The organism is Clostridium acidisoli DSM 12555 (assembly GCF_900176305.1).
In the GTDB taxonomy this organism is placed as follows: Bacteria; Bacillota; Clostridia; order Clostridiales; family Clostridiaceae; genus Clostridium_I; species Clostridium_I acidisoli.
Genome location: NZ_FWXH01000005.1, coordinates 57,672 through 115,342, shown reverse-complemented (window position 1 = coordinate 115,342; position 57,671 = coordinate 57,672). Strand labels below are relative to the sequence as shown.

Genomic DNA, 57,671 nt, shown 5'->3' with positions numbered 1-57,671 from the left:
TAATTGATGCAATAAAAATATATAACATTTGTCTTTTATCTTTAATTATATGCTTAAATTCATCCCATTGTTTAGTTACTGTAATAACTATGCACATAAATACTAATGACCATACAATTCTATGAGCTAAAACTTCCATTGGAAATACATTGTCTAACAGCTTCCAGTATATCGGTAAAATTCCCCATACTAAATATGCAGCAATTGCATATATCACGCCTGCTGTATTTCGATTATTCATTTATTTTCCTCCCCCTCTATCTTTGTTTTCACTTAGAAATTATCTAGCCATAATGGAACATAATAGTGCTCCAATAAAGCCGATAATCCACAAAGCATATTTACGTTCTTTAAACCATGTGTCGTTTATTATCTTCAACTCCTTTTGTTATGTTTAAAAAGATATCGAACGGTATCTTTTTAAACATAATAACACAATTATGAAAAAAGTTCAACTTTATATTCATATTTTTTGTGTTATGGACATTTTTTATTATATCTAATTACAGAAGCGGCTTCGTGAATTAAAAGGCCAAGTTCGCTGAAGAAATAACCCCTGTTTTGTAATAACTATATAATTATTAGGAGGTATGCTATAATAAATTAAATAAAAAATAAACTGTGCAATGAGGATGAAGCTACTAATAATTACATTCCTTGGAGGATATTATGACTAAAGGAGAAAACACACGCAAGTATATCATTAAGAAATCTGCTGAACTTTTTAATCAGCGAGGCTACGCAGGATCTTCACTCTCCGATATTACTGAAGTAACTGGAATCAAGAGGGGAGGGATTTATCGTCACTTTGCATGTAAGGATGAGATTGCGCTTGAGGCCTATGATTATGCAGTAGGAATTGTTAATGAAAAATTTACCGAAGCCGCAAAAGAACAACAATCAGCTATTGGTAAGATTATGTCCTTATTCAAAGTCTATGAGCAAGTTGTGGAACATCCTCCCTTTATCGGAGGATGTCCTGTATTAAACACGGCCGTTGAAAGTGATGATACTCACCCTGAATTACGAAAGAAAGCCCAACAAAGTATCGAAAGGATGCTACAATATATTAAGGGAATTCTATATGAAGGTATCCAGAACGGCGAGTTAAAGCCCAATCTTGATACTGATTCTCTTGCTACTTTCATTTTTTCCGTCTTAGAAGGTGGCATAATGCTAAGTAAACTTGAGGGAAATAATCGGCATATGCAATTTAATATTGAATGTTTATCCAAGTATTTAGAACAATTTTCATTCCAATCATCTTAGTTCTTTTCTTCTAAGCCGCTACATTAGTGAATATGAATCATAACCATTAGACTGTGGTTTGTTCAGCCCTGCAATGGTCTGTTACTGTCTGGGCTGAAAGCCCTCCGAACTTGAAATAACCTATGTATAATTTTACATAAAGAAAAAATACTTATTGTAAGTCATTTCATATTAATTATATGCGCAATTTTAGTAAAGTTCGCATTTATTTATGGTACGGTTCTCCGTATCGGTTGCAAGGGATGCTCACCTTCTTTGGCAATCCTTGCATGGATGGTACTATATCCCTTAGCTCCTGTACACTTCCAAAAAAGACTGCTCAAAAAATCACCTTCAAACCGACATTATTCGGTGCTGTTTCAAAAAAGTCTACGCACAGTTTTTCCATAAAAATCATGGCTTTCTTTACCACTTTCATAACTAATCTTTTTTGTAATTGCAAAAAACTCTAATCAATATTACTTCTCTTTATTTCCCTTAAAACCTATGTCCTTTCCCTTGCGAATATCTTTCCTTATATTCTATTTTTTCTTATGAATTTAAACTTGTTGGATTAATGATTGAGTCTTGCCTGACCCTTGTTAAAATCCCTCTAACCCCCTTCTAATTAATAGCTACAGCCTGCTCCTAATTCGAATTCGTTTTCAACTTTGATGTTTCATTGCCTAATTCCTCACTCAAAGGGTATCCAGCTTCTTTTGTAAAAACAGCAGCATGAATGAGTGCCTTTTTTTCTTCCATATCAAATAGCAGGGTGCTTTGATAAAATTATTCAGTATCCACAGAATTGCCAGCATATTATCGTTTTTAGCCATAATGTATATTGGACTCTTAACATTATTAATTATGCTAAAAAAATCAAGCCACCAAATATAGTGAAGATACTATTGTCCTCCTTTTTCATTTAAGTGAACAATTTGCGACGTACCAATAACATCACCACATGAATTCAATGCATTCACTTGGAAATATGGTGCACATGAATTGACATAAATATCTGTCTCAAATCCAGTACGAGGTGTGCTATCTACAATTACTGACAACCTATTAGGTTTTAGCCCAACTAATACCTGCCAAGCTATGGTTTCAGTTGAACCATTCCATGATGCATAAACAATCACCGAATTTTCACGAAATGCCTCTAAAGCAATATTAGGTTTATAAAGTGGTAGACCTACCCATTTATTCTTAAAGGCCCTATAAGATAAATTTTGATTAGGAAATTGCATATCATATAAAAAATTTAATGAAGGATCTCTTTCAGTATTACCAGCATTTGCAAATTCAGAAACATATGGTTCCTGCCCCCACCCAACTAATTGATTTCCATTAGATAATTCTTGAAGATTTCCCTGATTTGGAACATATAACATTGGGTCATGATAATAGGCCCGATCTACCTTTGCAGACATGTTTTGAAAATCCAACTTAAGTATTAAGCCATGTGCTTTGCTCTCAGGTGGAGAGCTTGCAGAAGCACAACAGCCATCATCGAACAAACTTATCCTTTTTCCTTGTCTATAACGGGCATCGTGCTGCCAAGAAAATTTAGCTTTTGGACATAAAGTAAAATCACTTTGTTTTCCACCAAGTTGCCAAATTATATTCCCTGTTTTTTTATCAATATTATAAATAGCCCACATGTTACGCATTCTAATTAGTAGTGTATTATTTGATCCCTCTTCAACTGAATTTACGTGGAAACAGTCCCAAATATTATTAGAACTAGTTGCAGATGATGCAGAAATCATTGAGTCTGCCGGATCAACATGATTAAGTGCACTCCAAAAGAAAATCAACTTGCCGGTCTCAAGATCAACTTCTTGAATAGAATAATTATCAAAGTATCCATCTGCTGGTCCTCCATAGGGTGTTAGATCTGCTGGAACTTGTTTCACCGCAGTAAACAAAGCAGTATTTCGATTTGTAATAGTAAACTCGTGCACATCAGCCGTATATCCTTTTTGAGCAATAAGCTTCTTAATAATTTTATAATTCTGATTTATAATTTGAAAATAAGCGCCAGGTTCAGGATCACCCGCTGGAAGATTAGGATTTGCAGACTGAGTTCCTGATATGGTTCCCTGCCACATGGTAAGAACTGGCTTACCTTTATAAAATTGAACCCTAAAGTCCGAATTCTGTATATATCTATTACTAAGAGGTCTAAACCAGATTGGGTTGCCAGCTTGATCCATAATTAGTGCACCTGTTTGACCAATCATAGTTGCCTCATACAGAGTATATGGTGAAACAAATATTAGGTCAGGAGCTGTTCCACCTTTGTTCATATTAATGGTAACCTTCATAGGATGCAAGTCATGGGCCGAAACAAAGTTCCACACCTTTGAATAATTATTTGTACATTTTTGTAATGACTCTTCTAATTTGAAATTATCCATTTGAATTATCATCCCCCGTCATATAAAATAACTATTAGAAATTAGTTTTTATAGAATCTGATTAATAATTACTATTTGTAACTTACACATTGTGCTGACAATGCCCCACGTATAATGGCTCTCTCTAGCACTATTGCAGCAGCTGTACCAACTACCGTAACAGCAGCATCGCCTGTCAGTTTACTAGGCTCAGAACCTAGGGCAAGACAGAATACTGTGTCACCATCCCATTGGGTATGAACTGGTGATATAGCTCTAGCCATTCCATCTTGGGCAAGTGTTGCCACACGGCTAGCCTCTGCTTTATTTAAACGTTCAGTGGTAGCTATTACAGCGATTGTGGTGTTTCTAGTCTGGTTAAAAAGCGGTGATGGTACACCATCTAACATCGCTCGGGTTTGATTTACAAAGGTTCCATTAGAACGTAACGCTCCTACGATGATATTCCCTTGATCCCATACATCTCCAAGTGGATTGACCACTGCTAGTGCAGCTACTATAGGTCCATTAGGAATACGAAGAGATGCAGTACCTAGTCCACCTTTCATCGGCCTACCATAGAATTTTCCTATAGTTGCTCCTGCTCCAGCACCCACATTTCCTTCCTCTATTTTACCAGCATTCGCAGCTTGGCAAGCGGCATATCCAAGATCTGCATTAGGCGGCATTGATCCCTTAGCAAAGACAAGATCGAAAATAACTGCTGTTGGTACTATAGGTACTAAGTCAATACCATGATCAAAGAGCCAACGTGTTACCCCACTCGCTGCTGCTAGCCCAAAATTACTACCGCCTGTAAGGAGAATAGCCTTTACAGGTTCCTCTTTACTACCCGGGCGAATGCTATCTGTCTGCTGAGTTCCAGGGTTTCCTCCAACTACAGATACACCAGGCACCGCACCATTAGGACAGAGAATCACTGTACATCCTGTACGTCCACTTTTATCCTCAGCATTTCCAACTAATATACCAGCTACATCAGTAAGTCCCCCCATATTTGTAGTTTTTAATTCTTGAATTTTTTTATTATTCAATTATCTCACCTTTATCTTTTAAACTTTTAAAATATGATTATCACCAAAAATTTGCTGAATACGATGTTGAACTTTTACAAGCGCCATTGTATTATAAATTTTTATTAACACAATACATCCTGCTAGCTTTAGTTCCTTGAAATGTTTATACATCTATTTATCTTTAATTTGTATATTAATTAAAGATTGGTAATATATATTATATGTTTACAAAAGCATTTTGTTCCAATAAATATAAGAATACTAAGTGATAAAAATGATTTGTAATAAAATTAATCAAAATAATAAAAAACCAAATAATTATGGAATTACAAATGGAGCTATTATCATGATCTTATCGAGCAACTAAAAAAGCCTATTTAAAAAATAGGCTTGAAAGTAGGATAAAACATTTTAGCAAATACAAACTATTGATTATAGATGAAATAGGATACTTGCTAATTGGTGAACAAGAAGCTAAGATGTTTTTTCAACTAATTGATAGACGATATGAGCAAAAAAGTACAATAATCACCAGTAACATTAATTTGTCAGATTTGAGTCAAATATTTGTGGATAATATGATAGCTAGCGCTATTCTGGATAGGTTACCATTCTAGTATTGTAAATATATTAGGAAATTCTTATAGAACAGCTTCTGCTCTTTCTAAAATTTCTAATAAAGATAACTGGTATAATTGTACATAATAATATTGACATTAATACATCAATCTAGATATTATACCTACTTACCACTCAACTTAACTCATTATTAATTAATGTAATCTCACCAATAAATTTATTTACCTATTTTCCCCATTGTTATCATGTATAAAAACTTAAAGATTCTATCTTCATCACCCTTTTCAACAATTGAAAAGTTTTGTCTTTCATCTACACCATACAAAACTCAATTTCCATCTTCAAAGTAACAACCCGTCGAAAAAGGTATATTTGTTTTTCGTCCAATAACAATATTTAGCTTTTCTAAATTTATACCTAACACTTTTATTTTATTAACTGATTCTTCTGGATTATCAATATCAAAATCTTTTATAGTATCAATTGCATCTTTATAATATGTCTCATTAAATTGATCGCCATTTCTTGCATACTCATCTTCAATATAACAAATAGAACGTTCATTTTGTGTATAATGATATCCATTTTCCCTGTCACCTCATTATATACATCCTTTGCAGTGTCTTTATTTAATTCTGGCAAATCCAGCCAATCAATATCTGGCCATTCTCCCCAATTAGATTTTTCATCATTTTTAATTACTCTTACATCATTTGAAACATTAAAATTAACTTTCTGTTCTGGGGTTAACTTATGAAAGTTAGCTATCATAATATCAATCTTATCTGCATTAGATAACATTTCATTACACCAAATATTTTCTCTCAAATATTTATTGAAATTATCTTGTGATTCTTTTCCTATACCTTCAAATGAATCACAAACATATTTTTTTAACTTAGGATTTAAACTAATTTCAGGATTACTTCCCCCCTTAGTGTCACCTTTTATGGCTTCTTGGAGGAACATACTGATTTACAAATATTAACCCCTAATTCTTTTTTTAGTGCTTAATATTCTTCAACTGGTCATCCAAGAGATTACTCTCTTGCCACGATATATATAGTACTTCACAGCTTATATCTCCTCTCCTAATCTACTTTATTACTATTGTTTTTGTTTCCCTGTGATTGGTGATTTTGGCTAACAGTAGAGACATGTTTCTTTAAAACAATATCATACGCCTTGATATACCAATCTACATCTGCACCTTGAAAAGTGCCATTAGCAACAGTATCTGCCACAGGATTTATTCTTTCAACTTCTGCATTGTAGTCAAACTCTTTTAAAGATACATTTGCAGGAATACTAACTTGAATCATTCTTCCTTGCCCTATTGACTTTAAATCGTAAGTACGCTCCTTTATTTCATCTGATACCGTACCATCTTCATTTTGTAAATGCACCTCACGTCTTAAAGCAGAAAACTTTAAATTTCCAAATGTGGCCTCTTTATCAATAACAAACCCATTTGCTACTCTCATATAAATTTACCTTCCTTTCCTTATGCTTCTACCATATCATCTGCATGAAGAATATAATTTGTAAATCCACGAGTTCCAATCTTATAACCTTCTGCGGTAATTCGTGGATTTATAAGCTTTACTCTTTTTTCAACTTCAAAATACTTTTTGCCTGCTTCAAGTGGAAGAATAACAACAATATCATCTGCTCTTGAATATCTGAATATAAATTGTAGCTTCGTGATAAAATTGTACTACGTCCATTTAACCTTCTCTGTTCAACATTACCTTCACCAGCATGTTCTAAATTTCTGAATGTATTTTCCATGTTTGGGATTCATATTTTCATTTCATATTTTTACCTTTCTTCTTTTCATATTTAAAATAAACAATTTACTTCTGATTTTTTTCTATTCTGCCACATAAAAATACAGTTATTTAGGTAGATATAAATTAAACAGACTAGGAAAAATTTTATTAGTTTTTAATGGTGGTGAACGTACCTCATATTTTCGTTGTATACAAACGACTGCCTTTCTAATTTTTCCCATAGAAAATAGACCACATCATGGATATAAGCGCCATATTGTGATCTTTTATACTTTTTTAATATTATAACAAAGCATCTAATTTTACTTATAATTGTATTTTAAATTTATTTGACTCATCATAATGAATTTTTCATTAAGTTTTATAATTATTAAACAACACTATTTTTTGCTTCATATAATGCAACATCATCATCTTTAATTAAATTATCAATTTGACTTGTCAATTGAGGATATGATGATATTCTGATTGAAATTGTAATTTTTATAACCTTATTATCTGAAATGCAAAAATCATTATTTTCAACATTCTTCCTTAATCTTTCTGCAATTTTAAAAGCCTTAGACTTCGAACAATCTAATAATATTACAGAAAACTCTTCTCCTCCCATTCTAGATACCACATCATAAGTTCTACATGCATCAATAAAAATCTGTGCTAAACCTTTTAAATTAATAAAATTAGAAAGTCCTCCTTTTATTGTATATTCTGCTAATAAGTCTACACATAGTTTTGGCTAAAACTCATACCGTACATACTCATATTCACATGGATTACCAGCTGCTATATATATAGCCCCATCTTCAGGTACCATAATGAATGATGCAAGAGTTTTTGATGATATTGGAACCTTATGATCAATGTGTCGACATATGGAATATGGATTTTGGTCGTGATCAACCAATATTTTCTTAACAATTTCAATATTTATGTGCCCATAATGCTTATCTATTAGGCTACGAATTCTGTCTAAACGATGGTAGCTGTCTGGCTGTAATTGTGGAGCCGTGTCTTCTTCCTTAAAACGTTCTGTGAGATAATGATTGGAGTGCAACATTATATCCCTTTCAGGGTATATAATTTCAAAGTCGTTATGAATACTCTCAATACCTAACATCTGGCCGTTTATATCGGCTAAATGATAGTAACCAAGGCCACGGGCAACTTGTTTAAGTATATCCATAGCATCGTGGATACTTTTCTCCCTCATCACTCTAGGAAGATAGCAGCCCACTGGAATATTAGATAAATAATTTTTACCTATAGTAGCATTTGCGCACATTCCGATTCCAGCAGACGAAAATATAAATTCACTGGAATTTGAAAAACTTAATACGAATTGTTGAAGGCCATTGGCATGATGAATTTTTAATAAATCTATTGGTGCTTCAGGAAGAAAATCTATGTTTTGTCCCAGAATAGTTTTCCCATCTTGTGTTGCTTTTCCTGTTGCTGCAAATGAAGTACATAATCCTGAAAGCCCTGAAACATTATTATACTGGAAAGTAAGCTCATTAAAGCACTTTTGCGTAAATATTTCTTCCAGACTAAGCCCAGTGGCATCAGCCTGTCCCCTCATTATTTCAACCAGATAGGGATCAAACTTTTGAACGGCATTGAAAAACTTCATAGCATTAGAAATGACCTCTTCCTTTGATGCTTGATAATAAATCATCATACTATTAAAAATGTTTTCCGAAACCTTTAGGATACTCTCTTGGCATCCTTCTCCCCACTGTTGGCCGATTTCATAAGGAGTGCCTTGGCACTCAATGATTTTAAACTCTTTCGCATTCTTCATTATATTCTCTCCTTTTCAGATCTTAATTTCACCACTTTTAAGTATTCTGTGGTTTACCAATACTAATTTCAATATTATAATTACTTTAGCAAAAATAAATTAACCTATTGCAATATATTATCCTAATTTTAAATGCGGAAATAATTTTAATGCATTATCATGGTAGATAGCACGACGCTGTTCATTATTAAGCAAATTGGTTTTATCTAAAGCATCAGCTAATATAATACATCCAAACTTTGATGTATAAGGATAATCGCTTCCATATAATAAATGTTCAACGTTAACAATTTGTAAAAGATCAGCTAATTGTCTAGGAAGACAAACTCCAGCTACATCATAATATAAATTTTTTAAAGCATCATAGATATCTATCCTATCTGCCTCTCCTTTTATATTCTCACCAAATGAGTCTGGTGTCATTTGAATTGCAGAAGCAATCCTATCAGCAAGTATTGGCAAAAAAGCGCCAGCATGAGGAATGATGAATTTAATATCAGGAAATTTCTTTAATGTCCCTTTTAATATCATATTAATTACAGTACGAGTTGTATCAAAGAAAAATTCCATCATAGGAATAGGCAAACCTTCAACAACATTTTCAGGAACATTACTAGGTTTATTTGGATGAAGAACAACCACGGCTTTGTGCCTGTTTAACTCTTCAAATACAAGATCCAAACAAGGATTTCCTAAATAGACTCCTTGCGTATTAGTAGGTAAAGCAAAACCATCAACATGCAAAATATCCTTTGTATATTGAATTTCTTCTATACTATCTTCCACATTAGGCAGTGGTAAAGAGGCAAGCAGACCAAATCGACCAGGATACTTTTTTACAAGTTCTGCTCCATCTTCATTTACTTTTCTAGCTAAGATTTTAGCAGCATTTCTATCCCCAAAATTAATATGAGGAGATGATATTGATAGCATTGATCTAGATATACCTAGCTGCTGCATTGTTTTTAGATGCACTTCTGGATCCCATTTGGGGGTTGGGAATCCATCTGGATTTTTTTCTCCACTATTTAATAATGCATCTTTATAAGCTTGTGGCAGATAATGTGCATGCATATCAATTTTAAGTATACCATTTCCTTTATAATTTTTTATTAAATTTTCTACGTTATTTTCCATACTTTCCACCTTATATTTACAAGTTTTATATTTGAGAAATAATATAAAAGAATCTATTTATTAAAAGCTTCATTTAGTTTTGTACATACTAAAGCAAGAGCATCACGGGCGTCTTCCAGCAAGGTCTGCATGTTAAAAAAGCCATGGATAATTCCATCATATCTCTTAAGGCATACTTCAACTCCAGACTCGGATAACCGCTTTGCATAATGTTCACCCTCATCCCTTAATATATCATATTCTGAGGTGATAATGCATGCAGCTGGAAGACCTTCAAGGTTATCTGCAAGTAATGGTGAAGCTAATGGATTTTTAGCTTCTTTTAAATCTCTTAAATATAGCTGCATAAACCAACCATTACGTTTTGTTGTAAGCCTGTAGCCTTCAGCATTTTCTACTCTGGATTTTGGTTTTGTTTCCCCAAGCAGATCCAGCACTGCACTAATAATAACTTGATAAACAATTGAAAATTCCCCTCTATCTCTTGAAAGCTGACTTATTACAGCAGTAAGGTTACCACCGGCACTCTCACCTCCAATGGCAATTTTATCAGGATTAACATTTATCTCTTTAGCATTATTAAATATCCATTTAGTAACCTGATAGCATTCTTCTACAGGTTCAGGGAATTTATGCTCTGGTGCAAGACCATAGTCTATGGATATTACAGCACAATTTGCACAGTTTGTAATCTTTCGACATATATAATCATAGGCTTCAATATTTCCAAGTACAAATCCACCACCATGAATCCATATAAATGCAGGATGAGGACCTTCTGCCTTCGGATAATATATTCTTATTGGAGTGTCTCTTTTAGAAGTTTTAACGACACGATTTACTACAGAACCAACTTCTAGTATCTCTCCTTTATAGTCATCCCAGCTTTTTGCATAGTACTCTCTAAGTTTATCAATTCCCATAGAATATATACCCTCAAAGTCTGTTTCTAATAGTTTTTCAAGTTTAGGATTTAAAGGCATTTGTCATTCCTTCTTTCTATATATTTTTTAATCAATCTTTGTTACCATTTTCATCAATATTTTGCAATAATTCATCAAAGTTAGCACTTGCAGCTCTTTCAGACATTAGTCGCAAACCATTAAAAACAACATTTTTAGTTTTTATATCCATTCCATCTGTAATAAAATTTATCCATTTTTCCAAACGTGAAAATATTTCTTCTTTGCAACCTCTTCCTTTATCAGTTAAGTAAAGCCTTTTAGACCTTTTATCTATTTCACACCTTTCTCTAATTAAAAATCCTTTTTCTTCAAGCGACTTTATTGATTTTGCTGTTAGTGTCTTATCGATAAATAATATTGAAGACAATTCTTCTTGATTAATACCTTCATTATTATATAGATTTGACAAAAAAACACATTCAGAATAACTGATATTAATGTTTTTTAAAGCATTACTTATATAAGCTTGAGATTGTCTGTTTAATACTCCTACTTCTACAAATGTTTCAATATTCATTTTTATATACTCACCTCTTTTTATTAGTTGAATCTTTCAACTAAATTATAGTATATTTAGTTGAACGATTCAACTAATTTATATTAATTTTCCTTTTGAAATGTTATAAATTTTTTCACTTATACTTATTTTGATTTCACTTAATGAAACTGGTGTAATTCCAATAAAAAAGGATACTATTTTTATTTAGTATCCTATCATCATTTTCATTTCAGGTAAAAATTTATTTCTAAACATAAAAATACTCCTCCTATGATAACAGTTTTATTATTTAAACTGTCTACCATAAGGGGAGCATATTAGAATTAATATTATATTTTTTTGATATTTCTTCTATTTTAGTATACAATTCTGTATTTTCTGCAACTTCTTTTTTTATTTGTTTAACTTTATTAGTTAAATTTCTATCAAAGTGTTTCCCTTTCACTTGACTTACTTCCACATCATCATTAATTATCAGCAAAATGACCTCTGTAAATTTAAGTATAGATTTTTCTTTCCAAAAGCTATCATCTGGCTCAATAATTTCTTTCATTATTGCTTGTAGTGTACTATTATTTAATAACACCATATATTGTCCATATTCCTTTATTTTTTGAAGCAGCATAAAACTTGTAATTTTTGTATTAACAAATATGGCTTTTAAAAAAGCATCTAACTTTTTTTCATTGGTAACAATAGAGATCCCCTTATAATTTCCTAACGGGAAACTATGTTTATATTGCTCATTATCTAAAAGAGCAGCAACAAAATCACCAGTTCCTACATAAAACACCTTATTATTTTTATAATGCAGTTCACACCGTCCTGAAATACAATAGTTCATTCTAATCACTCTAGTTTCTTCTAAAAGAAATAATTCGGATTTCAATAATATTAAGTCATGATAAACAATCCATATACCATTAAATACTTCATATTGAACAGTCTTCCCACATATATAATTTCTATTGTAATAGTATATTGTTTTTACAAAATTATAGATGCTATGTCAACAAAAATGTTACCTTTACACTTATCATTGCTAACCATAAAAAATATACCAAAGCATTTGTTTGGCAGGTAATTAACTCTTGAAAAGTTAGTTGCAGTTGCCATTGCACTTTTCTAGCTACATTTGAAGTGATGTGTGCACTAGACACAGAGCTTCCCCCTGGGTACAAGATTCCTGTTAAGGGTAATGCTGAGATGCGGATGATTAAGTGATAGGCTACAATGTACTTTTTAAAGCCTCTTACACCTTTTTGGGGTTCTTTCTTATCTTTGGATATTCTGCTAGTTTCTGCTTTTGAAAGTGTTCAATTTCACTTGCAAAATGTGAATACCAGCAGATGGCAGTTATCCAAAGTTCAGAAACAACCGTTTTGTTGATGCAAGAGATTTTTAATGTACTATAATTTTAATAACATTAATTTTTTGAATTGTATGAATAACAAGAAGCTTGATTCTTTATACTTTAAGAATATTGTATATTTATAAAAGCTTAAAACTATTTTTATAATAATCAATTATTCCATCCTTTTTCATTCTAGAAAGTTCTCTGGAAAGAGCACTTCGTTCTACATTAACGTATTCAGCCATATCATTTCTATCAAATGGTGTAGTAAAAGTATTGCTTCCTTCTTCTTTTGCTACTCTTTTTAAATATGATAATACCTTTTCTCTTACACTTGACTTTATCAAGCAATCATTTCTATCATGCAAAATCATAGCTTTTTCTGCTATAGCATCGATATAATTACGTAACAAAACATTGTATTTAGGACAATCATTGATGTATCCTGAAATAAAATTTTCGATAGGAATAAAGAGTACAGAAAGGTGCTCTTGTGCCTGTACTGATACCGGACTCTTACGATTTTTACTAGCAGCCAATAAAATACCAATGAAGCTTCCTGGCTTCAAAAGAGTTATAATCGATGTTTTACCTGATTCATCCTGCTTAATAGATCGTCCATAACCTGATAATAAAATACCAATGTCATTTATTTCACTGCCTTCACATATAATCATTTCATCTTTTTCAAATTCAACAAACCTGGCATACATACACTTGAGTATTTTCTCTATTTCTTCCATCTTGATCCCATAAAAAAGACTTGTTTGTTTTAAAATTTCTATATGCTCTATCATTGTTATGCTATGTTGCCTATGCAACATACCTCCTGCCTAAATTGTAATATAATAAATGTAAAGAAGCAAGTCACTATTATTCCGAAAGAAGAAAAAGAGTTTTTTAATCCTAATACGTTATAAGTTGGCACTGGCCAAAGGACTACCCTGAGGGTGTATTGGAACTAATAGTTACAGAGGATAAAAAGACGAGTGAATTTACTAGACTTTTGAAATTTGCACCAGGAACAAAGACAACAAACATTTTGACTCACGAGTGTTGGGAAGAAGTTTATATTATTGAAGGTGGGCTGATTTGCGACAACCAAGTATTTACTAAAGGAATAGTTGCAGTTCAACCATCAGGAATGAATCATGGGCCGTTTAAAGTTCCTGTAAGTGCCTTGACTTATGAAATTCACTATCGTCGTTCATAAGATTAGAGATATTGGTATCTATTAAAAGATAAAATAAAAATTATTCATAGGAGAGTGTGTGTAATGTTTCAATTTGATAATCAACTTTTAAAGCTAAAGCATGAAGTTCTTACTAAAATTGCAGTATTAGCAAAGGAGAATAATATTAGCAAAAAAGAACTAGATAAAATTCCTTATGCTATGATTAAAGGCGAAATTGCAACGTATAGAGATACTGTCGAACACGAAAGGGAAATACTCTTAGAACGAGCAAAACTTGCGGCAGGCTATAAACCAAATGGTAAAAATGCACAAGAACTAATTGATATAAATGAAGAAAAACAAATATTATATGTGATAAGAGCGGCATGTGATAGATGCCCAACAAAAAAATTTAAAGTTACTGATGCTTGTAGAAATTGTATAGCACATAAGTGTGAAAGTGTTTGCAATTTTGGAGCAATTACATATGTTAATGGAAGAGCTCATATTGATTCTGATAAATGTAAGGAATGTGGAATGTGTAATAAGGTATGTCCTTATAATGCTATTGCACAAAATATAAGGCCTTGTAAAAAATCATGCCCAACAGGAGCATTAAGTTTTAATGCTTACGATTTCATTGCTGTAATTACAGAAAATAAATGTGTAAATTGTGGTGCTTGCATGTCAATATGTCCATTTGGAGCCATAGAGGACAAGAGTTCATTAGTTAATGTTGTTAATAGTTTAATGAATAAAGAAAATATTTATGCTATAGTTGCACCATCAATAGCTGGAGAATTTGGGTCAAAAATAACTTATGGACAGGTTAAAAATGCAATTAGATCACTAGGTTTTACAGATATGGTAGAAGTAGCGTGTGGAGCAGATGCTGTTACCGTACATGAAAGTAATGAATTTGTAGAAAGAATGGAAAATGGCGATAGTTATATGACAAGTTCATGTTGTCCAGGTTTCTTAAGTTATATTGAAAAAATTATGCCTGATCAAGCTGGAAGAATTTCAGGAACTGTTTCTCCAATGGTAGCAACAGGAAGATATGTAAAAGCTAAAGATAAAGATGCAAAAGTAGTATTTATAGGGCCTTGTACTGCTAAAAAAAATGAGGCATTGAAAGATTCTATAAAAGATTCTGTTGATTATGTATTAACTTTTGAAGAATTAATAGCTTTATTTGATGCATTTCAAATAGATCCTTCTACTTGTGAAGATATAATAGTAAATGATGCATCAATATTTGGCAGAGGTTTTGCTATGGGAGGTGGTGTAACTGCATCTATAGAAAACTATATTAAAGAAAAAAGTATTGATTCAGACTTCAAGCCAATTAAAGCTTCAGGAGCAACAGAAATTAAAAAGAGCATCACTATTGCTAAAGCTGGTAAATTAGGCGGAAACTTCATTGAAGGCATGCTATGTGAAGGTGGTTGTATAAATGGAGCTGCTAAAATTGCGCCAGTAACGAAAGCTAAAGTACCATTTACAAAAATAAATCAACAGTCAACTATTAAGAATGTATTATCAAATAAAGCATTAGAAGAATACAAAGACATAAACTTAAAACGATAATGTTTTAAATAAGATACTAAAAAATAGTCTAGAGCCCAATAATTTGTCAAGGACACATTATTTTATTGCTGCCTATCCTTTGGCTAGCCAGCAATGCAAGTTAGTAAATGGATGGGATTTTGATGTTACCCAAGTTATATGACTTACTAATGATGATGCTGTATAAACTGAATTTCGTTGGGTTAAGCAAGTTGTAGAGAGGCTTAATGGCACTTTTTTCAAATCTTCTTATCGTGTTACTTGTGGTTATTGAAGCGAAGATGGTGCTCTCTATGGCGTATCTCTTTGGGTTGCTTATTATAATTTTCTACGTCCTCATCCTTATACCTACTGGAAACCTTTGAACGAGTTAGATGCCCTTAAAAATACTGATAATGTGCCTGTCAAATGGCAACTCCTTATTTATCTTGGTCAACAGATAATATTGAAGATGCAGGCTGAAAATTCTGCTTAATTTAAATAAAGGTAAATACTCGATATTTATAAGTTATATCAAATGATAGCTATCAATATGAAAGATTTCCTTCCTTCAAAAGGATTTTTTGTTGTATATAAAATCCAATATTTTAGCTTAAATTCACACTAAACCTTCTTATCTTATGCCCTTCTGGCAAAATATTTTTTGTCATCACTTTTCCGTACTTCACTTTACACTATCCTTTTTATATTTAAAATAAACAATTTACTTCTGACTTTTTTCTAAGCTTTCTGAGTATCATTCAAATTACTTCCTTTCGGTTAAATTATAAAAACCTGATAGCGCCTGAGAATATTCCATGTATTGTGAAATAAATTTCAATTTATAAATAATCAAATATTATCATAGAGTTTTCATTACTATGATATTGTTTTTCTTTTTTTATAAGATTTATATTTCTTAGTTGAATTATTTTATAGTAGCTAAAAAATATTGACAATATTTTTAGCTACTATATAATTTACTTGGTGATGAAAATGATTTGTAATAAAATTTTAGAAAAAATTATATGTCTTTCTAATAAAATTAATCAAAATAATAAAAAACCAAATAATTATGGAACTAATCATATACTCTATACATCTGAAATTCATATGATAGAAGCCATTAGCACTCACAAAAATGTTAATGCTAGTGAACTCGCCGCTATTATGGGAATTACAAATGGAGCTATTAATCAAGTAGCTAATAAACTTATTAAAAAAGGATTGCTAGAACAGTATCGAACAAATGATAATAAGAAAGATGTTTATTATAGCCTGACCACTCAAGGACAAATTGCTAATATAGCACATAACAATTATCATAAAGAGCAATATAGTTGTATGGAAGAATATATAAATAGACGCTCTCTTGAAGAAATAAATACTATAAATAACTTTCTTGACGAATTAATCAATTCTTGGCCTTCTAATTAATGAAGGCTTTAAATAAGAAAAATATTTTAGTTACTAAAAAATATTTAATTTTATGGAGGTATTAAAATTGAAAAAAAAATTTGATTTCACAAAAATTACAACACCTATATTATTAGAACTTTTGCAGGAAGAAATTCCTTCACCAGAATGTTTTTTGCAAGAGTGTAAATCATCTCTTCCAACCTTTCAAAGCACCATTGATAAAAAGTTTCCACCTGACTTAATAAAATTTATTTCAATGCCATTATGGGTGTACATAAATTTAAAAAATAAGCTAGGTGAAAAGAAAGCGTTTGAAATAATGCGAATAGCACTACTTACAGGTGGACTTGCAAAACAAAGCATTTTATTTGATTCTGTCAATAAAACAAGGACTTTTGAAAATTTCATTAAACAAGAATTGCAAATTAATAAAACAGGAACAACTAAATGGAATGACTTAGAAGTAGTTTATAAGGATGAAAATAAATTTGAGATAAAAATAACTAAATGCCTTTATCATGAATTAACAACTTATTTACAAATCTCTGAAGCAACAAAATTAATCTGTCAAGTGGATAATGCAGTGTTTAATTCTTACTTACCCGAAGAAATTATATTTCATCGTGATGGTATAAATCAACGTATCGCAGATGGATGCAATGAATGTCACTTTGTTTGGGAATATAAAAATAAAATTAACTGTAAATAATTTATGATGAATCTCACAAAAGGTAAAATTTAGAATTTTTATATATTTCATATTTTATACATTATTATAAATCCATGTATACTTTGCAATACATGGAACTTTCGTTGATACTCCTACAAAATCACCTTTCCTTTCGTTATCATAGTAGCTTGAACAACTCTATTATAACGGAAAGGTGATTTTTATTTAGTATCCTATCATCATAAACATTATTTTCTTTTATCCCCACACTCCATATCAATAACCACAGAAACGTTAATATGTTTTTTTAACTGTTTATTGCGGATTCTGTGCCCCTCACTTGTAAAAACAAAAAACACCCTCAAACCTAAGTTTGAGGGAACATATAACACACTTCAATATTTACTTAAAAACCTCTAAAACCTTTGAAGCATGCTAAAATGGGTCTCCGCAGTAGCTTGCTACCAATCGTGTTTCGCACTATGTGCTCACCTTCTTTGGAAATCCTTGCATGGATGGTACTATATTTTTTACTTAGTCCCTTGGCTCCTTGTAAGGCTTTTAAAAGGATCGTATACCTCCGCTTCGCTTTGGTATGCGGACTGCATCTCTAAGCTCGTTTCCTCACTAAGAGGCTGCAAGTCTCCACATGGCTAGTTTGAGAAAACATGTCCACAGGTTGAACTTCTACTACTTTGTACTCTAAGTCAGTAAGTATTAGAAGATCTCTAGCTAAAGTTCCTGGATCACAGGATACATATACGATTTTTTGCGGTTTCATATTAGCTATTTCCTCTAGCAGCGATTTTTCACAACCCTTTCTTGGTGGATCTACAACTACCACATCTGCCATTATTCCTTTGTTAATAAGCTCTGGTATCACTTTTTCAGATTGTCCAACAATGAATTCAACATTTTTCACATTGTTTTCAATTGCATTTTTTTTCGCATCATCTATGGCCTCCTTAATTATCTCAACTCCATATACCTTTTTTGCCTTCTGAGATAAAAACAATGAAATAGTCCCTGCTCCACAATAAGCATCAAATACAATTTCATCTCCATTTAAAGCTGCATATTCTAAAGCTTTCTCATATAATTTTTCTGTTTGAACGGGGTTAACTTGAAAAAATGATAATGGCGATATATTAAATTTAAATTTTCCAATGCTATCAACAATTGTATCTTCACCAAAAATTGTTTCACACTTATCACCTAGAATCACATTTGTCCTTTTCTTATTTACGTTTAAAACTATGCTTTTAAGTTCATTTATATTTTCTTGTAAAAGTTTTATTAATTCCTCTTTATGTGGTAATTTATTTGAGTTAGCAACAATAACTACCATAACATCACCAGTTTTAAAAGCTTTCCTCACCATTACATGTCTTATAATGCCTTGTCCATTATTTTCATCATACAAGGATATTTTATTGTCTTTAATCCAATCTTTTATAAGAGATACAATTTTATCTCCAACTTCGTGTTGTATATAACATTTTTCCATTGAAACTATTTCATGACTTCTTGCTGAATAAAAACCAACTACAACTTCTCCATTTTTATTTCCAACAGGTAATTGAACTTTATTTCTATATCTATATGGAGTTTCCATACCAATTGTTTCATTTATTTTAATGCCATTTTCATCATTAACTTTCAATTTGCCTATTCTCTCTAAGCAATCTTCAACTCTTTTTTTCTTAAATTGGAGCTGTTTTCCATAACTTAAATGTTGCAGGCTACATCCACCACACTTATTGTATATTTCACAAATTGGCTCAACTCTATCTGGTGATTTTTTTATTATATTTGTAAGTTTTCCAAATGCAAAATTTTTATTTACTTTTATTATTTTTGCCTCAACTGTTTCTCCATCAATAGCACCTTTAACAAAGATTGTAAAGTCATCAATCTTCCCTATGCCTTCTCCCTCATAACCTAATGCCTCTATATTAATTGTATACACTTCATTTTTTTCTACTGGAATATTTTTTTTCATCTATTTCACCTTTCTAAACAAAAACCTATAAATTCAAACTAATTTATTATATCATATAATCATTTTCCATAGAAACAAAATACTCTTTTACCGTCTAGCAAACACTTCACATTTTGTGCACTTTCCATCTTCGCATTTTAAGCCGTATATTTGAACATGTTTTGCTGAGCACATGTTGCTGCTATTATATATACACTCCTTAGCATCACAAATTATTTGTGGACTCATATTAATATTATCTCTATCTACTACTTGCTTAACTTCACCAATTATATTTGTATTTATAATACTTGTAAAAGTGTTCTTTAAATTTCTATGTAAAAAATTTTCACATAAGGTATCTTCATTTTTAGAACTTATCCCTTTTATCCCAATATGTATACTTCTGGCAGAACATAATCCACTTATATTGTATACGCAATTTACGGCACTACACATTAAATCTGACATTACTACCACCCCGTTATATTTAGTCTAACTTTATTCTTTGCAGGTAACAGTAATTTTATTCAGCTTTCATTATATATTGAGAAAAAAAAGAGCACCCTAAGGGTGCCAAATAGAATCAGTTGCCATTTTATCAACATTCTCTTTTATTTTATCATTATATTATTTTAACCACAATATGAAATTTTATACATTATCAATAAATTAACCTAAATTTAAAAAAAGACTATATCAAAATTTAAAAATTCTGATATAGTCTTCTTATTTAAATATTTTTATTTTATAGACTAAAATTATTTTTCAGATCCAACAACGTGAACTTTAAGCATGTTTGTTGATCCTGCTAATTGAACTTGTATACCAGCAGCAACAACAACTAAGTCGCCATCTTTAACGAAGTTGTATTCTTTAGCTTTTTCTACTGATTTAACTATTAATTCATCTGTAGATACAACTTTTTCAGCAACTATTGGGTATACTCCCCAGCTAAGTGCTAATGATCTAGCAACTTTTTCATCAGGTGTAACAGCTATTACTGGACATTCTGATCTATATTTTGCAACCATTCTAGCTGTGCTTCCAGTTTGAGTAGCAGTAACTATAGCAGATGCATTAAGTTCTCCAGCTGTTTCACAAGTTGCAAGACTTATTGCATCTGCAACATTTTTAGTTGAAGTTTCTTTTCTCTTTTTAAGTGCTTCTTTATAATCTAATTGTTTTTCTGCAGCTTGTGCAATTCTTGCCATAGTCTGTGCAGCTTCTACTGGATATGATCCATTAGCACTTTCACCACTAAGCATTATTGCATCAGTACCATCAAATATAGCATTTGCTATGTCTGAAGCTTCTGCTCTTGTTGGTCTTGGATTTCTTATCATTGAATCAAGCATTTGAGTTGCAGTTATAACTGGCTTTCCTGCTTTATTACATTTTGCAATTATCATTTTCTGAGTAAGTGGAACCATTTCTATTGGAATTTCAACACCCATGTCTCCTCTAGCTACCATTACACCATCAGAAGTTTCGATAATTTCATCTATATTATCAACGCCTTCTTGGTTTTCTACTTTAGAGTAGATCTTTATGTTCTCTCCACCATTAGCTTTTAAAACGTCTCTAATAGCAATAACGTCTGCTGCTTTTCTCACAAAAGAAGCTGCTATTGCATCAACACCAACTTGACAACCAAATATTAAATCGCCTTTATCTTTTTCAGTCATAGCTGGAAGTTTGATTGAAACATTAGGAACGTTTATTCCTTTATGGCTTCCTACCATTCCAGTATTAGCTACTGTGCAGTGTATGTCTGTACCTTCAATTGAATCAACTGTTAATCCAACAAGACCGTCATCAATTAAAATTGTGTTTCCTTTAACAACATCTTTATAAAGATCTGTATATGTTATTGAGCATTTTGTTGCATCTCCAAGAACTTCTTCGCCACAAACTACTGTAAATTTGTTTCCTTTTTGTAATTCTAATTTTCCACCATCAAAGTTATGAGTTCTGATTTCTGGTCCCTTAGTATCAAGTATTATAGCTATTGGCTTGTTATACTTTTCTCTTAATTTTTTAACAAGTGTTATTCTACCATTATGTTCTTCATGGTCTCCATGTGAGAAATTGTGTCTTGATGCACTCATTCCAGCCTCGATTAGTTTTGATAAAACCTCTTCTGATTCACTTGCTGGTCCAACTGTAAATATCATTTTAGTCTTTTGCATTTTAAATTCTCTCCTTACATTTAAATTCTGATTTTATATATGATTTATTTATATATGATTAAAAATCTGATGAAGTTTATCTTGATAACATTTCTGATATTTCATATAAATTTTCATCAAATTTTCTTGGCACTGCTAAAGCTTCATCTATGTCATCATCAGTTATTTTATTTTCTCTTATTCCAATAACTCTTGATGATTTTCCTTCTATTAGAACTTCTACAGCTCTAACTCCCATTCTAGATGCAAGCATTCTATCAAATGCAGATGGACTTCCACCTCTTTGAATATGTCCAAGTATTGTAGCTCTTGTCTCAATACCAGTAACTTCTTCAACTTTTTTAGCAAGTTCTGCTGAACCGCCAATTCCTTCTGCAACTAAAATTAAATTATGCATTTTTCCTTTTAGTTTTCCCTCAAGTATATTTTTGCATAATTCATCAAAATCATAACCTTTTTCTGGCAATAAAGCTGCTTCTGCTCCGCCAGAAATTCCAGCGTAAAGAGCTATGTCTCCACAATCTCTTCCCATTACTTCTACTATACTTACTCTCTCATGTGATGTAGATGTATCTCTTAGCTTGTTTATAGCATCAAGAACAGTGTTTAAAGTAGTATCAAATCCTAAAGTATAATCTGTATATGGTAAATCATTATCTATAGTTCCAGGAATACCTACTGTAGCTACACCTAGCTTTGAAAGCTTCTGTGCTCCCATAAATGAACCATTACCACCTATTACTACTAATCCGTCAACACCAAACACTCTAAGAACACCTGCTGCCTTTTTTCTTCCTTCGTCAGTAAGAAACTCAGCGCATCTTGCAGTTCTTAAAACAGTTCCACCTCTTTGTATTATATCAGATACGTCGTATCTTTTCATCTCAAAGAGTTCTCCATTTATAAGACCACTGTAACCTCTTTTTACGCCCATTACCTTTATGCCTTTATCTAGCGCAGTCCTAACAACAGCTCTTATAGCTGCGTTCATTCCAGGTGCATCTCCACCACTTGTTAATACAGCAATAGTTTTCATATATATACCTCCTACGACCACTAGGGACTTAACTTGTCCCACATATTTTATAAAATCTCACAGTAATTTATATTGCTTTAATTAATACTTTACCTACCAACTATAATTCTAATGTAAATGACAAAAAACTTCAATGCTTTATAGAAAATATAACGTAAATTTTATATTAAAAAGGGGTATATTAATCCCCTTTTTAATATTTTGTACAACTTTCCAAATTTTATACTGTAAAACAAGAATTAATTCTAAATAGTAAAAATTTTTAGTCAATTATACTATATGACCTTTACATTTTCATTTCCAAATTTATCTCTCAATAAATTTAATATCTCTATATCCTCATTTATCCAAAGGTTATCTGGAAGCATAAATTTTTTTCTCTCTTTTTTAGTACATAGATAAATTGGAGTATTACCCTTAAATTCAGATAACATTTTGCTCATATTATTAATTACACTCATAATTTGTTTTTCTTCTTCAATTTGTAAATATACCTTTGTAGCTGTAATTTTAGCAAGCGGTGTAATGTCTTCACCTAATATTTTAGGTTGCTCTTCTTCTCTAATACTTACTCTGCCCTTTACTATTACTAATCCATCTTCCTTTATTAAAGCGTTGCTTTTCTCAAGAACCTTAGGGAAAACTACTATCTCCACAGTACCATACATATCTTCTACTTTTATAAAGGCCATCATTGTATTTTTTTTGGTGATTTTTCTTGATACTTCTGTAATTATTCCACCAATAACTACTCTATCACCATCCATTATTTTATAACTTCCATCTGATTCTATGTTTTCTAAAGACTCATCTACAACAATGTCTGAGATTTTAGTGTTTGTTAAATTATTCAAGGTTTCCTCATATTCATCTAATGGGTGTCCTGAAATATAAAGTCCTGTCATTTCCTTTTCCATTGATAGTATATACTTTTTATCAAACTCCTTAATATCTGGATATTTTATATCAATATCCTCTTGCTTATCATCAGCAAAATCTGTAAAAAGGCTCATTTGTCCATCAATGTTCTTTTTTCTTTGACTTCCTATTCCATCCATAATTTTTTCAAATACTGCAGAAAGCTTTGATCTAAAAACTCCTAAACAATCAAATGCACCTGATTTAATTAAACTCTCCACTGCTCTTTTGTTAACTACTCCAATATCAATTTTATTACAGAAGTCAACGAAATTTGTGAATTTACCTTTTTTATTTCTAGCTGATACTATGCTTTCTATCACATTAAACCCTACATTTTTAACTGAAGCAATACCAAACCTTATTGTCTCATCTTTAACTGTAAATTTTGCATAACTTTCATTTATATCTGGTGGAAGAATTTGAATATTTAGTTCCTTTGCAAATCTAACATAATAAGCAACTTTTTCATTATTTCCCATAACACTATTTAAAGTACCTGCTATAAATTCAGCTGAATAATATTTCATTAAATATGCAGTATCATATGCCACAACTGCATAGGCTGCTGCATGTGACTTGTTAAATGCATAACTAGCAAAATCCATCATAGAATCAAAAATTTTATTTGCCGCTGTTTCTGATATACCATTTCTAATACATCCTGCCACTTCTATATTTCCATCTTTGTCTGTAATTCCATGTATAAAATTATGTCTTTCTTCTTCCATAACATGGTGTTTTTTCTTAGACATAGCACGTCTGACTAAGTCACTTCTTCCCATTGAATAGCCAGCTAAATCTCTTACTATCTGCATTACCTGTTCTTGATACACCATACATCCATAAGTAACACTTAATATGGGTTCTAGTTCTGGCGTAATGTATTCAATTTCTAACGGATTGTTTTTATTTTTTATATATCTTGGTATCTCATTCATTGGACCTGGTCTATAAAGACTGATTCCAGCAATTATATCTTCAAAATTATCTGGTTTAAGTTCTTTCATAAAACTTGTTATGCCTGGTGACTCAAGCTGGAATACACCTACGGTTTTTCCTTCACCAAGCATTTTATACACATCACTATCATCAAAGTGAATATTATCTAAATCTATTGTTACTCCTTTATTTTCTTGTATCATTTGTACAGCATCTCTAAGAACTGTAAGTGTCCTTAGACCTAGAAAATCCATTTTTAAAAGACCAAGTTCTTCAAGTGTTCCCATTGTAAACTGACTCACTATTGCATCTTCATTTTTAAGTAGTGGTACATAATTTACAAGTGGCTTTGAAGCAATAACTACTCCAGCTGCATGAGTTGAAGTATGCCTTGGTAGTCCCTCAAGATCCCTTGAAACGTCAATTAATGCCTTAACCCTTTCATCCTCATCATAGATGCTTTTAAGCTCAGTATTAATCTCTAATGCCTTATCAATAGTTATGTTTAACACACTAGGTATCATTTTAGCAATTCTATCAACTTCAGCATATGAATAATTCATGGCTCTTCCTACATCTCGAATACATGCCCTAGCTGCCATTGTTCCAAAGGTTACAATTTGTGATACATTGTTTTTACCATATTTTTCAACAACATAATTTATAACTTCTTGTCTTCTTTCATAGCAAAAATCTGAATCTATATCTGGCATAGAAACTCTTTCTGGATTCAAAAATCTTTCGAAGATAAGATTATATTTTATAGGATCTATCTTGGTAATTCCTAAAGTATAGGCAACAATAGAACCTGCTCCACTACCTCTTCCTGGTCCAGTCATTATATTGTTTTCAATAGCAAATCTTATAAAATCCCATACAATTAAGAAATAGTCCACATAACCCATTGTTTTTATTATATTAAGTTCATATTCTAATCTATCTGTAAGTTCTTTAGTAATTTCAGAATATCTTACCTTTAATCCACTATAACAAAGGTCTTTCATGTACTCATAGTGATCCGTACCTTCTGGTAGTGGAAAATTAGGAAGTTTTGACTTATGAAATTCATATTCATAGTTACATTCATCAGCTATTTTTACTGTGTTCCTTATAGCTTCTTCAACATAAGAAAATTGACTATACATTTCTTCTGGTGATTTTAAATAAAACTGATCTGAAGCGTACCTCATTCTATTTGGTTCATCCACAGTTTTACCCGTTTGAATACAAAGAAGTACGTCATGAGATTTATAATCTTCATTTTTTATATAATGCACATCATTTGTTGCCACTAGTGGCATATTTAACTCTTTTGACATACTAATAAGTTCTTCATTAACTCTAAGCTGCTCATCAATACCATGATATTGAAGTTCAAGATAGAAGCCATCTTTAAATGTTTCTTTATAAAATAAAGCCGCTTTTCTAGCTTCTTCCTTGTTACCTTTTAAAATTTTTGACTGTACCTCTCCACCTAGACATGCACTAAGTGCAATAATACCCTCACTATGTTCCTTTAAAAATTCATGATCAACTCTCGGTTTATAATAAAAGCCATCAATTGAGGCTTCCGATACGATTTCCATAAGATTTTTATATCCAATTTCATTTTTTACTAATAATACCAAATGATAGGTTTGATTTTCCTTATCAGGCTGCTTTATATGCATAGATTTTCCTGCTACATAAATTTCGCATCCTATGATAGGTTTGATTCCAGCTTCCTTAGCTGCTTTATAAAAATCTACAACCCCATACATTGCTCCATGATCAGTTATAGCAAGACTTTTCATTCCAAGTTCTTTAGCTCTTGCAATAAGTTTTTTTATTTTTCCAGAACCATCAAGAAGGCTGTACTCAGTATGCACATGCAGATGAACAAAATCCTTGCTCATATTTTTTTCTCCTCTTGTTAATTAAAATTTATATTAATATTATAACACATTACTTTCTTTTTAAAATCATGGTACAATTCAGGATAGTTAGAAATTGCAAAGCATTGACTAAAGAATTTTACCATAGCTAAAGCTAGATAAAAAGGTTAAAGAAAGCCTTCGGCTAGATGAAAGTTTTGACGCTGCTAAATCCGTCAAAGGTGAGAGAAGTTACTTACGTAACAGGTAAAGGAAATTTTTCCTCATACGTCAGAAAAATAATGAACTTATTTTTGTATACTCTACTATTTAAAGACAACTCTAATATATATTTTAACCGTAGGTTTTGTTTTTAGGGGCAGCCTTTGAAGTTTATATAATAGTTTAATATGCTAATAATACCTAGTATATTAAACACCAACAACCTTCGGTCAAAAAATAGAGGACAATATACTTTAGACTATAAATTAAATTCAAAGATTTTTCATAGCATAGCGTAGAAAAATCCTCCTTACCCTTTTGCTGAAAGCAAATTCTCTCACCATTAACGGACTTACCGTTAATTCTTCCATCTTGCCACTCTGGCAATCTTTCATCTTTTTACTCACGCAGTAGAGGAAAATCTTTAACTCGTGCTTTGCAATTTCTTTAAATTAAGTAAAACCTCACACCTAAGTTTTAATATCTATTTTTAATAATCTTTGCAGAAAGCATAAGCTTAGATATTAAGCTTTCATTTGAACTAAACATATTAACTTCAACCTTACAAAAGTTTCTTCCCATATCAACTATATTAGTAAAAACTTCAATTTCGCTGTCAATTTCTACAGGTTTCATAAAATATGTATTAATGCTATCAACAGAAACATTTACATTATTTTTCTCTCTAAGTGTCATTATTCCCATAGTAGAGAGAAGCATATTTAATGAACTCCAGGATGCTGTACCAATAACATCAAGCATTTCAGCTACAATTTTACCTTTAAAATGCATTTTTCCATCTTTATGTTCATATGAAAAATTCTTAAGAACCATATCCTCAAGAGTTTCTCCAGTTTGTGGTTGCCTTAATGCATATTGCAATGCCTTTATTACATCCTGTCTATCAACTATTCCAAGTAATTTTTTATTCTCTATTACAGGGCATATTTCTATGCCTTCCCATCCCATAATATGTGCTGCATAAGCAACGGTAGTTTTTGGTGTAACCGTCATAAAATCCTTATTCATAAATGTCAAAATTGGCATATTATCATTAACATCATTTTCAAGACTAATTTCCTTAAGACTTATAATTCCAACAACATGTTGTTTTTCATCTAAGACCAAATATTTATCTTTCTTAGTAGCTCGAGCTAAGTCTCTCCACATGCTTATAGTGTCATTAACTTTCATACACTTAACATTTGTCTCCATTATGTCTTCTACCAAAATTATCTCTTTTTTGATAAGACTTTCTGATATTGCCCTATTTATCATGGTTGCTATAGTAAAACTATCATATGAAGTAGAAATTACAGGCATTTGTTTCTCATCAGCAAGTTCTTTAATAAAATCAGTACACCCAAAACCTCCAACAATTAAAACGGCACAATTGTTAAGCAGTGAGATTTTTTGTATGTCTTCTCTATTTCCAACTATCACTAAACACCCAGGACTTATATATTTCTTAGCTGCATTAAAGGTCATTGCTGCTATTACAAATTTATTAAGAGTTTTGTACATTCCATTTTTTCCACCAAGTATTGTTCCGTCAACCATATTAAGAACTTCACTATAATTTAATACCTCTATACTCTTTTTTTCTACTTTATCAATTTTAACTGTTCCAACCCTTGGTATTGTAGTAACAATGCCATTATTTTCACACTCTTTAATAGCTCTATAAGCAGTTCCTTCACTTACCTCTAATTCGCCCGCAATAGTTCTTACCGATATCTTAGTTCCAGCGGCAAGAGTTCCTATATAATTTATAATCTCTTGATGTTTTGACATAAATTTATACTTTGCCTCCTTTTATCTAACTTCCTTTTTAAGTTCTTCAGCAATTTTTTCAATTCTTCTTAATCTATGATTCACACCAGATTTACCTACTGGTGGATTTAGCATTTGACCTAACTCCTTTAATGTTTCATCTGGATAACTGACCCTAAGTTCAGCTATATCCCTAAGATTCTTAGGTAGTCTTGAAAGTCCAATTTCACTTTGTATAAGCTTTATGCTTTCAACTTGTCTTACTGCTGCATTGACTGTTTTACTTAAGTTAGCAGTTTCACAATTAACAAGCCTATTCACATTATTTCTCATTTCCTTCATAATTCTGACATTTTCAAACTCCAAAAGACTTCCATGAGCTCCTATTATATTTAAAAGATCAACAATCTGTTCTCCTTCTTTTATATAAACTACAAAGCTGCTTTTTCTCTGAATAACTTTTGAATTTAATCCAAACTTATTAATTATACTGCTCAAATCCTTTGAATAGGCCTCATTGTGAGTTACAAATTCTAGGTGATATGTTTTTTCTGGATTGCTTATGCTTCCACCACCTAAAAAAGCCCCTCTTATATATAATTTTTTACACTCTTCATTCTCAATTATTTTTTTAGGTATACTATAATCAAGTGCTATGATTCCTTCTGTTTCTTTAAGCACTGAAACTTCTCTTAAAAGATCTCTAACGCCCATATCTTCGCTTATATGAACAACATAAACATTATTTTTTTTAAGTGAATTACTTCTCTTAACTAAAATTTTTGTATGTATATTAAAATGATCCTTAAGTAGCTTAAATATAAACCTAGCGATTGCAGGATTTTCTGTAACAACATTGAATGATACCTGCTTATTTCCCCCTAAAGACAAAGTTCCACTTGCTTTCATTACTGCTGAAAGTATAGCTATAGATTCAGATTTCGAAAAATCTGAAGTTCTACAAATTTCATTTTTTACTCCTGATGAAAATGACATATCTATTTTACTCCCTATTTGTTTTCATTTTATTTTCCTTTAATCTCTCTGACAAATAGAAGTATTCAATTATCTTCTTTCTATCATAGAACAATTTCTTATCCATTATTGTTTCAATTAATATTGCTGCTAATTTGTCTGAATCATGCCTTACAAAACCATTTTTTATTTGTATGAAATCGCCTTTAGTAATACCTACGCCTAATTTCTTTATCTCATCTTCATCAACATTTACAAGTTCCGATGTCTTTTCAGAATATTTATCATGGAATTCCCCAGAAATTTTTTCTGTATTTACAACTGTATAATCTACTATATTTTCACCTACATGTTTGGATATTGCTTTGATATGATCAGATACCGAAAATCCATCGGTTTCTCCAGGTTGAGTCATTATATTTGACACATATAATTTTAATGCCTTTGTCTTTTTAAGTGCATTAGAAATATCATTAACTAAAAGATTAGGAATAACACTTGTATATAAGCTACCAGGTCCTAAAATTATTGCATCTGCCTCCATTATTGCATCTAATGCATCTTTTAACGCATTAACTTCACTTGGGCTAATAAATATGTTTTCAATTTGACTTTGATACTGAATTACAGCCTCTGGAATGTTTGATTCTCCCTCGACTACTACACCATTTTTAAGTTTTGCCTTTAAAACTACATCTTCTAAAGTAACTGGAATAACTCTTCCTGTTACAGCTAAAACTGAGCTCATCTTATTAACTGCCTCTTCAAAATTGTTAGACATTCCATCCATTGCTGCAAGAAACAAATTTCCAAAACTTTGGTTCTTAAGCCTGCCATCCTTAAATCTGTATTGTAAAAGTTCTTCCATAATTGGTTCTGTATCTGAAAGTGCTAATATGCAGTTTCTTATATCCCCAGGTGGAAGTATTCCAAGATCTTCACGGAGATCTCCAGACCCCCCACCATCGTCTGCAACAGTTACAATTGCAGTAATGTTTGAAGTATAAGACTTAAGTCCTCTAAGCATAGTTGATAGTCCTGTTCCGCCACCAATTGCAACAATTTTAGGTCCTTTAACTAAAAGTCTTTTTTCATATATAAGATTTCCAAGCTTTCTAGAATCTAAGGATACATTTAAGTAACCTTTATTAATTAAGGATAAAATTGATTTCATTCCTTGAGCTACTGCCATATACAATATGAATACTCCAGTTACAACTAAGAAAAGATAAAAGGCAACATAACCTTTGTTACTGTAATAATAAAATCTACCTTTATTAATTGTCTCAGATAAACCAAAGGTTATAAGCATTATTCCCAATATGCCAAGCATAACCCATCTTTTAACCTTTATTCCTGGTCTAATCCAGTCAACCAGTTTCATAATTTTTTACCACCTTTATTAAGATCCTCATCGATATCTCTATGCTCTATATTAGTATTATAACCATCATTTATAAGTCTACTATAAATTGAATTAGCTATAGTAACTGATCTATGGCGTCCTCCGGTACATCCTATAGACACGATAAGTTGTCTTTTCCCCTCTTTTAGATATTTAGGTATTAAATATTTAAGCATGTCATCTAATTTGTCAATAAACACCTGCGTTTCTTCAAAACCAAGCACATAATCCCTGACCGGATCGTCATTTCCCGAGAAATATTTTAACTCTGGAATGTAAAATGGATTTGGTAAAAATCTTACGTCAAAAACCAAATCAGAATCCACTGGTATGCCGTACTTAAATCCGAAAGATAATACTGTAACAATAATTTGCGTTTCAATTTGACCTTCTTTTACATAAATTTCTGTTACCTTTTCTCTAAGTTCCCTAGCACTTAATTTAGACGTATCAATTATATTATCCGCTCTATTTCTAACTTCCTTAAGTTTGTTTCTTTCAAGTTCAATACCTTTTAGTATTCTTCCTTGTGGTGCAAGTGGATGTTTTCTTCTTGATTCCTTATACCTTTTTATAAGTACCTCATCCGTAGCATCTAGATATAATATTTCATACTTGTACCCGCATTTTTTTATTTCTTTAAGGTTTTCGAATAAATTATCAAAAAATTCTCCACCTCTTATATCTATAACTAATGCCACTTTATCTATTTTACCCTCTGTTTGAAAGCAAGCTTCAGCAAATTTTTTTATTAACGTTGGAGGCAAATTATCTACACAAAAATATCCCAAATCCTCAAGACATCTTATTGCTTGAGTTTTACCAGCTCCTGACAATCCTGTTACTATTACAAATCTCATTAATAACCTCCTCCTTTATATACGATTAGTTTTTATATAATTATACCACATCTACCTTATAGTGAAAATTAGAAAACAGCCTATTTTTAAGCATGTCTAAACTAAGATAGACTGTCTCAAAATGTTGTAAATCATCTTGAAACAGTCCACTCTATTTTTTATCTTCACCTATTATTCTAACTTCAGGATAAAGGTCCACATCAAATTTTGTTTTAACTGTTTTTTGAACTAAACCAATTAAATCCAAAATATCTTGTGCTGTAGCATTATCTTTATTAATTATAAATCCAGAATGTTTAACAGAAACCTCTGCTCCGCCTACACTCACTCCTTTAAGCTCACTATCTTGAATAAGTTTGCTTGCATAGTGACCCTCCGGTCTTTTAAATGTACTTCCAGCAGATGGATATTCCAGTGGTTGTTTTTCTGTCCTTCTTTTTGTTAGTTCATTCATTCTATTTCTTATTTTTTCACAGTCACCATGTTTAAGAGCAAAAGTTACTTCTAAAGCTATATATCCCTTTTTTAGCACAATACTATTCCTATATTCAAGTTCTAACTGTTCTTTATTAAGATTTAGCAAATTACCATTAATATCCAAAACAACTGCACTGTCAACTATAAAGGACATTTCTCCATCATAAGCACCTGCATTCATTGCAAGAGCCCCACCAATACTTCCTGGAATTCCACATGCAAATTCTAATCCAGTTAGGCATGCCTCTCTAGCAGCAATACTAGCACTTGATAGTGTTGCTCCAGCTTCACCTATTAATTTATCTTCTTCTATAGTAATCTTTTTTAGCTTAGAAAGTTTTATAACAAGTCCTCTAATTCCGCCATCTTTTACTATTATGTTTGATCCATTTCCAATTATATAAAATGGTATTTTTTCGTTTTTACACAATTTTATTATGTCTGAAACTTCTTTTTTACTTGTTGGTGTTACAAGTACATCAGCCGGTCCACCTACTCTGAAAGATGTATAATTTTTCATTTCTGCTTCCAGTTCTATATTTTCTTCCGCGATTATTTCACGTAATTTTTCTACTAATTTATTAAAACTTTTCATTTGGAATCTCCTCAAAAAATTATTCATACAAAGTTTAGTATAATGTAAACCTTCTTTGTAATCAAGAAGAAAATATTTAAATATACATATTTTTCAAATATTTTTATTTATTATTACCATTAAAGTAATAAAAAATACTCTCCGCTGACTTTTTATCAATGGAGTCTGTTGCTAGAAGTTCTTCATAACTAGCTTTTTTAATGTTATCTATACTTTTAAATTTTTTTAAAAGTTCTTTTCTTCTCTTTTCTCCAACACTTGGTATATCGTCTAATATGGAATGTAGCACTCTTTTATCTCTAAGACTTCTATGATAAGTAATGGCAAATCTATGCACCTCATCTTGAATTCTCGTAATAAGATGTTTTACACTTCTGTTTAAATTAACCTCTACTCCATTATATATAAGTCCTCTTGTATTGTGCTTGTCATCCTTAACCATACCACACACCCTAATATCTATATTAAAGTTTCTTAAAACCTCTAACGCTACATTTACTTGACCAAGTCCACCATCCATTAGTATCAAATCAGGAAACACTGAAAATTTTCCTGCACTAAGCCTAATATTTCTTTCACTTATTGCTTTAACCTCATCTAATCCATGCTGAAATCTTCTCTCAAGTATTTCTCTCATACTATCATAATCATTGGCACCTTTAACCGTCTTTATCTTAAACCTTCTATAGTCACTATTTTTAGGCTTTCCATCCTCAAATACTATCATTGATCCTACTGAATCAACACCTTGAATATTTGAAATATCATAAGCTTCAATTCTATGAGGTATTTCTTCAAGCTCTAATATTTCTGCAAGCCCCTTTATTGTCTCATCATGTAAAACTTTATCCTGAAGTATTTTAATCTTAAATTGATCTAATACTACATTAGCATTTTTATGCACCATTTCTAGCATATCTTTTTTAGAGCCTTTTTGTGGTATTTTTATTTCAACTTTAGTTCCCTTTTTCATAGATAACCATTCTTCTAAAAGTTCTGAATCTGAAATTTCAGGTACATATATGGTCTTTGGAATAAAAGCTGTCCCTCCATAAAACTCTTTAATAAATTGAGTTATAATTACGGCCTCGTCTTCACCTGCCGTATTTTGAATCATAAAGTGTTCTCTCCCAATTATATTACCATCCCTTAAGAAGAAAACATTTATACACGTATCCTTTTCGTCACTATCTAAATTTATAAAATCTTCGTTTTCAAAATTCCCTGTTATAATTTTTTGTTTTTCTGTTATCTTCTTAACTGCAGCAATTTTATCTCTATATGAAGCCGCTCTCTCAAATTCCAACTTTTTAGAAGCTTCCTCCATATCGTTTTTTAACTTTTTTACTACTGATGTATCCTTGCCACTTAAAACATCTATAATTTCTTTAACTATTTCACCATAATCTTCCTTACTAATAAATCCTGCACAAGGTGCATGACATAAATGTATATGATAATTTAAACAAGGTCTCGTAAGTTGGCCATTTTCTTTTATACTCCTCTTACAATTTCTTATTGGGAATGTTTTTTTTACAAGTTCTATAGTTTCATAAACTGCAGAAACATCTGTATAAGGTCCAAAATATTTTGCTCCATCCTTAGCAATCATTCTAGTTACAAAAATTCTAGGAAAATCCTCCATTACTGTTATTTTAATAAATGGATAGTGTTTATCATCCTTGAGAAGAATATTATACCTAGGTTTATATTTTTTTATAAGGTTGCACTCTAAAATAAGCGCTTCCATCTCTGAATCTGTAACAATATATTCAAATTCAGCTATGTTTTTAACCATAGCTTTTACCTTTTCAGAATGATTTTTTGAACTTTGAAAATACTGCCTTACTCTATTTTTTAAAATTTTAGCTTTTCCAACATATATTATCTCTCCAAGAGAGTTTTTCATTAGATATACTCCTGGTTTATCTGGCAAAAGCTTTAATTGATATTCAAAATCAAACATATCTATTACTCCCTTATCTTAGTTGCAATAAAGTCGGTAGCCTATATAAAATATACAAAATTGAGCAAATAATTATAATGTCTTCAATTAAATTACCTTTCTTAGAGCCAACTCTAAATGTAATTGGAAATTTTATGTTTTTATTCCTTAAAGGATAAAACAGAGGCACCCCTCTGTTTGTAAACATATCTCCAATAATATGAGAACTATACCCAATTACGAAATAATATACTAAATTTTTATCATTGTATCTAACACCTAAATAATTTGATACAAAAGCAAATATTATTATTCCCGCAATACTATGGGTTAAGCCAGTTCTATGTGAAGAAAAAGCTACAATAATAAACAAAGCACCTATAACATTAAGCTCTGGTATTTCTTCATATTTAAAATTTAATACTATTATTAAAACCCCAATCACACCATATATTACAAATTTGGCAGTATTGTTTTTTATAGGTAATATATATTTATTAAATATGCTTTTAGGATGATCTATATCTGGAAGTAGTGATGCAACAGTAAGAACTATTATTGAAATGATACTTAGCTCACCAGGCACCCTACTACTTAATGCAATTCCTACAGCTGTTCCTAAACCTGCGTGAGTTTTTCCTGTCATTTTTTCTACCTACCCTACTTTGACAAAGAAGTCTGCATAACACCTCCTGCGATTTGCGCAGCTGCTATTCCCCCTTGTCCTCCATCTTCTACTATTACTGCTACTGCTATTTGAGGGTCATTTACTGGTGCAAAACCTATAAACCAAGAGTGTGGTTTTGCATTTTTTCCTCCATCATTGTGGTCTGCTGTACCCGTTTTACCAGCTACATCCAAGCCACTTATATCTGCATTTGAACCTGTTCCATCTGTTACAACACCCCTCATAAAGTTTTTCATTGTGTTTGCAACATCAGGTGTAATAATTGTTCCAACCGCAACAGGTGTAAACTTTTGTACATTATCACCTTTACTTGAAACAACAGAACTTACAACATGCGGCTCCATCATAACTCCATTATTAGCTATAGTACTAGCTACCATTGCCATTTGCATTGGCGTTGCTAACACTTCACTTTGACCTATAGCACTTTGTGCAATATTCCCTTTTTCATAACTATTAAACGTAGGAAATTTGCTCTTGTCTATAACAATTCCATCACTTGGTAAATCTTTATTAAAGTAAAAATCCTCAGCGGTTTTTTTCAAATTTGGATTTCCAAGCTCTAAACCAATAGTACCAAAAACTACATTACTTGAATGTACATATGCTTCTTTAAAATTAATTGCACCAAAAGCCTCTCCGTCAAAATCACTTAAAGATTCCTTTGAATTAAATCTTAATACACCGTTATCTTGGAAAGTTTTATTTGTAATTCCATTTATATTTTCTAATGCGCTAATAGCAGTTATTGTTTTAAAAGTAGATCCAGGTGGATATAATCCAGATACTGCCCTATTTAAAAGTGGTCTGCTACTATCAGAATTTATAGCAGTCCAATTGTTTTTTAAAGCAGTTTCATTAGGGTCAAAGGACGGTTTTGATACCATTGCAAGTATTTCTCCTGTTTTAGGATTAATTGCTACAACAGCACCTTTATTATTCCCCAAAAGATCATATGCTTTTTTCTGCAAGTTACTATCTATTGTTGTAATTACGTTGTCGCCTTTTTTATCTTCTTGCATATTAGCGCCTTTATTAACTATTAATTTTTTTATATAATCAGTAATACTTATACTACTAGAATCAGTTAAATACTTATCGTATTTAGCCTCAAGTCCTGTAAGCCCATATTGTGGATTTGCATATCCTATTACATGTGCAAAATCAGCTCCACCTTGGTATTGTCTATTCTGAGTGACGCCATCACTTCCCCTAGTACTAGATGCAAGAGGTGTATTGCTTTTATCATAAATAGTACCTCTTAAAACCTTATTTCTAGTTGCCCAAAGTCTTTTATTATCAGAATTATTGACGATTTTAGGAGCTGTATATATCTCAAAATATGCCACATAGGATATTACCACAACGAATAATAGAAGAAATATAAATAATACTTTTCTTATTCCATTAGATATTTCATCCATTTTATCTTCCCCCCTCTGATATCTTTTGAAGAATACCGAGTCCCATAAATGTTATAAGCATTGAGGTACCTCCATAACTAACCAAAGGAAGCGTTATACCTGTAAGTGGAATCATATTTGTAACTCCTCCAACTATAACTAAAACTTGTGCTGCTATCATTGAACTGTAGCCAACCGCTAGAAGTCTCGAAAATTTGTCTTCCACAAACAGCGCTGCTCTCATACATCTATAAAAAAGTAAAAAATAGAAAATCATTATAGCGAATCCCATTAAAGCGCCCATTTCTTCGCATATAGCTGAAAATATGAAGTCATCTATATTTACAGGTACATATTTAGGAAATCCTAGACCAAGGCCCGTTCCGGACAAGCCTCCCCACGCAATAGAGTACATGGATTGTACTACTTGATAACTTTCATTTGCCTTATATGGCCATGGGTTTTTCCATATCATAACTCTAAGCCTTACATGACCAAAAAGCTTATAACTAATGAATGCACCTATGGCAAATAAAACTAAACTTATAACTACATATTTTAGTTTTGATGTAGATATATAAAGCATTGTTACTGAAATTGCAAAAAATATAAGTGCTGATCCAAGGTCTTTTTGAAGAACCATAAATCCAAGCGTAACCATTACCACACAAGCTGGTTCTATAAGCTGTTTAAAATTTTTATAATCCTTAAGTGCTGATGCTAGATAAGCAATTAAAAAAAGCTTACCAAACTCAGATGGCTGAAAACTCATACCATGAAATTTAACCCAGTTTTTTGAACCTAACTCTTCAGTTCCAATAAAAGTTGCCATTGAAACAAATATAATTGTGCCAACTAAAAATACATATTTAAATTTTGCATACTTTTTAAGTTCTGGTAATAAAACAACAATAAGTATAAAGCAGGCTATTCCAAGTACAAACCATATAATTTGTCTTATTGCACTTGTAGAACTTAATCTATAAATCATAACCATTCCTATACTTGAAAGTATACAGGCAAATATAAGTATGTATTTATCTCCATCCGGAAAAAATCTTCTAACTATGAAATGTGCATATCCCATAAGTACACAGATAACAACTCCAATTACAATTGCTCCAGTATCGAATGTAGATTTTATTATAGATAAATTAAAGAATCCTATCAAACAAAAAAGATATGTTGCTCTTAAAAGTTTCTTTTCTTCTCTTAAACTGTCCATATCTTCACCTATCCTATCACTTTAAACACAGTTGTTCCAATCTTAATTTCATCACCCGATCTAATGTACACCTTATTTTGAATTCTATCACCATTTAAAATGGTACCATTTGTGCTTCCTAAATCCTCCAGAACATATGCGTTATTTTTTGGAAAAATCCTAGCATGATGTCCTGAAACATAACCTTCTTGAATTACAACTGCGTTTTCTTCTCTTCTTCCTATTGTTATTTCACTATTAATTGGTATAACTGAACCGTTTTTCAACATTTTACTCATCCCTGAATCAATAACTTCAAGTCCAAATGTCTTTTTTGAGGTCCTGCTGCTCATCTGTTTTTTATCTCCATTTTTCATATCTTTATACATTATTCTAAGTGCAAAGATTATAATTACATATATAACTCCAATAATAATATACTTAAAAATAGAACTTAATCCATTAAGTCCAGAAAGATTTATTGCTGCTAAATATAGATAATTTGATACCAAATGTTTCACCCTCTTATAACTGTAATAATAAAAGACTAGCCTGTATTATTTGATGCTAGTCCTAGTACAATTATAACATCTTTTTTAAATATTGTCCTGTATAGGAAGAATTATTTTTAACTATGTCCTCTGGTTTACCGCTAACAAGTATGTTACCGCCCTTTTCCCCGCCTTCAGGTCCAATATCAATAATGTTATCAGCACATTTTATAAGATCTAAATTATGTTCTATTACAACAACTGTGTTCCCAGCATCAACTAGTCTTTGGATTATTAAGATTAATTTTTTAACATCATCAATATGAAGTCCAGTAGTTGGCTCATCAAGTATATACAAAGTTTTTCCTGTTCCCCGTCTAGAGAGTTCGTAAGCAAGTTTTATTCTTTGAGCCTCTCCTCCTGACAACTGAGTTGATGGCTGACCAAGCCTTATATATCCAAGACCAACATCCATAAGTGTGTCTAATTTATTTTTAATTCTTGGTATATTTTCAAAAAACAATTGTGCTTCTTCAACAGTCATATTTAATACATCGTCTATATTTTTGCCTTTATATTTTATTTCTAATGTCTCCCTATTATACCTTTTTCCTTTACAAACTTCACAAGGTACATAAACATCTGATAAAAACTGCATTTCTATTTTGATTATTCCATCGCCCTTGCATGCTTCACACCTTCCGCCTTTTACATTAAAGCTAAATCTTCCTGGTTTATATCCTCTCATTTTAGAATCATTTGTAACGGAAAACAATTCTCTTATTATATCAAAAACACCTGTATAAGTTGCTGGATTTGATCTTGGAGTTCTACCAATTGGGCTTTGATCTATATCAATAATTTTATCTATATTTTCTATACCTTTAATTTCCTTATGTTTCCCTGGATTTGCCTTGCTGTGATTTAATTTTTTATTAATTCCTTTAAATAATATTTCATTAACCAGAGTACTCTTACCTGAACCTGAAACTCCAGTAACACAATTAAATACACCAAGCGGAAATTCTACATTAACATTTTTAAGATTATTTTCCTTTGCTCCAATAATCTTAATTTTTTCCCCATTTCCTTTTCTTCTTTCCTTTGGAACATCAATACTTTTAACACCTGTAAGATATTGTCCTGTTATTGATTCTTTACATTTTTTTATATCCTCTACACTGCCTGCTGCAACTACTTTTCCGCCATGTTCACCAGCACCAGGTCCTATGTCAACAACATAATCTGCAGCTTTTATAGTATCGTCATCATGCTCAACTACAACAAGCGTGTTTCCTATATCCCTAAGATGTTTCATTGTCTGTATAAGTTTATCATTGTCTCTCTGATGGAGTCCAATACTAGGCTCATCAAGTATATACAAAACTCCAACTAAACTTGAACCAATTTGTGTTGCAAGTCTTATTCTCTGTGATTCTCCTCCAGAAAGTGTCTTTGCTCCTCTTGTAAGATTAAGATAATCTAGCCCCACATCTAATAAAAATTGAAGTCTTCCTTTTATCTCTCTTATTAGCTGATTACTGATTATTTTATCCTTTTCACTTAATTCTAATTCATTTAAAAATTTAAGTTCATCTCTTATAGGGAAACTACAAAATTCATGTATGTTTTTGCCTCCGACAGTAACAGCTAACACTTCTGGTTTAAGTCTAGCTCCCTTACATTTAGGACATGGGGTATCACTCATAAAGTTTTCAATTTCTGTCTTAATGTAGTCTGATCCACTTTCCATATACCTTCTTCTGAGTTCAGTTATTATACCTTCATAACTATGATTAAATTGCATATTTTGATTATCTTTTGTGTAGTATACTGTAATTTTTTCTCCGTTATTGCCATAAAGTAATATATCTTTAACCCTATCTTCTAAATCTTTTATAGGAGTATCAATACTAAAATTATACTTTTCTTGAAGTGCTGTTAAAATTGCATAAGTCCAGGACTCTTCCTTTAATCTTCCATCACCCCAAGAAGCAATGGCTCCTTCTGAAATGCTTTTAGTCTTATCGGGTATAATAAGATCTTCATCAATTTCTAAAAGAGTACCCAGTCCATCACAAGTATCACATTTTCCAAAAGGCGCGTTAAATGAGAACATTCTTGGTGTTAATTCATCTAAACTTATACCACAATCAGCACATGCAAATGCCTCACTAAAAATCAAATCTTCTTTTCCTACCACATTAATAACTACTGTACCATCTGCTAGTTTTAAAGCTGTCTCTAAGGAATCTGAAAGTCTAGTTGCTATTCCTTCCTTAACTACAATTCTATCTACTATTGCTTCAATATTGTGTTTTTTTGTTTTTTGAAGTTTGATTTCTTCTTCTTCTAAATCTACAATTTCACCATCTACTCTAGCTCTTACAAAACCATTTTTCTTAATATTTTCCAGAACTTTAGTATGTTCACCTTTTCTGCCTTTAACTATAGGTGCTAATATTTGTATCTTTGCTCCTTCACCAAGTTCCATAATTTTATCTATCATTTGATCCACAGTCTGCTGCTTTATTTCCTTACCACATTTAGGGCAATGAGGAACACCAATATTAGCATACAAAAGTCTTAAATAATCGTATATCTCAGTTACAGTTCCAACTGTAGAACGTGGATTTCTCCCTGTTGTTTTCTGATCAATAGATATTGCAGGAGACAAACCTTCAATTGATTCAACGTCCGGTTTATCCATTTGACCAAGGAACTGTCTTGCATATGATGATAATGACTCCATATATCTTCTTTGTCCTTCAGCATATAAGGTATCGAAAGCAAGTGATGATTTTCCAGAACCTGAAAGTCCGGTAAATACAACAAATTTATCTCTCGGTATTGTTAGATTTACATTTTTTAAATTATTTACATTTGCTCCCTTTATAACTATTTTGTTCTCCACTTATTTTACACCCCTCATTTGTTTCTTGTGTTCCTTCTTAAGCTTTAAAATAATATCTCTAAGCTGTGCTGCCCTTTCAAATTGTAGATTTTTAGCCGCATTATTCATTTCTTCTTCATATTTTTCAATAAGTTTCTCTATATTTTCAGTATTAGCTTTTATGGCTTCTTCTAAACTGTTATATTCAGCATTTTCTTCTGCTACTTCTGAAATTTCAATTATTTCTCTTATATCCTTTTTAACTGTTGTTGGGATTATACCATTTTCTTCATTGTATTTAATTTGTATAGCCCTTCTTCTATTTGTTTCATTTATAGCCCTATCCATAGAATTTGTAATTGAATCTGCATACATTATAACCTTGCTCTCAGAATTTCTAGCAGCTCTTCCTATGGTTTGAACAAGTGAGGTTTCTGATCTTAAAAAGCCTTCCTTATCTGCATCAAGTATTGCCACAAGTGCAACCTCTGGAATATCTAGCCCTTCTCTTAATAGGTTTATGCCTACTAAAACATCCGCCTCACCTTTTCTAAGGGACTGTATAATTTTCATTCTCTCTATTGTGTCTATACCTGAATGCATATATTTAGCTTTTATATTCATTTCCTTCAAATAGTCCGTTAAATCTTCTGACATCTTTTTTGTGAGGGTAGTTACTAAAACCCTAAATCCTCTGGCTATAGTTTCATTAATTTTTGAATAAAGATCATCAATTTGTCCTCTTACTGGAAGCACCACTATTTCTGGATCTAATAACCCCGTTGGTCTTATTATCTGTTCTGCAACATTTGTAGAATGTTCAAGTTCGTATTTGCTTGGAGTAGCACTTACAAATACAACCTGTTTAAATTTCTTTTCAAATTCATCAAATTTAAGAGGCCTGTTGTCAAAAGCAGATGGCAGCCTAAATCCATAATCCACAAGGGTGTTTTTTCTAGATCTATCTCCACCGTACATAGCTCTAACCTGAGGTAGTGTAACGTGACTTTCATCTATAAAAAGCAAAAAATCCTCTGGGAAATAGTCTATAAGTGTTTTAGGTGGTTCTCCTGCTTCTCTTCCATCCATAATTCTTGAATAATTCTCAATACCAGTACAATATCCTACTTCTCGCATCATTTCTATATCGAAGTTTGTTCTCTGTTTAAGTCTCTGAGCCTCTAAAAGTTTATCCTCTGAAATAAGCTCTTTTAACCTTTCCTCAAGTTCCCACTCAATTTGTTTCACTGCCATTTCAATATTTTCCTTTGAAGTTGCAAAATGAGAAGCCGGAAAAATTACTGTATGTTTTAAAGAGCCAACTATATTTCCGGTTAAGACATCAAATTCTCTTATTTTATCAATTTCATCTCCAAAAAATTCAACTCTAATACCTTTGTTTGTAGCTGAAGCAGGAAATATATCTAAAGTATCTCCCCTTACTCTAAAAGTACCTCTCACAAAGTTGATTTCATTTCTTTCATACTGTATTTCTATTAATCTTTTAAGTACTTCGTCTCTGTCTTTTTCCATACCTTCCCTAAGTGAAATAGAAAGTTTCCTGTACTCATCTGGATTACCTAATCCATATATACATGACACTGAAGCAACTATTATAACATCATTTCTCTCAAAAAGAGATGATGTTGCTGAATGTCTAAGTTTATCAATTTCGTCGTTTATAGATGCATCCTTTTCTATATATGTATCAGTTTGAGGCACATAAGCCTCTGGTTGATAATAATCATAATACGATACAAAATATTCCACAGCACTATTCGGAAAGAAATCCCTGAACTCAGAACATAATTGTGCTGCTAATGTCTTATTATGTGCCAATACTAAAGTAGGTTTCTGTACCCTTTCAATTACATTTGCCATAGTGAAAGTTTTACCTGATCCAGTAACTCCTAAAAGTGTCTGAAATTTATTTTTATCTTCTAAAATACCTCGTGCTAAACTATCTATTGCCGTAGGTTGATCCCCTGTTGGTTTAAATTTTGAACTTATTTTAAATTCACTCATAATTTCACCTCAATTTGAACGCTTGTTCGTATTTTAATTTTATACTTTAACATATTCGTTGTCAAACATTTTAAGTGAAATTTAAAGAAAAATCCATCTTAAAATGTTTAAGATGGATTTTTCCTATTTATCTTCATCGTCTTTATCTTGTACTTTTGCCTTATCTAATATATCTTTGAACTTACTATTTTTGTACTTCATAACTACACTTTCTTTTGAAATGTTTTTTGGCACAAAAATTATCCCAAGTCTCTTGCTTTTGTTCATCTTGTTATAATCTAACTTAAGTAGTTTTCCCTTTACTGTTTTAATTTTAAGCCACATAAAATTAGATATATTTTTTAAAGCTTCAATCATGTCCTGTTCATTTAATATCTTTTTGTCATTAACCTCTAAAAGTAAATCTCCGCTCCTTATTCCCATCTCATAAGCTGGTGAAAATGGTGCCACTTCTAACACCATGAGTCCATCATCTCCACTTAAATATCTAGGCTTACCTTTAAGTTCAAAATACATTTGAGCTTTAAGCATTACTTCATGTAATAGAGGTGCTAAAATTGCAACTATAAATTCAGCAATCAATCCCGTTCTTGCAAGCTGTGCTACTACAAGTAAAATCAATCCGTATCCCAAAATACATATACCTGAACTTACAGCTTTTTCCCTTTTAGTTTTTGTGAATGTAATTGAGCTATAACCAAGCATTCCATAAAAAGGTATCAACCCAATTACAGCACTAGCTGTAATGTTAAAATAGCTGCTTTTTATTATAGGCCAAAAATTAGGTGTGGCAACATTAAAGGTCCCACTCATAGATCCGGCATTATGGATTAAAAACATTACTGCTACTGGCATTGCCCAATATCTTTTTAAAGCAAAGCCACCTATAATTTTATTATCTTTATTTGTGAATACAGGTATAGCTCCCTTATGTCCATCAATCATAACTAAAATTCCTTCAATTATGTGAAGTACAGCCACAAGAGACATTATCATCATCACATCTGTATTTAAAAAATTATATTGCGTTAAATCTTGATTTCCGTATTTTGAAAACAATTGAAAAACAACACTTAGTATCGATAAAATTCCTGCTGAATAGGAGAAGCATATAAACCTACTCCTAAACAGCATTAAAAGTATCGATACCATAAACAAAAGTGAAATAGTAACTTGATTATCAAATACTATACCCAAATATGAAAGTATCAAACTACCTATTGCACCTGCCAATATTCCTAATACAATCTGAGAAATTGTAAGTTCAAAAGCGGAATTAATATATTGCCCAATAACCATCTTTTGCATTGTCACGGTTCTTCTATTTCTCATATATAGTACAGCTGCTAAAACAATTAGGGTTATTATATATGGCATTGTCAATATAGCTTCTGCAACAGTTCTCAGTGTATATACTGCAATATTCATTAAAAATTTAATCCCCTCTCAAACTAAAACTTAGGCACATGCCTTATTTAACCTTCTCACTTACCATATCCAATGCCTTTTTAAACTGAGGATCAGTATTTCTATCGTACACCTTATTCATTAAATCCTGTGGGTATTTAATTTCAACATCTGGTTTAAACCCTGTATGATTTATATTTTCACCAAGAGGAGTATACCATTTTGCAATAGTTACCTTTAATTGTGTACTGTCTCCAGTATTAAGTGTACTTTGAACTATACCTTTTCCAAAAGTCTTTTCTCCTATTAAAGTTGCTGCTTTGTAATCTTTTAAAGCTCCAGACAATATTTCTGATGCGCTTGCTGTATTCCCATTTACAAGTACCATAAGCGGCATTCCTATAGCCGATCCACCATCTGATTTATAAACTTCTTTCTTGTTATTTTTATCTACAATGTAGGTAACAATTTTATCTTTTTCAATAAAGTTAGAAGCTACACTTACACTGTCTTCTAAAACACCACCGCCATTATCTCTAAGGTCCAGTATAAGCCCTTTCATTCCTTTACTTTGGAGTTCTGCAAGTTCTTTATTAAAGTTTTTACCAGTATTTTCATCAAACATCGTAATGTTTATATATCCAATTTTATCATTTATCATTTCACCAGTAACTGTACTATATGAAACTTTTTTTCTTGTAGCTTTTACATCAAAACTACCCTTTCCTGCTCTATTTAAAGTTATTGTAACATCCGTGTTTTCTTTTCCTTTCATCATAGAAACAGCCTTGTTTAAATCATTTCCAGTAACTGCTACTCCTCCAACTTTTTCAATTACATCCTTTGCTTTTATCCCTGCCTTTTCTGCTGGAGAATCAGCAAATACAGCCTCCACAACTATTTTATTGTTTTCATTACTAACTTGTATTCCTATTCCAACGTAATCCTGTCCTTGGATTTGAGAATTAAAATCTTTACTTTCACTTTCATCCATAAATACAGTATATGGATCTTTAAGTGAATCTGTCATTCCTTTTATAGCTCCTGACACTAATGTATCATCACTTATTTTGCCATTATAATACTTATATAATTCGTCTCTAACTAAAAATAATTTTTGAAACTTCATTATCTCATTATATGAACTCCTACTAATTTCAACATTACCATTTGTAAGACCTAAGGAAACTCTATTTCCTATAAAAAAAGCTGCTATGTCTGTAAGTAAAACTATAACTACAGTAATAGCTATCCATTTCTTCTTATTTTTCAACAATGCATTCACCTCTTCGTAATATGTATTTATATATTATTTATGTAAACATGAATTAATTATAACACTAGAATTAATTATTTGCAGAATTCTTTTATTAATTATAATATTATTAACAAATATAAGGTTAAAATCTTTAGTCTACTTAATTAACGAAAAAATACGCCTCAAATCAGAAATTTATTTCTGATTTGAGGCGTCATATTAAAATTCATTAAACAATTAAGAATTTTCTTATTGAAAGTATACTTCCTAATGCTCCTATAAATATTCCTCCAAGTATAAATGCCCATGAAAGATTAGTTACAAAATACATAGGACTTACTAAATTAATCATCATAGAAACAAATGATGTTGCTCTTCCATATATAAACACATAAGCATAATAAATTGCAATATCAGCTACTATAGCTCCAAAGAGACCAATTACCATACCTTCAATAATGAAAGGCCACCTTATAAACCAATCCGTAGCACCAATATATTTCATTATACCAATTTCCCTACGTCTTGCATAAACTGTAAGTTTTATTGTATTTGATATTAAGAATAATGAAACACCAATAAGTATTAGGAATAATATTATACCTACCCATTGGATAGTTTTAGTAACAGCTGAAATTTTATTAACTATATCTCTTCCATCACTAATTTCATATATACCTTTTGCACCCTTCATTGCACTTTCTACTTTTGTTATGTCTTCAGGGTTCTTAACCTTAACAATATATGCATTTGGTAATGGATTATTTTCTTCCATACCTGAAAGTAATTCCTTATTCTTTGACCCTAGTTCTTTTTTCCATTGATCTAATGCTTGACTTTTAGTCTGAAAAGAAATGCTTACAATTTCAGGAGTTTTGTTTAACTTATCCAAAATACTCTTTTGGTCGTCAATCTTTATATCATCATTCAAAAATACCTGTGCTTCAACTTGAGATTCAACATCTGTAATTCCAACTTTTACATTCAGAAGAATCATAACAAACGCACCTAACACAAAAAGTGTAGCCATAACAGTGGCAATCGAAGCTATACTTATAGTTTTATTTCTTCTTAAACTTTTTAATGCATCCACTATAAATAACTTAATAGTACTAGGCTTCATCGTATCCACCCCTTTGCTCATCTCTTGATAATGCACCATTATCAATTGCTATAACTCTCTTTTTCATATCGTTAACTATGTTCTTAGCATGTGTAGCCATAAGTACCGTTGTTCCCGCTCTATTTATATCACTTATAATTGTCATTATTTCGTGCGCTGTATCTGGATCAAGATTTCCAGTAGGCTCGTCCGCTATTAGAATTGCAGGGTTATTTACTATAGCTCTTGCTATTGCAACTCTTTGTTGTTCTCCTCCTGAAAGCTGATTTGGAAAGGCTTTATATTTATCTGATAAGCCTACCATAGATAAAACTAATGGCACTCTCTTTTTAACTTCTTTGTGGCTTGCTTCAACAATTCTCATAGCAAATGCTACATTTTCATATATATTCAAAGTAGGTATCAATCTGAAATCTTGAAATATCATTCCAATCTTTCTTCTATAGTAAGGAATTTGTTTTCTTGTTAAAGTAGTAATATCAGTATCGCTAACTATTATAGTACCTGATGTAGGGTCGATTTCTTTCATTAATAATTTTATAAACGTAGACTTTCCTGCACCACTTGGTCCAACAAGGAATACGAACTCTCCCTTTTCTATCTGTATATTAATGCTTGAAAGCGCCAAAACATCATTTACGTATACTTTACTTACGTTTTTAAATTCGATCATCGCTCTTTCCCCTTATTTATATTGATTTAAACGTTTTTCATAATACAAATTTAATTATAACATAATTCGCATTTTGAAAAAATTGTTTTTCATTTGTATAACTCTATATAGATGACTTACTGCAATTATACATAATAATACTCTATAATATAAGTTTTTTCTACAGGATATTATTTCATTCGAAATCATTTCCATAAAAACTATTCTTCACCAACTATATTATTAAACCCTTCACCTAAAACTTCACGAGCATCGGAAACTGTTATAAATGCCATTGGATCTACTTCTTTTATATATTTTTTTAATTTAATAAACTCGCTTCTACTAAGAACTGTGTATAATATATATGTATCCTCCCAAGTGTATCCACCTTTGCCACTAAAAATGGTACATCCTCTTTCTAGCTTTTCCATTATATACTTGCTAAGTTCATCATTTTTTTTACTTATTATCATTACTTGTTTACATATATTAAAACCTTCAATTACATTATCAATTATAAATCCATGTAAAATAACCGAAAGAAGTGAATACATACCAAGTTCAACTCCTAATGTTGCAAATGCAAACAAGGTTATTATGAAATCTACAATTAACAATGATTTACCAATATCTATATGAAAAAACTTGTTAAGGATTTTAGCAATGATATCTGTACCGCCAGTGGAAGCATTTTGATTAAATACTATTCCCATTCCAAGTCCGCCAATTAAAGTTCCAAAAACAGCTGATAAAAATACATTTGTTGTTATTAATCCATTTGGTACAAGTTTGTCAAGTACCCAAACAGCTCCTGAAAGTCCTAAACTTGAATATATCGTTTTTATTCCAAATTTCCCGCCAATGGCTGAAAATGCAAAAACAAACAACACTAGGTTTAATATAAACATAAGCATACCTACAGATAAGTTAGGTAAAACTTTATTTATTATTATGGCTATTCCCATAACCCCACCTGCTGCTATTTGGTTAGCTTCCAAGAAAAACTTTACACTTATAGCTACTATCAAGAAACCTATAGTAATTAAAAAATACTCCTTAACTTTCTTCATTCTACCACCCTTAACATGTTATATCTACATTTTTAGATTTTGTTTACTTTAAATTAACACCTTTTTTAACAGCGCTTACAATATCCTGTGCAGTTAAACCATATGCCTTTAATAATTCATCTGCTTTTCCGCTTTCTCCAAAAACATCCTTTATTCCTACTCTTATGACTGGAACTGGGAAGTTTTCGCTTGTAACTTCAGCTACAGCAGAACCAAGTCCACCAATTATACTATGTTCCTCAGCAGTAATTATTATTCCTGTTTCTTTTGCTGCCTTAACAATTATTTCTGCATCTATAGGTTTTATTGTATGAATATTAATTACCCTTACATCTAACCCTTCTTGCTTTAATATTTCATGTGCTTCTAAAGCTGCATCTACCATTATACCAGTTGCAATAATAGTAGCTTTTGTTCCTTTTTTTAATTCTACGCCCTTACCAATTTCAAATTTATATTCAGGTGTATCATTGATTACATTTACTGGTGCTCTTCCTAGTCTTACATAGCAAGGTCCATTGTATTCTGTAATAGCTTCAATTACGGCTTTTGTCTCTACAGCATCACTTGGGCATATAACTGTCATGTTAGGTATACTTCTCATAAGTGATATATCTTCAACGGATTGATGAGACGCTCCGTCTTCACCTACTGTAAGTCCTGCATGTGTAGCACATACCTTTACATTAAGTTTTGGATAACATATTGAGTTTCTTATCTGCTCAAAAGCTCTTCCTGTTGCAAATATAGCAAATGTACTTGCAAATGCAATTTTACCACATGTTGCAATACCAGCAGCTGTTGACATCATATTTCCTTCTGCTATTCCCATATTAATAAATCTTTCTGGACATACTTTTTTAAAATCAGCTGTTTTTGTAGATTTTGATAAATCAGCATCTAAAACAACAATTTTTTCATTTTTAATACCTATTTCTGCCAGTGTACTTCCATATGCTTCTCTAGTTGCAATCTTCTTTGCCATTATATTATTCCCCCAATTCCTTTAAAGCTTCTTCACATTGTTCCCTACTTGGTGCAGTTCCATGCCAGCTAGCAACATCTTCCATAAAGCTAACACCTTTACCTTTTATAGTTTTACAAACTATTACAGTAGGCTTACCCTTAGTATTTCTAGCTTCTTCAATAGCTGCTATTATCTGATTAAAATCATGTCCGTCTATATCAATTACGTTCCAATTAAAAGCTCTAAACTTATTACTTATAGGTTCAGGAGACATTACATCTGTGCATTTACCATCTATTTGTAATCCGTTATTATCAACAAAAGCTGTTAAATTATCTAATTTATATTGTGCTGCTGCCATAGAAGCTTCCCAAACTTGACCTTCTTCAAGTTCTCCATCCCCCAAAATTGAATAAACTCTATAGTCTTTTTTGTCGATTTTTCCAGCAATGGCCATTCCTACAGCTGCTGATATTCCTTGACCAAGTGATCCTGTTGACATATCAACTCCAGGTATGTAGTTCATATTAGGATGTCCTTGAAGTATTGATCCAAATTTTCTTAACGTAAGTAACTTTTCTTTATCAAAATAACCTTTTTCAGCTAATATACTGTATAATGCTGGTGCAGCATGCCCTTTTGACAGCACAAATCTATCCCTATTTTCATCATGGGGATTTTCTGGACTTACATTCATTTCTTTAAAATATAATGTAGTTAGTATTTCTACGATAGATAATGATCCACCTGGATGTCCTGAAGCTGATTCTGTCAGCATTGTCACAATATGTTTTCTTACACTTTTAGCCGTATCTTGAAGCTTTGATAAATCGTTTTGCATGTTGTTAAACCTCCTGTATTTACAATTAAATATGAAATTTATTTACACATAATTCTCTATATAGTATAACACATTTATTAAATATACTACATATATTTATTTATTAAAAAGCACCCTAGTTGTATACTAGAATGCTCTCTTTGTTAATTACACTTCAAAGCCATACTTATTATTAGTGCTGTTTGCACCTTTTCCATATCGCTGTCTGTCATATGACCTATTTTTTCTTTTAGTCTCTTTTTATCAAGAGTTCTTATTTGTTCAAGTAAAACTACCGAATCTTTATTTAGTCCATATTCCTCTGAAGAAATTTCTACGTGTGTTGGCAGCTTTGCTTTGTTTATTTGCGAAGTAATCGCAGCAATAATTACTGTGGGGCTGTATTTATTTCCTACATCATTTTGAATTATAATAACAGGTCTTATTCCACCCTGTTCAGATCCAACAACCGGACTTAAATCAGCATAAAATATATCTCCTCTTTTCACCACCATCGTCATCAGGCAAATCACTCTCCGAAAGCTTAACTTCATATTCTTTCAATTCACATATATCAGAACAAAAACCCATTTCACATATCTGAAGGTTTAGTTCTGCCATCTCCATATAACCGTTTTTCATCTCTTCCATTAGATGAATTTTTTTCTTTTCCTCTATATATAGTATTATTGCTTCACGAATAAATTCACTTCTTTTTTTGCAATCTTGTTTTAGTGCTTCATCAAATTCAGAACATAATGTATCTGAGAGGTCTATGACTAATTTCTTCGATTCAGACATTGAACAATTAATACCTCCTAATTAAAAACGAAAATATGTATACTACGATTATAATTCAACTTTTGTCAATATGTCAAAGGATTTACCTATTTTTTTATATATTTTTTGCGGTATATATTATACGTAATTCCTTATCTTTACAACTTCATTGTTTTTAATGTATACCCTTGGAACTCTTTTACTTATCATGCATACTATCTCGTAATTAATTGTGCCCAATATATCTGCTATGTCATCCGCATTAAATCTTAAGTGTTCTGATTCCCCCATAAGGATGACTTCATCTCCAAGCTCTACCCCCTCTAAATCAGTTATGTCTACCATACATTGATCCATACAAATACGACCAACTACCGGTGCAAATTTATCATTTATTATTACTTTTGCTTTCGGGTACATAAGCCTTGTATAACCATCTGCATAGCCCACTGGAATAGTTGCTATAACACTATCCCTTTCACATTTAAATTTTCTTCCATAACTAATATACTCTCCACTTCTAACTTTTTTTATATGAACTATATTAGTTTTTAGGGTCATAACTGGTTTTAACGGTAATTTTTCTTTATGAACTTCTTCCGATGGATAATATCCATATAAAATTATTCCAGGTCTTACTGCATCAAAATGTGTATCTGGTAAGTCCATAATTGCCGCACTATTTGCTATATGCTTTATCTTTATATAAACATTTTTATTGTTAAGTTTTTCAATAAACCATTTATATTTTTCTAATTGACTGTTTGTGTATTCTTTATCCTCTTCATCTGAGGTTGAGAAATGTGAAAACAATCCCTCTATTTCTATATTTGGCAAATTGCTTATTTTATATACATTATTAACACTTTCTTCATCAGGTATAAATCCTATTCTTCCCATACCTGTATCAAGTGCAATATGTATTTTCACCTTCATATGTTTTTCTACTGCAAGTTTTGAAAGCTCTGCTGCATATTCATAAGAAAATACAGTTGGTGCTATATTATATTGGAATATATCTTGTGCTAAGCTAAGTGGTGTGTACCCAAGTATCATTATTGGCGCTTCAATTCCAGCTCTCCTTAGTTCTACCCCTTCGCTTATAACTGCAACTGCAAGTCTTGTTATCCCATTTTCTAAAAGTGTAGGGACTATATCTACGGCTCCATGTCCGTAAGCATCCGCTTTTACAATACCAATAACGTCCTTACTTTTTGCAAGTTTCTTTATACCTTTTAAATTGAAGGATAAATTATCAAGATCAATTTCTGCCCATACTGGCCTTAAATGTCTAAACAACTATATCACTCTCCTAAAATTTTTCTTTAGTTTATATTGAAAGCTTTTTTATCAATATTAACCTGTGAATTAAAATTTTCATACTTTATTATTATTTTTGGGGCTCCATCTGTGTCATACAGTGCAAGTGTCCTAGGTGCTTTTTCTTTTAAATTTACGTATAGACTTCCTTTCCTTATGTTCCTGTTATTGCTTGGTATTGATACATTTATAACCTCATATTTATCCCCATTTATATCCTTATAGGAAATGTCCTTGTCATCTTTTGAATATGCAAGTTTAATAAATTCTTCTATAAAACTCATTTTATATATGTCATCTGTACTATCGTCCTTTGTATACTTTTGTCCATTTATTAAATCGGATACATAAATTTTGTTATTTTTATATATCAATACTCTTTCTTTGTTTAATTCAAACCTGTACCCTAGATTTAAAGAATAAATCTGTTTACCTGTGTAGTCTATTTTCTGTTTATCATTTTGAACTGTTATTGATACATCCACACTATAGTTTTTTAAGTTTTTTAAATAGGGTGTTAAATCCTTTGTTTTTTCTCTTCTTGCATTACAGCCCACGGCAACAACTGCCATTAAACTTATCATTATAAGGGCAAATATTAATTTTTTCATTTTTCCTCCTAAAACACTAAGTACCATTATTAATAGTATTCAATGTACTCGGAAAATAAAACAACAATTTATTATATTTGTTCTTTACAATAATATACTACATAATCTCCTCTTATATGAATAGTACCACATATTAAAAAATATACCTTACTTGTGGACCTATAATTTTTCAGCAGATAATTTTCTTTATAACATATGGGATTTCTTTAAGTAGCTCCGTAACATTTACACTAAACATTTTTTCAGAAAGCTTTTCTCCACATGCCCCATGTATATACGCTCCAGCTGAAGCCGCTTTTATAGGCTCTAGCCCTTGTGCTATTAGTGCTGATATAATTCCCGTGAGGCAGTCACCCATACCTCCAGATGCCATAGCACTATTTCCTGTAGGATTAATATATACAGCTTCACCATCCGTTATTACCGTGTTATATCCCTTCAATAATAAAATTACTCCATGTTTTCTAGCAAATTCTTTAGCAACTGTAATTCTATTATTGCTTATATATTCTATTGAAAATCCACTCAACCTTGCCATTTCTCCTAAATGTGGTGTTAATACTATTTTATTATTTTTATTGCTAAGTATTGTCAAATCTTTGCTTACTGCATTTATAGCGTCCGCATCTAGGACTATAGGACACTGTGATTTTATTAACACCTCTTTAATTAGCTTAAAGGTTTCTTCAGTGTTTCCCATACCTGGCCCTAGCGTAGCCACATTTGTTTTTTCTAAAAGCCCATTAACTTTTTCTTTGTTTTCAGATGAGACTGTCATAGCCTCTGTAAGTTTTCCTCTTAGAATTTCTAATATATCCTTAGGACAACATAGCGTAACAAGTCCAGCGCCTGCCTTAACTGCCCCCTCTGTGCAAATATATGCCGCTCCTGCATAATCATAAGTTCCTGCAAATATAAGAACTCTTCCGAAATCACCTTTATGTTCATATTTTCCTCTAGGCTTTATATTGCTACGTATAAACTTTTTATCCAAAATCACTTGCTCTGCTACAAACTTATCAATTACATTCTGTGGAACTCCTATATTCTCAACTATAACATCTCCAGTATAGTTACGGCTTCCATATTTAAAAAATCCTTGCTTATACATTTGGAAAGTAATAGTTATATCACTAATAATACTAGTGCCTAGCACATCTCCATTATTCGAATCAATTCCAGTTGGAACATCTATAGAAACTATATACTTAGCGTTTTCATTAATAATGGATATTACTATTTCATAAATTCCAGTAATTTTTCTTCTTAGTCCAGTTCCCAGCATACCGTCAATAACAACATCTGCTGATATTACCCCTAATTTAAAATCTTCTATATCGTCTGAGGTGATAATATTAGAAACTTTAACACCAATATTCCTCAATATTTTATAATTTACTGAACAACTTTCACTCATATTTTCAAGCTTCCCAATAAAAAACACCTGTACTTTTTTATCCAATGCAAAAAGATGGCGTGCAACTGCAAAGCCATCTCCCCCATTATTACCCGAACCACATACTAAGACAAAAGATTCATTATTTTGCAAGTTTAAATTATTTAAAACCTTTACTGCCGCATTCTCCATTAATACAAGTTCTGAAATACCAAGATTTGAAATACAGTAATTATCAATTTTTTTGAAGTCCTCACTTGCTGCAAATTTCATATGTTATTTTCCTCCTATGCTAATAATTATTTTACCTCTATAACAGCATAAGCAATTGCATTTTCTCTACTATGAGATATACTTAAATTTATTTTATATTCACCAAATTTTTGAGCAACCTGCTTTGCCTTACCCCTTAAGACAACAACAGGCTTTCCATTAGCATTCCTATCAATTTCTATATCTTTCATACTAAACTGAAAAATTCCCGTACCAAGTGCCTTTGCAACTGCTTCTTTGGCTGCAAACCTTCCAGCTGCATACTCTGGTCTAAAATTTCTGCTCTTCAAGTATTCAATTTCATTTTGAGTATAAATTTTTTCTAAAAAAAAAGAGTTTTTTTCAATAGCATCTTTTATTCTGTTTATTTCTAGTATGTCTACTCCTACTCCTACAATCATAAAATGAACCCCCACTAAAATTTATTAGGTTGCTAAAAAATAAATCTGAAAAACCTAATAATATTATAATATATTATTGATATTATATGTAATTAATCTAAGTTTTTTTACCAAATGTTTTTAATTAATAATATAAGAGAGGGGATTCCTCTCTTACATTATTGAAATATTCTTATTTATACTATCAAAATCCCCAATGTATTCATCTACATACTCTCCTAGAACTTCTACAAAATTAATTGGTGAAACTACATTGTCACATAAGAGTTTTGCAAGTGCTTGTACTTTATATCTATGTGGGCTTATGTTTTTTATTATATTCCGTTCAAAATTAAAAACCTTTCCAGACTGTATATCTTTTCGTTCAACTTCAATGCCATACGATTGTATTTGTTCTCCTGAGCACTCATTACGAATAAAACTAGACCTAAGAATTTTATATTCGTATTTACGTTCAATCCCATTGTCATTAATTGATTTGATTAACGTGTCCATTACATACATCTTAGAAATCCCCCCAATAACTTTATGAGACAATACTATCACTAGATTTTAAAAAAACATGTCGTTTTGTGTTTTTGCACAAATATTTTTTATCATTCTAAAATGACATATTTTCTTCTAATGTATCAGTTAATTATCTATATAATATCTATATTCGAATTTAGTAATAAAATTTTATGCACTCCATGTCGGTATATGTATTTTCTTGTTTAACGGTTTTTAATAAAAAGGTACTTTTAAACAGAACTTTTTTCCTCAAGCCGCTCTCCGCAATCATTCTTAACCACATACTAGCTATGTTAAAGTATTGTATTGATATGTTTAAAATTCTAACATTTGGTTATAATCTTAGAAATAAAATATAGGAATATCAAATACATCAAATTTAATATGATAGGAGTATTTTTTATGGAATGTAAAGATGCTATTAAGTATTATAATCCTGAACCCACATTAAAAGAATGCACGCCACAAAATATAATTTCCATTGTATCAAAAACAAAATATAAAAATGGCCGCTATTGTCCTCACTGTAATAGCAAGCATACAGTCAAAAATGGTACTCATAACGGAATCCAACGATATAAGTGTAAAGAGTGTAATAAAACGTTTTGTGCAACAAGCCTCACTCCATTAAGCAAAACCCATCACCTTGACAAATGGTCTACTTTTATAAGTTGCATGATTAATGGATATTCTCTTCGAAAATCTGCAACAATTGTAGGTGTTAGTTGGGTTACTTTATTTTACTGGAGACATAAAGTCCTTACAAATTTGAAGCAAAAAACTTCAAAAATCTTTAAAAATATCGTAGAGATTGATGATACTTATTTCACTTATTCTGAAAAAGGTAACAAACATATTATTAACCGCGTACCACGCAAAAGGGGTAAATTACATAACCATTTTGGAAATGATGATAATTATGTATGTGTATTGAATGCCATAGACAGCGAAAATCGGATTGTATCAAAAGTAGCATGTTTAGGCATGATTAAAAAAAGCAGAATCGAAAAAATAATAGGCCATTGCTTAAGTAAAGATAATATATTGTGCACTAGTAATTGGCGAGAGTATAAAAATTTTTGTAAAATGAGAGGAATAAAACACTACATTATTACATATAACAATTTTCATATAAAATATAATATAAAAAAAGTTAATAGCTATATTATACGATTAAAAAATTGGATAACTAAATTTAATGGGGTTGCCTCAAAGTATTTAGATAATTATGTTATTTGGCATAAATTTTTAGCTGGTATAAATTTCTCGAATAATAAAAAGAACGTATTGGTTTTCCTTGTAACTTCATGCATGTATTCTGAAATGACAACTTTTGATTCTCTACGACTTTCTCAATTCTCTATTAACTAAAATTAGAAAATTGTTCTGTAAGCTCAATAAATCTTTTTTCAATTATCAATATAATACTTTAACATAGCAACTATGTAGTGTATAGTATACTTTCCATACGAAAATATAAACATATGCACGTTTGGTATTTCTCAAATTAACAATTATCAGACATACTTTATCTTAGATTTTTCTTAATATTTTTATAAGCCACTTCAATAGCCTT

The 57,671-nt window shown here is 31.4% G+C and carries 54 protein-coding genes and 2 pseudogenes (2 of these 56 cut by a window edge); 9 read left to right on the top strand and 47 right to left on the bottom strand.

What is annotated here, in order from left to right:
- Positions 1-241, bottom strand: the 5' portion of a protein-coding gene (gene rarD / locus B8978_RS09335; RefSeq protein ID WP_084115490.1) for an EamA family transporter RarD. The gene continues 671 nt to the left of window position 1, outside the view; the window shows 241 of its 912 coding nt (coding positions 1-241); the start codon lies at positions 239-241; its stop codon lies beyond the left edge, outside the window.
- A 428-nt stretch (positions 242-669) separates the two neighbouring features.
- Here rarD and B8978_RS09330 point away from each other — a divergent pair, with 428 nt between their 5' ends.
- Positions 670-1,269 (top strand): TetR/AcrR family transcriptional regulator, encoded by a 600-nt coding sequence (locus tag B8978_RS09330; protein ID WP_084115489.1) that lies wholly within the window; start codon positions 670-672, stop codon positions 1,267-1,269.
- Positions 1,270-2,153: 884 nt separating this feature from the next.
- On the opposite strand, the gene B8978_RS09320 is transcribed toward B8978_RS09330, so the two are convergent.
- Both B8978_RS09320 and B8978_RS09315 read right to left on the bottom strand, forming a co-directional pair.
- Positions 2,154-3,671 (bottom strand): arylsulfotransferase family protein, encoded by a 1,518-nt coding sequence (locus B8978_RS09320; RefSeq protein ID WP_084115488.1) that lies wholly within the window; start codon positions 3,669-3,671, stop codon positions 2,154-2,156.
- 71 nt (positions 3,672-3,742) lie between these two features.
- Entirely contained in the window at positions 3,743-4,705 is a 963-nt protein-coding gene (locus tag B8978_RS09315) for a P1 family peptidase (protein WP_242950529.1), read from the bottom strand.
- Positions 4,706-5,115: 410 nt separating this feature from the next.
- On the opposite strand from B8978_RS09315, the gene B8978_RS20410 reads away from it, so the two are divergent.
- Positions 5,116-5,304, top strand: a complete 189-nt coding sequence (locus B8978_RS20410) for an ATP-binding protein (RefSeq protein ID WP_278326918.1) — start codon at positions 5,116-5,118, stop codon at positions 5,302-5,304.
- A gap of 433 nt (positions 5,305-5,737) precedes the next feature.
- On the opposite strand, the gene B8978_RS09300 is transcribed toward B8978_RS20410, so the two are convergent.
- From B8978_RS09300 to B8978_RS09255, 11 genes and pseudogenes are all read right to left on the bottom strand, one after another.
- On the bottom strand, positions 5,738-6,235 hold the full coding sequence (locus tag B8978_RS09300; RefSeq protein WP_084115486.1) for a hypothetical protein: 498 nt from the start codon (positions 6,233-6,235) through the stop codon (positions 5,738-5,740).
- A gap of 122 nt (positions 6,236-6,357) precedes the next feature.
- Positions 6,358-6,750: a YdcP family protein gene (locus B8978_RS09295; protein ID WP_084115474.1), complete on the bottom strand. Its 393-nt coding sequence runs from the start codon at positions 6,748-6,750 to the stop codon at positions 6,358-6,360.
- Positions 6,751-6,770: 20 nt separating this feature from the next.
- Positions 6,771-7,057, bottom strand: a pseudogene (locus B8978_RS09290) (YdcP family protein).
- Positions 7,058-7,429: 372 nt separating this feature from the next.
- Complete coding sequence (locus tag B8978_RS09285) at positions 7,430-7,735, bottom strand: GGDEF domain-containing protein (RefSeq protein ID WP_423236717.1); 306 nt, start codon at positions 7,733-7,735, stop codon at positions 7,430-7,432.
- 60 nt (positions 7,736-7,795) lie between these two features.
- Entirely contained in the window at positions 7,796-8,860 is a 1,065-nt protein-coding gene (locus B8978_RS09280) for a C45 family autoproteolytic acyltransferase/hydrolase (RefSeq protein ID WP_084115473.1), read from the bottom strand.
- 117 nt (positions 8,861-8,977) lie between these two features.
- Positions 8,978-9,997 (bottom strand): amidohydrolase family protein, encoded by a 1,020-nt coding sequence (locus tag B8978_RS09275; RefSeq protein ID WP_084115472.1) that lies wholly within the window; start codon positions 9,995-9,997, stop codon positions 8,978-8,980.
- Between the two features lie 53 nt (positions 9,998-10,050).
- A complete protein-coding gene (locus B8978_RS09270; RefSeq protein ID WP_084115471.1) occupies positions 10,051-10,980 on the bottom strand; it encodes an alpha/beta hydrolase in 930 nt (309 codons plus the stop codon).
- A gap of 31 nt (positions 10,981-11,011) precedes the next feature.
- A complete protein-coding gene (locus tag B8978_RS09265; protein WP_084115470.1) occupies positions 11,012-11,479 on the bottom strand; it encodes a MarR family winged helix-turn-helix transcriptional regulator in 468 nt (155 codons plus the stop codon).
- Between the two features lie 280 nt (positions 11,480-11,759).
- Positions 11,760-12,350: a hypothetical protein gene (locus tag B8978_RS09260; protein WP_139796018.1), complete on the bottom strand. Its 591-nt coding sequence runs from the start codon at positions 12,348-12,350 to the stop codon at positions 11,760-11,762.
- Positions 12,351-12,465: 115 nt separating this feature from the next.
- Positions 12,466-12,621, bottom strand: coding sequence for a hypothetical protein (locus B8978_RS19830; RefSeq protein WP_176212660.1), 156 nt, complete (start codon positions 12,619-12,621; stop codon positions 12,466-12,468).
- Between the two features lie 331 nt (positions 12,622-12,952).
- Complete coding sequence (locus B8978_RS09255) at positions 12,953-13,612, bottom strand: Crp/Fnr family transcriptional regulator (protein ID WP_242950527.1); 660 nt, start codon at positions 13,610-13,612, stop codon at positions 12,953-12,955.
- 119 nt (positions 13,613-13,731) lie between these two features.
- Between B8978_RS09255 and B8978_RS09250 the strand changes: the two genes are divergently transcribed.
- The 5 genes and pseudogenes from B8978_RS09250 (at position 13,732) to B8978_RS09230 (ending at position 17,665) form a co-directional block, all read left to right on the top strand.
- Entirely contained in the window at positions 13,732-14,028 is a 297-nt protein-coding gene (locus B8978_RS09250; RefSeq protein ID WP_084115468.1) for a cupin domain-containing protein, read from the top strand.
- A 63-nt stretch (positions 14,029-14,091) separates the two neighbouring features.
- Positions 14,092-15,579: a 4Fe-4S dicluster domain-containing protein gene (locus tag B8978_RS09245; protein ID WP_084115467.1), complete on the top strand. Its 1,488-nt coding sequence runs from the start codon at positions 14,092-14,094 to the stop codon at positions 15,577-15,579.
- Positions 15,580-15,646: 67 nt separating this feature from the next.
- Positions 15,647-16,033, top strand: a pseudogene (locus B8978_RS20520) (transposase); the annotation flags it as partial.
- 500 nt (positions 16,034-16,533) lie between these two features.
- Complete coding sequence (locus tag B8978_RS09235) at positions 16,534-16,974, top strand: MarR family winged helix-turn-helix transcriptional regulator (RefSeq protein ID WP_084115466.1); 441 nt, start codon at positions 16,534-16,536, stop codon at positions 16,972-16,974.
- A 67-nt stretch (positions 16,975-17,041) separates the two neighbouring features.
- Positions 17,042-17,665 (top strand): L-2-amino-thiazoline-4-carboxylic acid hydrolase, encoded by a 624-nt coding sequence (locus B8978_RS09230; protein ID WP_084115465.1) that lies wholly within the window; start codon positions 17,042-17,044, stop codon positions 17,663-17,665.
- 571 nt (positions 17,666-18,236) lie between these two features.
- On the opposite strand, the gene rlmD is transcribed toward B8978_RS09230, so the two are convergent.
- The 5 genes from rlmD to B8978_RS09205 all read right to left on the bottom strand — a co-directional run bounded on the left by rlmD (position 18,237) and on the right by B8978_RS09205 (position 26,590).
- Positions 18,237-19,628: a 23S rRNA (uracil(1939)-C(5))-methyltransferase RlmD gene (gene rlmD / locus B8978_RS09225; RefSeq protein ID WP_084115458.1), complete on the bottom strand. Its 1,392-nt coding sequence runs from the start codon at positions 19,626-19,628 to the stop codon at positions 18,237-18,239.
- A gap of 87 nt (positions 19,629-19,715) precedes the next feature.
- Positions 19,716-20,078: a DUF1540 domain-containing protein gene (locus B8978_RS09220; RefSeq protein ID WP_084115457.1), complete on the bottom strand. Its 363-nt coding sequence runs from the start codon at positions 20,076-20,078 to the stop codon at positions 19,716-19,718.
- A 290-nt stretch (positions 20,079-20,368) separates the two neighbouring features.
- Positions 20,369-21,799 carry a pyruvate kinase gene (pyk, locus tag B8978_RS09215; protein ID WP_084115455.1) on the bottom strand — a complete coding sequence of 477 codons (1,431 nt, stop codon included), beginning with the start codon at positions 21,797-21,799 and terminating at the stop codon, positions 20,369-20,371.
- Between the two features lie 76 nt (positions 21,800-21,875).
- Entirely contained in the window at positions 21,876-22,835 is a 960-nt protein-coding gene (gene pfkA, locus B8978_RS09210) for a 6-phosphofructokinase (RefSeq protein WP_084115453.1), read from the bottom strand.
- A 275-nt stretch (positions 22,836-23,110) separates the two neighbouring features.
- Entirely contained in the window at positions 23,111-26,590 is a 3,480-nt protein-coding gene (locus B8978_RS09205; RefSeq protein WP_084115451.1) for a DNA polymerase III subunit alpha, read from the bottom strand.
- A gap of 167 nt (positions 26,591-26,757) precedes the next feature.
- On the opposite strand from B8978_RS09205, the gene B8978_RS19825 reads away from it, so the two are divergent.
- Positions 26,758-26,925, top strand: coding sequence for a hypothetical protein (locus B8978_RS19825; RefSeq protein ID WP_176212659.1), 168 nt, complete (start codon positions 26,758-26,760; stop codon positions 26,923-26,925).
- 117 nt (positions 26,926-27,042) lie between these two features.
- Here B8978_RS19825 and B8978_RS20405 read toward each other — a convergent pair whose 3' ends face one another.
- From B8978_RS20405 to B8978_RS09075, 27 genes are all read right to left on the bottom strand, one after another.
- A complete protein-coding gene (locus B8978_RS20405; RefSeq protein ID WP_278326917.1) occupies positions 27,043-27,165 on the bottom strand; it encodes a hypothetical protein in 123 nt (40 codons plus the stop codon).
- A gap of 82 nt (positions 27,166-27,247) precedes the next feature.
- Entirely contained in the window at positions 27,248-28,564 is a 1,317-nt protein-coding gene (locus B8978_RS09200; RefSeq protein ID WP_084115449.1) for a DRTGG domain-containing protein, read from the bottom strand.
- 21 nt (positions 28,565-28,585) lie between these two features.
- Positions 28,586-29,539: a DNA-binding protein WhiA gene (gene whiA / locus B8978_RS09195; protein WP_084115447.1), complete on the bottom strand. Its 954-nt coding sequence runs from the start codon at positions 29,537-29,539 to the stop codon at positions 28,586-28,588.
- Between the two features lie 7 nt (positions 29,540-29,546).
- Positions 29,547-30,902, bottom strand: coding sequence for a gluconeogenesis factor YvcK family protein (locus B8978_RS09190; RefSeq protein WP_084115445.1), 1,356 nt, complete (start codon positions 30,900-30,902; stop codon positions 29,547-29,549).
- Positions 30,899-31,783 carry an RNase adapter RapZ gene (rapZ, locus tag B8978_RS09185; protein ID WP_084115443.1) on the bottom strand — a complete coding sequence of 295 codons (885 nt, stop codon included), beginning with the start codon at positions 31,781-31,783 and terminating at the stop codon, positions 30,899-30,901. The genes B8978_RS09190 and rapZ overlap by 4 nt, the downstream gene beginning before the upstream one ends.
- 151 nt (positions 31,784-31,934) lie before the next feature.
- Positions 31,935-32,855 carry a UDP-N-acetylmuramate dehydrogenase gene (gene murB / locus B8978_RS09180; RefSeq protein WP_084115441.1) on the bottom strand — a complete coding sequence of 307 codons (921 nt, stop codon included), beginning with the start codon at positions 32,853-32,855 and terminating at the stop codon, positions 31,935-31,937.
- Between the two features lie 103 nt (positions 32,856-32,958).
- Positions 32,959-34,821, bottom strand: a complete 1,863-nt coding sequence (gene uvrC / locus B8978_RS09175; protein WP_084115439.1) for an excinuclease ABC subunit UvrC — start codon at positions 34,819-34,821, stop codon at positions 32,959-32,961.
- Between the two features lie 13 nt (positions 34,822-34,834).
- Positions 34,835-35,446, bottom strand: coding sequence for a metal-dependent hydrolase (locus tag B8978_RS09170; RefSeq protein ID WP_084115437.1), 612 nt, complete (start codon positions 35,444-35,446; stop codon positions 34,835-34,837).
- Between the two features lie 14 nt (positions 35,447-35,460).
- On the bottom strand, positions 35,461-36,912 hold the full coding sequence (locus B8978_RS09165; RefSeq protein WP_084115435.1) for a peptidoglycan D,D-transpeptidase FtsI family protein: 1,452 nt from the start codon (positions 36,910-36,912) through the stop codon (positions 35,461-35,463).
- A 1-nt stretch (position 36,913) separates the two neighbouring features.
- Entirely contained in the window at positions 36,914-38,116 is a 1,203-nt protein-coding gene (locus B8978_RS09160) for an FtsW/RodA/SpoVE family cell cycle protein (protein ID WP_084115433.1), read from the bottom strand.
- A gap of 8 nt (positions 38,117-38,124) precedes the next feature.
- Positions 38,125-38,607 (bottom strand): FHA domain-containing protein, encoded by a 483-nt coding sequence (locus B8978_RS09155; protein WP_084115431.1) that lies wholly within the window; start codon positions 38,605-38,607, stop codon positions 38,125-38,127.
- 70 nt (positions 38,608-38,677) lie between these two features.
- Positions 38,678-41,500, bottom strand: coding sequence for an excinuclease ABC subunit UvrA (gene uvrA, locus B8978_RS09150; RefSeq protein ID WP_084115429.1), 2,823 nt, complete (start codon positions 41,498-41,500; stop codon positions 38,678-38,680).
- Complete coding sequence (gene uvrB, locus B8978_RS09145; RefSeq protein ID WP_084115427.1) at positions 41,501-43,504, bottom strand: excinuclease ABC subunit UvrB; 2,004 nt, start codon at positions 43,502-43,504, stop codon at positions 41,501-41,503.
- Positions 43,505-43,627: 123 nt separating this feature from the next.
- A complete protein-coding gene (locus tag B8978_RS09140) occupies positions 43,628-44,932 on the bottom strand; it encodes a PDZ domain-containing protein (protein ID WP_084115425.1) in 1,305 nt (434 codons plus the stop codon).
- 43 nt (positions 44,933-44,975) lie between these two features.
- Positions 44,976-46,184 carry a S41 family peptidase gene (locus B8978_RS09135; RefSeq protein WP_084115423.1) on the bottom strand — a complete coding sequence of 403 codons (1,209 nt, stop codon included), beginning with the start codon at positions 46,182-46,184 and terminating at the stop codon, positions 44,976-44,978.
- Positions 46,185-46,398: 214 nt separating this feature from the next.
- Positions 46,399-47,292: a permease-like cell division protein FtsX gene (gene ftsX, locus B8978_RS09130; RefSeq protein WP_084115422.1), complete on the bottom strand. Its 894-nt coding sequence runs from the start codon at positions 47,290-47,292 to the stop codon at positions 46,399-46,401.
- Positions 47,282-47,965: a cell division ATP-binding protein FtsE gene (gene ftsE / locus B8978_RS09125; RefSeq protein WP_084115420.1), complete on the bottom strand. Its 684-nt coding sequence runs from the start codon at positions 47,963-47,965 to the stop codon at positions 47,282-47,284. The genes ftsX and ftsE overlap by 11 nt, the downstream gene beginning before the upstream one ends.
- A 200-nt stretch (positions 47,966-48,165) precedes the next feature.
- Positions 48,166-49,017: a YitT family protein gene (locus tag B8978_RS09120; RefSeq protein ID WP_084115418.1), complete on the bottom strand. Its 852-nt coding sequence runs from the start codon at positions 49,015-49,017 to the stop codon at positions 48,166-48,168.
- Positions 49,018-49,060: 43 nt separating this feature from the next.
- Positions 49,061-50,002 (bottom strand): transketolase family protein, encoded by a 942-nt coding sequence (locus B8978_RS09115; protein ID WP_084115416.1) that lies wholly within the window; start codon positions 50,000-50,002, stop codon positions 49,061-49,063.
- Between the two features lie 4 nt (positions 50,003-50,006).
- Positions 50,007-50,825: a transketolase gene (locus tag B8978_RS09110; protein ID WP_084115414.1), complete on the bottom strand. Its 819-nt coding sequence runs from the start codon at positions 50,823-50,825 to the stop codon at positions 50,007-50,009.
- A gap of 143 nt (positions 50,826-50,968) precedes the next feature.
- A complete protein-coding gene (locus tag B8978_RS09105; RefSeq protein WP_084115412.1) occupies positions 50,969-51,325 on the bottom strand; it encodes a type II toxin-antitoxin system PemK/MazF family toxin in 357 nt (118 codons plus the stop codon).
- Positions 51,285-51,605 (bottom strand): CopG family ribbon-helix-helix protein, encoded by a 321-nt coding sequence (locus tag B8978_RS09100; protein WP_084115410.1) that lies wholly within the window; start codon positions 51,603-51,605, stop codon positions 51,285-51,287. The genes B8978_RS09105 and B8978_RS09100 overlap by 41 nt, the downstream gene beginning before the upstream one ends.
- A gap of 117 nt (positions 51,606-51,722) precedes the next feature.
- The gene (gene alr, locus B8978_RS09095; RefSeq protein WP_084115408.1) at positions 51,723-52,883 is read right to left on the bottom strand and encodes an alanine racemase; all 1,161 of its coding nucleotides are present in this window, start codon (positions 52,881-52,883) and stop codon (positions 51,723-51,725) included.
- A 26-nt stretch (positions 52,884-52,909) separates the two neighbouring features.
- Positions 52,910-53,515: a germination lipoprotein GerS-related protein gene (locus tag B8978_RS09090; RefSeq protein ID WP_084115406.1), complete on the bottom strand. Its 606-nt coding sequence runs from the start codon at positions 53,513-53,515 to the stop codon at positions 52,910-52,912.
- A 169-nt stretch (positions 53,516-53,684) separates the two neighbouring features.
- Positions 53,685-55,184: an NAD(P)H-hydrate dehydratase gene (locus B8978_RS09085; protein ID WP_084115404.1), complete on the bottom strand. Its 1,500-nt coding sequence runs from the start codon at positions 55,182-55,184 to the stop codon at positions 53,685-53,687.
- 26 nt (positions 55,185-55,210) lie between these two features.
- Positions 55,211-55,585: a holo-ACP synthase gene (acpS, locus tag B8978_RS09080; protein WP_084115402.1), complete on the bottom strand. Its 375-nt coding sequence runs from the start codon at positions 55,583-55,585 to the stop codon at positions 55,211-55,213.
- Positions 55,586-55,738: 153 nt separating this feature from the next.
- Positions 55,739-56,089 (bottom strand): DUF6514 family protein, encoded by a 351-nt coding sequence (locus B8978_RS09075; RefSeq protein WP_084115400.1) that lies wholly within the window; start codon positions 56,087-56,089, stop codon positions 55,739-55,741.
- 408 nt (positions 56,090-56,497) lie between these two features.
- Between B8978_RS09075 and B8978_RS09070 the strand changes: the two genes are divergently transcribed.
- On the top strand, positions 56,498-57,466 hold the full coding sequence (locus B8978_RS09070; RefSeq protein WP_084115398.1) for an IS1595 family transposase: 969 nt from the start codon (positions 56,498-56,500) through the stop codon (positions 57,464-57,466).
- Positions 57,467-57,623: 157 nt separating this feature from the next.
- Here B8978_RS09070 and B8978_RS09065 read toward each other — a convergent pair whose 3' ends face one another.
- A protein-coding gene (locus tag B8978_RS09065; protein WP_084115396.1) for a hypothetical protein crosses the window boundary here: on the bottom strand, positions 57,624-57,671 show its 3' end. Its footprint extends 1,056 nt past the window's final position; only the last 48 of its 1,104 coding nucleotides appear in the window; its start codon lies off the right edge, out of view; it ends in the stop codon at positions 57,624-57,626.

Bases quoted from the DNA above. Each gene is read 5' to 3' on its own strand.
- ftsX (WP_084115422.1), bottom strand. From the start codon at position 47,292: ATGAAGCCTAGTACTATTAAGTTATTTATAGTGGATGCATTAAAAAGT.
- B8978_RS09205 (WP_084115451.1), bottom strand. From the start codon at position 26,590: ATGAGCAAGGATTTTGTTCATCTGCATGTGCATACTGAGTACAGCCTT.
- uvrB (WP_084115427.1), bottom strand. From the start codon at position 43,504: ATGAGTGAATTTAAAATAAGTTCAAAATTTAAACCAACAGGGGATCAA.
- B8978_RS09140 (WP_084115425.1), bottom strand. From the start codon at position 44,932: ATGAATATTGCAGTATATACACTGAGAACTGTTGCAGAAGCTATATTG.
- B8978_RS09245 (WP_084115467.1), top strand. From the start codon at position 14,092: ATGTTTCAATTTGATAATCAACTTTTAAAGCTAAAGCATGAAGTTCTT.
- B8978_RS09085 (WP_084115404.1), bottom strand. From the start codon at position 55,184: ATGAAATTTGCAGCAAGTGAGGACTTCAAAAAAATTGATAATTACTGT.
- B8978_RS09220 (WP_084115457.1), bottom strand. From the start codon at position 20,078: ATGTCAGATTTAATGTGTAGTGCCGTAAATTGCGTATACAATATAAGT.
- ftsE (WP_084115420.1), bottom strand. From the start codon at position 47,965: ATGATCGAATTTAAAAACGTAAGTAAAGTATACGTAAATGATGTTTTG.
- B8978_RS09330 (WP_084115489.1), top strand. From the start codon at position 670: ATGACTAAAGGAGAAAACACACGCAAGTATATCATTAAGAAATCTGCT.
- B8978_RS09295 (WP_084115474.1), bottom strand. From the start codon at position 6,750: ATGAGAGTAGCAAATGGGTTTGTTATTGATAAAGAGGCCACATTTGGA.
- B8978_RS09265 (WP_084115470.1), bottom strand. From the start codon at position 11,479: ATGAATATTGAAACATTTGTAGAAGTAGGAGTATTAAACAGACAATCT.
- B8978_RS09255 (WP_242950527.1), bottom strand. From the start codon at position 13,612: ATGATAGAGCATATAGAAATTTTAAAACAAACAAGTCTTTTTTATGGG.
- pyk (WP_084115455.1), bottom strand. From the start codon at position 21,799: ATGCAAAAGACTAAAATGATATTTACAGTTGGACCAGCAAGTGAATCA.
- B8978_RS09280 (WP_084115473.1), bottom strand. From the start codon at position 8,860: ATGAAGAATGCGAAAGAGTTTAAAATCATTGAGTGCCAAGGCACTCCT.
- B8978_RS09100 (WP_084115410.1), bottom strand. From the start codon at position 51,605: ATGTCTGAATCGAAGAAATTAGTCATAGACCTCTCAGATACATTATGT.
- B8978_RS09110 (WP_084115414.1), bottom strand. From the start codon at position 50,825: ATGCAAAACGATTTATCAAAGCTTCAAGATACGGCTAAAAGTGTAAGA.
- rlmD (WP_084115458.1), bottom strand. From the start codon at position 19,628: ATGAAAAAAAATATTCCAGTAGAAAAAAATGAAGTGTATACAATTAAT.
- B8978_RS09275 (WP_084115472.1), bottom strand. From the start codon at position 9,997: ATGGAAAATAACGTAGAAAATTTAATAAAAAATTATAAAGGAAATGGT.
- rapZ (WP_084115443.1), bottom strand. From the start codon at position 31,783: ATGAGATTTGTAATAGTAACAGGATTGTCAGGAGCTGGTAAAACTCAA.
- murB (WP_084115441.1), bottom strand. From the start codon at position 32,855: ATGAAAAGTTTTAATAAATTAGTAGAAAAATTACGTGAAATAATCGCG.
- B8978_RS09075 (WP_084115400.1), bottom strand. From the start codon at position 56,089: ATGTATGTAATGGACACGTTAATCAAATCAATTAATGACAATGGGATT.
- B8978_RS09115 (WP_084115416.1), bottom strand. From the start codon at position 50,002: ATGGCAAAGAAGATTGCAACTAGAGAAGCATATGGAAGTACACTGGCA.
- pfkA (WP_084115453.1), bottom strand. From the start codon at position 22,835: ATGAAAACTATTGCTGTATTAACAAGTGGTGGAGATGCACCTGGAATG.
- B8978_RS20405 (WP_278326917.1), bottom strand. From the start codon at position 27,165: ATGAAAGATTGCCAGAGTGGCAAGATGGAAGAATTAACGGTAAGTCCG.
- whiA (WP_084115447.1), bottom strand. From the start codon at position 29,539: ATGTCATTTTCATCAGGAGTAAAAAATGAAATTTGTAGAACTTCAGAT.
- B8978_RS09200 (WP_084115449.1), bottom strand. From the start codon at position 28,564: ATGTCAAAACATCAAGAGATTATAAATTATATAGGAACTCTTGCCGCT.
- B8978_RS09090 (WP_084115406.1), bottom strand. From the start codon at position 53,515: ATGAAAAAATTAATATTTGCCCTTATAATGATAAGTTTAATGGCAGTT.
- B8978_RS09170 (WP_084115437.1), bottom strand. From the start codon at position 35,446: ATGACAGGAAAAACTCACGCAGGTTTAGGAACAGCTGTAGGAATTGCA.
- acpS (WP_084115402.1), bottom strand. From the start codon at position 55,585: ATGATTGTAGGAGTAGGAGTAGACATACTAGAAATAAACAGAATAAAA.
- B8978_RS09270 (WP_084115471.1), bottom strand. From the start codon at position 10,980: ATGCCTTTAAATCCTAAACTTGAAAAACTATTAGAAACAGACTTTGAG.
- B8978_RS09300 (WP_084115486.1), bottom strand. From the start codon at position 6,235: ATGTTCCTCCAAGAAGCCATAAAAGGTGACACTAAGGGGGGAAGTAAT.
- B8978_RS09120 (WP_084115418.1), bottom strand. From the start codon at position 49,017: ATGAAGAAAGTTAAGGAGTATTTTTTAATTACTATAGGTTTCTTGATA.
- B8978_RS09320 (WP_084115488.1), bottom strand. From the start codon at position 3,671: ATGGATAATTTCAAATTAGAAGAGTCATTACAAAAATGTACAAATAAT.
- B8978_RS09165 (WP_084115435.1), bottom strand. From the start codon at position 36,912: ATGGATGAAATATCTAATGGAATAAGAAAAGTATTATTTATATTTCTT.
- B8978_RS19825 (WP_176212659.1), top strand. From the start codon at position 26,758: ATGAAAGTTTTGACGCTGCTAAATCCGTCAAAGGTGAGAGAAGTTACT.
- B8978_RS09070 (WP_084115398.1), top strand. From the start codon at position 56,498: ATGGAATGTAAAGATGCTATTAAGTATTATAATCCTGAACCCACATTA.
- B8978_RS09190 (WP_084115445.1), bottom strand. From the start codon at position 30,902: ATGAAACTGGTTGACTGGATTAGACCAGGAATAAAGGTTAAAAGATGG.
- uvrC (WP_084115439.1), bottom strand. From the start codon at position 34,821: ATGTTTGATTTTGAATATCAATTAAAGCTTTTGCCAGATAAACCAGGA.
- B8978_RS09235 (WP_084115466.1), top strand. From the start codon at position 16,534: ATGATTTGTAATAAAATTTTAGAAAAAATTATATGTCTTTCTAATAAA.
- B8978_RS09160 (WP_084115433.1), bottom strand. From the start codon at position 38,116: ATGGACAGTTTAAGAGAAGAAAAGAAACTTTTAAGAGCAACATATCTT.
- B8978_RS09105 (WP_084115412.1), bottom strand. From the start codon at position 51,325: ATGACGATGGTGGTGAAAAGAGGAGATATATTTTATGCTGATTTAAGT.